The organism is Furfurilactobacillus rossiae DSM 15814, from assembly GCF_000428925.1.
GTDB classification, from domain to species: domain Bacteria; phylum Bacillota; class Bacilli; order Lactobacillales; family Lactobacillaceae; genus Furfurilactobacillus; species Furfurilactobacillus rossiae.
The window spans coordinates 1-57671 of record NZ_AUAW01000014.1 but is presented as its reverse complement, the minus strand read 5'-3'; the positions used below and the strand labels follow the sequence as shown (position 1 = coordinate 57671).

General features: G+C 43.3%; 54 protein-coding genes and 2 pseudogenes (1 of these 56 running past the window's edge). 13 read left to right on the top strand and 43 right to left on the bottom strand.

Annotated elements, in window-relative coordinates; translation table 11 throughout:
* Both radA and G400_RS0109475 read right to left on the bottom strand, forming a co-directional pair.
* On the bottom strand, nucleotides 1-1108 hold the 5' portion of the coding sequence (gene radA, locus G400_RS0109480; protein WP_017260994.1) for a DNA repair protein RadA. The gene continues 260 nt to the left of window position 1, outside the view; the window shows 1108 of its 1368 coding nt (coding positions 1-1108); the start codon lies at nucleotides 1106-1108; its stop codon lies beyond the left edge, outside the window.
* A 165-nt stretch (nucleotides 1109-1273) separates the two neighbouring features.
* A complete protein-coding gene (locus G400_RS0109475; RefSeq protein WP_017260993.1) occupies nucleotides 1274-1816 on the bottom strand; it encodes a dCTP deaminase/dUTPase family protein in 543 nt (180 codons plus the stop codon).
* A 196-nt stretch (nucleotides 1817-2012) separates the two neighbouring features.
* Here G400_RS0109475 and G400_RS0109470 point away from each other — a divergent pair, with 196 nt between their 5' ends.
* On the top strand, nucleotides 2013-2285 hold the full coding sequence (locus G400_RS0109470) for an N-acetyltransferase (protein ID WP_017260992.1): 273 nt from the start codon (nucleotides 2013-2015) through the stop codon (nucleotides 2283-2285).
* Nucleotides 2286-2306: 21 nt separating this feature from the next.
* Nucleotides 2307-2987: a ribose-5-phosphate isomerase RpiA gene (gene rpiA, locus G400_RS0109465; RefSeq protein WP_026017055.1), complete on the top strand. Its 681-nt coding sequence runs from the start codon at nucleotides 2307-2309 to the stop codon at nucleotides 2985-2987.
* A 140-nt stretch (nucleotides 2988-3127) separates the two neighbouring features.
* On the opposite strand, the gene G400_RS0109460 is transcribed toward rpiA, so the two are convergent.
* Nucleotides 3128-3799: a phosphatase PAP2 family protein gene (locus G400_RS0109460; protein ID WP_017260990.1), complete on the bottom strand. Its 672-nt coding sequence runs from the start codon at nucleotides 3797-3799 to the stop codon at nucleotides 3128-3130.
* Between the two features lie 272 nt (nucleotides 3800-4071).
* Between G400_RS0109460 and G400_RS0109455 the strand changes: the two genes are divergently transcribed.
* From G400_RS0109455 to G400_RS14975, 3 genes are read left to right on the top strand one after another with little or no spacing between them, the layout of a single operon-like run.
* On the top strand, nucleotides 4072-4914 hold the full coding sequence (locus G400_RS0109455; RefSeq protein ID WP_017260989.1) for a sulfite exporter TauE/SafE family protein: 843 nt from the start codon (nucleotides 4072-4074) through the stop codon (nucleotides 4912-4914).
* The gene (locus G400_RS0109450) at nucleotides 4914-5303 is read left to right on the top strand and encodes a DUF1634 domain-containing protein (protein WP_017260988.1); all 390 of its coding nucleotides are present in this window, start codon (nucleotides 4914-4916) and stop codon (nucleotides 5301-5303) included. Before G400_RS0109455 ends, G400_RS0109450 begins: the two co-directional genes overlap by 1 nt.
* 13 nt (nucleotides 5304-5316) lie before the next feature.
* Nucleotides 5317-6657, top strand: coding sequence for an LCP family protein (locus G400_RS14975; RefSeq protein WP_017260987.1), 1341 nt, complete (start codon nucleotides 5317-5319; stop codon nucleotides 6655-6657).
* Between the two features lie 69 nt (nucleotides 6658-6726).
* On the opposite strand, the gene G400_RS0109440 is transcribed toward G400_RS14975, so the two are convergent.
* The 3 genes from G400_RS0109440 to G400_RS0109430 form a co-directional block, all read right to left on the bottom strand.
* The gene (locus G400_RS0109440) at nucleotides 6727-7194 is read right to left on the bottom strand and encodes a threonine/serine exporter family protein (RefSeq protein WP_017260986.1); all 468 of its coding nucleotides are present in this window, start codon (nucleotides 7192-7194) and stop codon (nucleotides 6727-6729) included.
* Between the two features lie 44 nt (nucleotides 7195-7238).
* The gene (locus G400_RS0109435; protein ID WP_017260985.1) at nucleotides 7239-7994 is read right to left on the bottom strand and encodes a threonine/serine exporter family protein; all 756 of its coding nucleotides are present in this window, start codon (nucleotides 7992-7994) and stop codon (nucleotides 7239-7241) included.
* 148 nt (nucleotides 7995-8142) lie between these two features.
* The gene (locus G400_RS0109430) at nucleotides 8143-8346 is read right to left on the bottom strand and encodes a cold-shock protein (protein WP_017260984.1); all 204 of its coding nucleotides are present in this window, start codon (nucleotides 8344-8346) and stop codon (nucleotides 8143-8145) included.
* Between the two features lie 305 nt (nucleotides 8347-8651).
* Here G400_RS0109430 and G400_RS15790 point away from each other — a divergent pair, with 305 nt between their 5' ends.
* Nucleotides 8652-8996: a hypothetical protein gene (locus tag G400_RS15790; RefSeq protein WP_017260983.1), complete on the top strand. Its 345-nt coding sequence runs from the start codon at nucleotides 8652-8654 to the stop codon at nucleotides 8994-8996.
* 76 nt (nucleotides 8997-9072) lie between these two features.
* Here G400_RS15790 and G400_RS0109420 read toward each other — a convergent pair whose 3' ends face one another.
* The 4 genes from G400_RS0109420 to G400_RS14965 all read right to left on the bottom strand — a co-directional run bounded on the left by G400_RS0109420 (nucleotide 9073) and on the right by G400_RS14965 (nucleotide 14014).
* Complete coding sequence (locus G400_RS0109420) at nucleotides 9073-9969, bottom strand: cation diffusion facilitator family transporter (protein WP_017260982.1); 897 nt, start codon at nucleotides 9967-9969, stop codon at nucleotides 9073-9075.
* A gap of 139 nt (nucleotides 9970-10108) precedes the next feature.
* Nucleotides 10109-11083, bottom strand: coding sequence for a beta-galactosidase small subunit (locus G400_RS0109415; protein WP_017260981.1), 975 nt, complete (start codon nucleotides 11081-11083; stop codon nucleotides 10109-10111).
* Nucleotides 11064-12956 (bottom strand): glycoside hydrolase family 2, encoded by a 1893-nt coding sequence (locus tag G400_RS0109410; protein ID WP_017260980.1) that lies wholly within the window; start codon nucleotides 12954-12956, stop codon nucleotides 11064-11066. Before G400_RS0109410 ends, G400_RS0109415 begins: the two co-directional genes overlap by 20 nt.
* Before the next feature lie 602 nt (nucleotides 12957-13558).
* Nucleotides 13559-14014, bottom strand: a complete 456-nt coding sequence (locus G400_RS14965; RefSeq protein ID WP_017260979.1) for a MerR family transcriptional regulator — start codon at nucleotides 14012-14014, stop codon at nucleotides 13559-13561.
* Between the two features lie 186 nt (nucleotides 14015-14200).
* On the opposite strand from G400_RS14965, the gene G400_RS0109400 reads away from it, so the two are divergent.
* Together G400_RS0109400 and G400_RS0109395 are read left to right on the top strand one after the other, a co-directional pair.
* A complete protein-coding gene (locus tag G400_RS0109400) occupies nucleotides 14201-15709 on the top strand; it encodes an MDR family MFS transporter (RefSeq protein ID WP_017260978.1) in 1509 nt (502 codons plus the stop codon).
* A complete protein-coding gene (locus G400_RS0109395) occupies nucleotides 15709-16452 on the top strand; it encodes a DUF4811 domain-containing protein (RefSeq protein WP_017260977.1) in 744 nt (247 codons plus the stop codon). Before G400_RS0109400 ends, G400_RS0109395 begins: the two co-directional genes overlap by 1 nt.
* Before the next feature lie 112 nt (nucleotides 16453-16564).
* Here the strand turns inward: G400_RS0109395 and tkt are convergent, their stop codons facing one another.
* The 6 genes from tkt to helD form a co-directional block, all read right to left on the bottom strand.
* Entirely contained in the window at nucleotides 16565-18598 is a 2034-nt protein-coding gene (tkt, locus tag G400_RS14960; protein WP_017260976.1) for a transketolase, read from the bottom strand.
* A gap of 460 nt (nucleotides 18599-19058) precedes the next feature.
* Nucleotides 19059-20369 carry an APC family permease gene (locus G400_RS0109385; protein WP_017260975.1) on the bottom strand — a complete coding sequence of 437 codons (1311 nt, stop codon included), beginning with the start codon at nucleotides 20367-20369 and terminating at the stop codon, nucleotides 19059-19061.
* Between the two features lie 249 nt (nucleotides 20370-20618).
* The gene (gene apf, locus G400_RS0109380; RefSeq protein ID WP_017260974.1) at nucleotides 20619-21251 is read right to left on the bottom strand and encodes an aggregation-promoting factor; all 633 of its coding nucleotides are present in this window, start codon (nucleotides 21249-21251) and stop codon (nucleotides 20619-20621) included.
* 287 nt (nucleotides 21252-21538) lie between these two features.
* On the bottom strand, nucleotides 21539-22747 hold the full coding sequence (locus G400_RS0109375) for an MFS transporter (RefSeq protein ID WP_017260973.1): 1209 nt from the start codon (nucleotides 22745-22747) through the stop codon (nucleotides 21539-21541).
* Between the two features lie 474 nt (nucleotides 22748-23221).
* A complete protein-coding gene (gene coaA / locus G400_RS0109370) occupies nucleotides 23222-24148 on the bottom strand; it encodes a type I pantothenate kinase (RefSeq protein ID WP_017260972.1) in 927 nt (308 codons plus the stop codon).
* A 124-nt stretch (nucleotides 24149-24272) separates the two neighbouring features.
* Nucleotides 24273-26564, bottom strand: a complete 2292-nt coding sequence (gene helD, locus G400_RS0109365) for an RNA polymerase recycling motor HelD (protein ID WP_017260971.1) — start codon at nucleotides 26562-26564, stop codon at nucleotides 24273-24275.
* Nucleotides 26565-27339: 775 nt separating this feature from the next.
* On the opposite strand from helD, the gene G400_RS0109360 reads away from it, so the two are divergent.
* A complete protein-coding gene (locus G400_RS0109360; RefSeq protein WP_017260970.1) occupies nucleotides 27340-27987 on the top strand; it encodes a VTT domain-containing protein in 648 nt (215 codons plus the stop codon).
* Between the two features lie 62 nt (nucleotides 27988-28049).
* Entirely contained in the window at nucleotides 28050-28706 is a 657-nt protein-coding gene (locus G400_RS0109355; RefSeq protein WP_017260969.1) for a histidine phosphatase family protein, read from the top strand.
* A 79-nt stretch (nucleotides 28707-28785) separates the two neighbouring features.
* Here G400_RS0109355 and pepF (G400_RS0109350) read toward each other — a convergent pair whose 3' ends face one another.
* The 3 genes from pepF (G400_RS0109350) to G400_RS16320 all read right to left on the bottom strand — a co-directional run bounded on the left by pepF (G400_RS0109350) (nucleotide 28786) and on the right by G400_RS16320 (nucleotide 32532).
* Nucleotides 28786-30594, bottom strand: coding sequence for an oligoendopeptidase F (gene pepF / locus G400_RS0109350; protein ID WP_017260968.1), 1809 nt, complete (start codon nucleotides 30592-30594; stop codon nucleotides 28786-28788).
* Between the two features lie 130 nt (nucleotides 30595-30724).
* Complete coding sequence (gene pepF / locus G400_RS14955; RefSeq protein WP_225351488.1) at nucleotides 30725-32326, bottom strand: oligoendopeptidase F; 1602 nt, start codon at nucleotides 32324-32326, stop codon at nucleotides 30725-30727.
* A gap of 56 nt (nucleotides 32327-32382) precedes the next feature.
* The gene (locus G400_RS16320; RefSeq protein ID WP_017260966.1) at nucleotides 32383-32532 is read right to left on the bottom strand and encodes a hypothetical protein; all 150 of its coding nucleotides are present in this window, start codon (nucleotides 32530-32532) and stop codon (nucleotides 32383-32385) included.
* A 163-nt stretch (nucleotides 32533-32695) separates the two neighbouring features.
* Here G400_RS16320 and G400_RS0109340 point away from each other — a divergent pair, with 163 nt between their 5' ends.
* Nucleotides 32696-33526 (top strand): alpha/beta fold hydrolase, encoded by an 831-nt coding sequence (locus G400_RS0109340; RefSeq protein WP_017260965.1) that lies wholly within the window; start codon nucleotides 32696-32698, stop codon nucleotides 33524-33526.
* 152 nt (nucleotides 33527-33678) lie between these two features.
* On the opposite strand, the gene G400_RS0109335 is transcribed toward G400_RS0109340, so the two are convergent.
* The 13 genes and pseudogenes from G400_RS0109335 to G400_RS0109275 form a co-directional block, all read right to left on the bottom strand.
* A complete protein-coding gene (locus tag G400_RS0109335; protein ID WP_017260964.1) occupies nucleotides 33679-33990 on the bottom strand; it encodes a DUF2316 family protein in 312 nt (103 codons plus the stop codon).
* A 38-nt stretch (nucleotides 33991-34028) separates the two neighbouring features.
* Nucleotides 34029-34463 (bottom strand): MarR family winged helix-turn-helix transcriptional regulator, encoded by a 435-nt coding sequence (locus G400_RS14950; RefSeq protein ID WP_017260963.1) that lies wholly within the window; start codon nucleotides 34461-34463, stop codon nucleotides 34029-34031.
* A gap of 133 nt (nucleotides 34464-34596) precedes the next feature.
* A complete protein-coding gene (locus G400_RS0109325; protein WP_017260962.1) occupies nucleotides 34597-34911 on the bottom strand; it encodes a hypothetical protein in 315 nt (104 codons plus the stop codon).
* Nucleotides 34912-35586: 675 nt separating this feature from the next.
* A complete protein-coding gene (locus G400_RS14945) occupies nucleotides 35587-36582 on the bottom strand; it encodes an alpha/beta fold hydrolase (protein ID WP_017260961.1) in 996 nt (331 codons plus the stop codon).
* Nucleotides 36583-37429: 847 nt separating this feature from the next.
* Complete coding sequence (locus G400_RS0109310) at nucleotides 37430-38389, bottom strand: ABC transporter ATP-binding protein (protein ID WP_017260959.1); 960 nt, start codon at nucleotides 38387-38389, stop codon at nucleotides 37430-37432.
* 15 nt (nucleotides 38390-38404) lie between these two features.
* Entirely contained in the window at nucleotides 38405-39526 is a 1122-nt protein-coding gene (locus G400_RS0109305) for an ABC transporter ATP-binding protein (RefSeq protein ID WP_042655269.1), read from the bottom strand.
* Nucleotides 39527-39538: 12 nt separating this feature from the next.
* Nucleotides 39539-40561, bottom strand: coding sequence for an ABC transporter permease (locus G400_RS0109300; protein WP_017260957.1), 1023 nt, complete (start codon nucleotides 40559-40561; stop codon nucleotides 39539-39541).
* Nucleotides 40561-41490: an oligopeptide ABC transporter permease gene (opp3b, locus tag G400_RS0109295; RefSeq protein ID WP_017260956.1), complete on the bottom strand. Its 930-nt coding sequence runs from the start codon at nucleotides 41488-41490 to the stop codon at nucleotides 40561-40563. The genes G400_RS0109300 and opp3b overlap by 1 nt, the downstream gene beginning before the upstream one ends.
* Before the next feature lie 177 nt (nucleotides 41491-41667).
* Nucleotides 41668-43308 (bottom strand): peptide ABC transporter substrate-binding protein, encoded by a 1641-nt coding sequence (locus G400_RS0109290; RefSeq protein ID WP_017260955.1) that lies wholly within the window; start codon nucleotides 43306-43308, stop codon nucleotides 41668-41670.
* A 330-nt stretch (nucleotides 43309-43638) separates the two neighbouring features.
* Nucleotides 43639-43977 (bottom strand): type II toxin-antitoxin system PemK/MazF family toxin, encoded by a 339-nt coding sequence (locus G400_RS0109285; protein WP_017260954.1) that lies wholly within the window; start codon nucleotides 43975-43977, stop codon nucleotides 43639-43641.
* 42 nt (nucleotides 43978-44019) lie between these two features.
* On the bottom strand, nucleotides 44020-44280 hold the full coding sequence (locus G400_RS0109280; protein WP_017260953.1) for an AbrB/MazE/SpoVT family DNA-binding domain-containing protein: 261 nt from the start codon (nucleotides 44278-44280) through the stop codon (nucleotides 44020-44022).
* A 285-nt stretch (nucleotides 44281-44565) separates the two neighbouring features.
* Nucleotides 44566-44969: pseudogene (gene tnpA / locus G400_RS16465) on the bottom strand (IS200/IS605 family transposase); the annotation flags it as partial.
* A 784-nt stretch (nucleotides 44970-45753) separates the two neighbouring features.
* Nucleotides 45754-47388 carry a peptide ABC transporter substrate-binding protein gene (locus tag G400_RS0109275; RefSeq protein ID WP_017260951.1) on the bottom strand — a complete coding sequence of 545 codons (1635 nt, stop codon included), beginning with the start codon at nucleotides 47386-47388 and terminating at the stop codon, nucleotides 45754-45756.
* Between the two features lie 482 nt (nucleotides 47389-47870).
* Between G400_RS0109275 and hflX the strand changes: the two genes are divergently transcribed.
* Entirely contained in the window at nucleotides 47871-49151 is a 1281-nt protein-coding gene (hflX, locus tag G400_RS0109270; RefSeq protein WP_017260950.1) for a GTPase HflX, read from the top strand.
* On the opposite strand, the pseudogene G400_RS16665 reads toward hflX, so the two are convergent.
* The 11 genes and pseudogenes from G400_RS16665 to G400_RS15785 all read right to left on the bottom strand — a co-directional run bounded on the left by G400_RS16665 (nucleotide 49148) and on the right by G400_RS15785 (nucleotide 57319).
* Nucleotides 49148-50089: pseudogene (locus G400_RS16665) on the bottom strand (Rgg family transcriptional regulator). The gene hflX and the pseudogene G400_RS16665 overlap by 4 nt on opposite strands.
* 42 nt (nucleotides 50090-50131) lie before the next feature.
* Nucleotides 50132-51115, bottom strand: coding sequence for a helix-turn-helix domain-containing protein (locus G400_RS0109255; protein ID WP_017260947.1), 984 nt, complete (start codon nucleotides 51113-51115; stop codon nucleotides 50132-50134).
* Between the two features lie 11 nt (nucleotides 51116-51126).
* Nucleotides 51127-52080 carry an Rgg/GadR/MutR family transcriptional regulator gene (locus G400_RS0109250; RefSeq protein WP_017260946.1) on the bottom strand — a complete coding sequence of 318 codons (954 nt, stop codon included), beginning with the start codon at nucleotides 52078-52080 and terminating at the stop codon, nucleotides 51127-51129.
* Between the two features lie 11 nt (nucleotides 52081-52091).
* A complete protein-coding gene (locus G400_RS0109245; RefSeq protein ID WP_017260945.1) occupies nucleotides 52092-53048 on the bottom strand; it encodes a helix-turn-helix domain-containing protein in 957 nt (318 codons plus the stop codon).
* 13 nt (nucleotides 53049-53061) lie between these two features.
* On the bottom strand, nucleotides 53062-54018 hold the full coding sequence (locus tag G400_RS0109240) for a helix-turn-helix domain-containing protein (RefSeq protein WP_017260944.1): 957 nt from the start codon (nucleotides 54016-54018) through the stop codon (nucleotides 53062-53064).
* 251 nt (nucleotides 54019-54269) lie between these two features.
* Nucleotides 54270-54578 carry a hypothetical protein gene (locus G400_RS14940; protein WP_017260943.1) on the bottom strand — a complete coding sequence of 103 codons (309 nt, stop codon included), beginning with the start codon at nucleotides 54576-54578 and terminating at the stop codon, nucleotides 54270-54272.
* Nucleotides 54579-54669: 91 nt separating this feature from the next.
* Entirely contained in the window at nucleotides 54670-55014 is a 345-nt protein-coding gene (locus G400_RS0109230; RefSeq protein WP_162141865.1) for a type II toxin-antitoxin system RelE/ParE family toxin, read from the bottom strand.
* An 8-nt stretch (nucleotides 55015-55022) separates the two neighbouring features.
* Complete coding sequence (locus G400_RS0109225) at nucleotides 55023-55286, bottom strand: type II toxin-antitoxin system prevent-host-death family antitoxin (protein ID WP_017260941.1); 264 nt, start codon at nucleotides 55284-55286, stop codon at nucleotides 55023-55025.
* A 78-nt stretch (nucleotides 55287-55364) separates the two neighbouring features.
* Nucleotides 55365-55964 carry a DJ-1/PfpI family protein gene (locus G400_RS14935; RefSeq protein WP_017260940.1) on the bottom strand — a complete coding sequence of 200 codons (600 nt, stop codon included), beginning with the start codon at nucleotides 55962-55964 and terminating at the stop codon, nucleotides 55365-55367.
* A 23-nt stretch (nucleotides 55965-55987) separates the two neighbouring features.
* A complete protein-coding gene (locus G400_RS0109215) occupies nucleotides 55988-56470 on the bottom strand; it encodes a GNAT family N-acetyltransferase (protein WP_017260939.1) in 483 nt (160 codons plus the stop codon).
* An 18-nt stretch (nucleotides 56471-56488) separates the two neighbouring features.
* A complete protein-coding gene (locus tag G400_RS15785; protein ID WP_017260938.1) occupies nucleotides 56489-57319 on the bottom strand; it encodes a DUF2785 domain-containing protein in 831 nt (276 codons plus the stop codon).
* A 166-nt stretch (nucleotides 57320-57485) separates the two neighbouring features.
* On the opposite strand from G400_RS15785, the gene G400_RS0109205 reads away from it, so the two are divergent.
* A partial coding sequence (locus tag G400_RS0109205; protein WP_155827228.1) for a helix-turn-helix domain-containing protein occupies nucleotides 57486-57671 on the top strand: 186 nt, incomplete at its 3' end.

Here is a 57671-nt window from a genome sequence, read left to right as displayed (position 1 = left end):
GGTCAATGGCTGGCTCATCGAGCTTCACACCACCAGCCGCTTTTAAATAAGCGTCTTGATTTTGCAACATCAAGTTAGCCCGTTTTTCCAAAACAGCCATAATTAGCGATACCCGATTACGATCCAATCCCTGAGCAGTCCGTTGTGCATTCCCAAAAACTGAAGGTGTAACCAATGCCTGAACTTCCACCAAGATTGGCCTGGTTCCTTCCATCGATACCACGATAGATGAACCAGTAGCACCTGTAAGTCGTTCTTCTAAGAAGATTTCAGACGGGTTAGCCACCTCTCGCAAGCCGTCTTCTCGCATCTCAAAAATTCCCAGTTCATTAGTTGAGCCAAACCGATTTTTAACGGCTCTTAGAATCCGGTACGTGTGATGCAAATCGCCTTCAAAGTACAGAACGGTATCCACCATATGTTCCAAAATCTTTGGTCCCGCGATAGCGCCACCCTTAGTGACATGGCCCACGATAAAAATCGTAATCCGATTTGTTTTCGCAATTTGCATTAACTCGGCCGTCACTTCACGAATCTGAGAAACTGATCCGACTGCTGAGGTAATATCTGGTTCCTGCATGGTTTGGACCGAATCAATGATGACAAATTCTGGATTTAATGTTGTGATTTGTTCACGAATATTACTCATGTCTGTCTCTGGATAGAGATAAAAATTGTCGCCGCCAACACCGAGTCGATCAGCACGCATCTTAATCTGGGTGGCACTTTCTTCACCAGACACGTAAAGGACACGTCCCTTACTGCCCAGCTGACCAGAAACCTGCGTCAATAACGTTGATTTACCAATGCCAGGATCACCACCAATCAAAACTAGTGAGCCAGGCACCACACCACCGCCAAGAACACGGTTAAATTCCTTTAAACTGGTTTTGACACGAGGAACCTCCTCAAGGCTAACATCCTTGATTAATTCGGCCTTAGCTGTTTCGCCGCCAAGACTTACCCGCGACTTACGATTGGGAACTTCATCAGCGATTGTCTCTTCAACCAATGTATTCCATTCACCACAGTTTGGGCAGCGACCCAAATATCGTGGTGAATTATATCCACAGTTTTGACAAACAAATTGTGTTTTAGTTTTTGCCACCTTATGCTCCTTTTACTCTTCGCCGTTGGTCAATCACAGTGATGTTTGACCAATATTAACCAAACGATGTTCACAGTCTAACATACGTTTTTTCAGCTGTCATTGTTTGCCCAGCACTTGATAATTTCTTAATTTATTCGCCTGGCCACGTTAACGATTATTAGCTTACTGGCCAGATGAACCAAATCCACCGTCGCGTTCTGTATCTGGTGTTGTTTCATTGTCAACGGTCAGATAATTCACAAAGATGCCTTGAGCGATGCGATCACCTTTTTTAATTTGAACATCACGTAGACCGTAATTAACCAACTGAACAAAGATCTCGCCATCATTGCTATCGTTTGAATAGTAATCCGCATCAATGACACCAACCCCGTTTGGTAAAATAAGACGGCGTTTTAGCGGTCCAGATGAGCGATTGACCAACATCAACACTTCGTTATAGCGCATATAAGCCTTCACGCCAGTGGGCACTAAATAGGGCTTCAATTCTTTATCAGCGGCTTGCATTAATGGGTCACTTACCGTTTCCTTATGCCGCAAGTGCCACAGTACTTTCAAAAAGTTACGCCGCCAAATGGATGGTAACGTAAAGTCCTCTGACGCTGCTAGGTCGTAACCAGCCGCATATTTTGTTTGTCGTTCCGGCAACGTTACTTTCGTGCCGACCAACCGTTTAACTACTTCAAAGCCACGGTCTCTTGCCATTATTCATCACTCGCTTTCTTCGACTTGACCAAGCTTCCGAACACAAATGTTCAAAACTTGGCACCATGTTACCTATTATAATGGAAGCGTGTGCACATTAATAGCATTCGAAACTGACAGTTAGTTTGGACCCACCCTCACTTGAATTATGATAGGATATTAAGGGAACACAGCAACCGTAATGAAAGGAACGCTAATGGATTTTCAACGCGAAGGACAACGCCTTTTTTTAACCGACCAAGACCAGCTCCAGGCCGAAATCACATTTCCAGTCGTGAATGATCAAACTTGGTTAATGGAACATATTTGGGTCAGTGACCGTCCCAATAAGCGGTTAGTGGCACGGTCACTATTCGATGCTGTCATTGAATTAGCGGACGCCGCCCACGTCGACCTTCTCCCGTTAGATCCATTTGCCCGCCACATTTTTGCTACGGATCCAGCTGTTAAAAAATACCAACATCATTGAGGAGTAAATTACATCATGGCAATGACACAAGACGAATTGAAGCAACAAGTTGGTCAACGTGCTGTCGACTTTATCGAAGACGGCATGGTTGTCGGTTTAGGAACTGGTTCAACCGTAAAATACATGGTTGATGCACTTGGCAAACGTGTGAAAGAAGAAGGTCTAAACGTTGTTGGCGTGCCAACATCTGACCGCACTCGGGAACAAGCCCGTTCCCTTGGTATCCCCGTTAAGGGCATTGATGACGTTGACCACATTGACCTAACCATCGACGGTGCCGACGAAATCAGTGATGACTTTCAGGGAATCAAGGGTGGTGGCGCTGCGCACCTTTGGGAAAAGATCGTGGCCACTAACTCCACAAAAAATATGTGGATTGTTGACGAAAGTAAACTTTCGCATCAGCTTGGTAGCTTCCCCTTACCGCTTGAAGTCATTCCTTATGGTTCTTCACAAGTTGTTAAAAAATTGGCGGCCAAGGGTTACAAACCAGAAGTCCGGATGCGCGATGGTCAGCACGTTTTAACCGATTCCAAGAACTATGTTGTTGACCTTCACCTTGGTGAAATCGATCATCCTCACGAACTAGCTAACGAGCTAATTCAAATGGTTGGTGTGGTTGAGCAAGGATTGTTTTTGGATACGGTTAACACCGTTATTGTTGGTCGCCCGGACGGTCCTGAAGTGCTTCAAGCTCGCTAGTTTACTAACAAGCGGTCAAACAGCATTCTAATCACACAAAAGCGAAAAAACGACGTTCATGGATTTTTCCATGAACGTCGTTTTTGTTTTGCCTAAGAAAGCTGGGCCTTGTTATGCCCGCTTCACCTTATATCAATTGGTTAATCCTCAACGCCTCGAGAATTACTGAGAAATTTAACTTGTTTTAACTTCGGTGCTAACCAAACATACAAGTATTCAGCACCCTGCAACCAGGCATACGCTAACAGAACAGCACCAATCGTATCGGTTGCATAATGTGCCTGCAAGTAAACTCGACTAAACATAACTAGCAATACCCAAAGGCACAAGATCGTTTGAATCAATAATCTTTGCAAGTTGTTTTGCATCAGTGGCAAAACAACTAAAAATAAAATTGCGGCAACCATGAACGTGCCCAAAACGTGCCCTGACGGAAAACTGTAGCCATCGTCGCTAGCCATGTGACCTACCGGACGTTGACGCGCAACAATTTTCTTGATGATGGTACCAAGAACATTGCCACCAAAGCCGTACCCTATTGCCCACAACGCAGGAATTTTGTATTTAAATCCCCAAAGTATCCCGGCAATAATTATCATATATAGTAAATCCAACGTTGGACTTGCTAGCGTAGTAATGAGTTTAAAAACGCCAGTTAGCGCTGTACTATCATGATGAACGTGCGAAATGAGTTCAGAATCAATCAGTGATAAAATTTGGGACTGACGCATTGCGGCAATCGCCAGGAATAAAAATAAGACGGTCGTGACAGCTAAAATTGCACCGCGACCACGTTCCTTTTCAATAAGCATGTGTACCTCCACCCGTCACTCAGGGTATGTATTCGGTCATTAATAACCATCGACAAAGTATAGCACATAAAAATTGCTCTTTTATAAGTTGCTTAATGGTTTTAATCACCCTTAAGCACTTAACCTTTTCTTAATACTTTTAGTCAAAATTAAACAATTTTAAATGGCATCGCTTACAGAACATGATAACAAGGCGTTTGTTATCCTTTCGTGCTAAAGTAATAGCACAGAGGGGTGCTCAAAAGGTAGCACCTAATCAAAGGAGAGCCTTCATGACACAAGTAATTATTATGTTGGCCGTGGGTTTAATTGCCGGTATTGCCGGTGCAATCCTTGGCCTCGGTGGTGGTATTATCATCACCCCTGTACTTACATTGGCAATGGGGATTAACATCAAGTATGCGATTGGTGCCAGTATCATTGCCGTTATCGCGACCAGTTCTGGCGCCACCATTGCCTATTTACGTGATAACGTATTGAACTTACGAGTGGCAATGTTTTTGGAAATTTTTACAACTATTGGTGCCATCCTCGGGGCCATCTTGAATGGTATTTTGAGCCCTGTTGTCTTGTACTTAATTTTTGGATTGTTATTAATTTACTCCGGCTACAACATGATTCGCAAACTGCGGGCTGGCAGTGAGATTCTTCGGCGTGTGCACCCGGATCCAATTGCCGAAAAACTCGAATTAAACAGTAGTTATTATGATAAAGCGGCTGACAAAACTGTAGATTACCAAGTTGAACATGTGCCTGCTGGGGCCACTGTGATGTTTGGCGCCGGGATTGCCAGCGGTTTGCTGGGTATTGGATCAGGTGCCTTTAAGGTGATGGCCTTGGACACCTTCATGAAGATGCCGCTCAAGCCGTCTACTTCTACGAGTAACCTTATGATGGGTGTTACCGCGGCAGCTTCAGCCACCGTATATTTCTTCAACGGTTCGATTCAACCCCTAATCGCCGTTCCACTGGCGCTAGGTATCTTGGTTGGCGCAACAATGGGATCACGAATCATGCAGATTTTGCCATCACGATGGATTCGCATCATTTTCGTTCCGATTATCTTCTACATTGGTCTCCAAATGTTTCTTAAAGGATTCGGGGTGAACATTTAATGGACAATAAAGACGCAAAAAACGCAGAAGAGGAAAAGATTTCTAAAGAAATGGCCCAAGTTGAGATTATGATTGGTCAAATCCTTAGAATAGGAGTTATTATTTCTGCAGTTATCATGCTAATTGGTTTTATTGCTTATGGAATTCAGGGCTCGACTGGTTTACCCAGTCACGGTGCCGTGACGATCACTGCAATTGCCACCGGATTATTGTCATTTAAATCTGGTTCTGTCATGATGCTCGGATTATTCTGTCTGATACTGACCCCTGTATTACGTGTTGTTGTTTCAATTTACGCGTTTTACGTGGAAAAAGATTCCCTGTACGTTTGGATTACCTCTGCCGTGCTCGTGATTCTGTTATTCGCTTTATTTATCGGACACAGCTAACTCGGAGGCTTACATGGATAACAATAATAACGATTCGCGAATGAGTCGAGCGGATCGCCGCACTCAGGGCAATCACTTTACTAATGACGCACCTGCTGGTGATGGCGCAATAAGCAGTGGTCCCAAACGTCCACAGCGACCGCACAAACACCCGATCCGAAACACTTTTTTTGCCATTATTGGTATTATCTTAATTATCGGCGGTGGTTTCGGTTACAAGATGTACAGTAATATCAAACATACCAGTAATGAAATGTTTGATTCTGTCAGTGGCGCAAAAGCGCGAAACGTTAGTAAGTTAATCAAGCAAGGTAAGCCAATTTCCATTCTGTTGATGGGTACTGACGTTGGTGCCCTCGGCCGTGACTCAAAGACTTGGGCTGGCGGACGGACGGACTCGATGATGCTGGTTACAGTCAACCCTAAGACGAAGACAACAACCATGGTCAGCATCCCTCGTGACTCACTGGTTTCCATCACCGGACACGAAGAGGAATTTCCAACAAAGATAAACGCTGCCTACTACTTTGGTCAAACAAAGGCGGCTATCTCAACGACTTCCCGTATGTTTAATGTGCCAATTGACTACTACGCCCTGTTAAACATGGGTGGCCTGGAAAAAGTTATCAATAAAGTCGGCGGTATCGACATTGTGCCACCTTTGACCTTCACGTATGAGAATCAACACTTTACAAAGGGTAAAAAGATGCATGTTAACGGTGCACAAGCGTTGAAATTCACGCGGATGCGTTATCAAGACCCTGAGAGTGACTATGGTCGTACCCTTCGTCAACGAATCGTCATCACTGCCCTCTTAAAAAAGAGTAGTAACTTGACCAACCTGTTAAATCAAGATTTTCTGGATTCCATTGCCAGCCAGTCACGCACTGATTTCACATTCGGTGACATGTTAACTCTAGCTAACACTTACCGGGCCGCAACCAAGCACATTGTTTCTGACCACGTTCAAGGTGCCAGTGACGAGATTGCTGGTCAAAGCTTCGAAGTTTTGCCAACGACTGAAAAACAGCGTGTTACCAACAAGTTGCGCAAACAACTTGGTCTGTCCAAAGCAACCACCGGTAAACGTTTTGCCAACACGGTACCAGAAGCGCTCAGTGTCTACGAACCACCAATTGGCTATGGCGAAACAGCCGATACGAAGTCAACTTGGGGCGCCGATACCAATACCGCTTCCGAATACAGTAAGGCATACAGTAGTGACTCCAGTGCTGCTGATCTCGATCCTAACTATGGTGCTGATAATACGGACTCCACTAGTCAAACAACGGGTGCCAATGCGACAGGCTCTGATGCCGATCAAACTGGCGGTTACACCGGTTATGGCTACTAGAATTTAATGCAACTAAAAAGGAGTTAATCAGGCTCGGCACTTTAAGTGCATTAGCCTGATTAACTTCTTTTATTTTGTTTTTAAAGTGTGCCGTAATCGATACGTTATTCGAACAAGTAATTCAGACAGTAAGAACCCCAGCGCTATCATCCCTGCGATCGCAATAACCTGACCTAAGTAATCTAACGCAATGGTGCCATGACCGGTAACAAGGTTACGAATAACTTGATAGGCCTGCCCACCAGGCACCAATGGCACCAAACTAGGAATATTAAATAAAATTACTGGCATGTGTTTGACGCGAGCCGCCCAGTTACTTAAAACGCCGATTAGTAAACCAGCCGTCAGCATGCCAATTGCCATTTGTGCTAACGGAATCTGCGCGCCAGATCTTAAAACAATTAGTTCATACACTGCCCATCCCGCCGCACCAATCCAGCCGGCAACATTTAGAGCATGACGAGGAATATTCAGAATAATGCCAAAACCGACTGTCGCGGCATAGGCGAGAATCCCTTCAATTATGATATGTATCATTAACAGAATCTCCTAATTGGAAAGTGTTACGTTGCTTGCATTTTTCACCACAGACTTACCATAATCGCGATACCTAGACCAATCGCACATACTGATAAGACGGCCTCAACTGCCCGGGCTGGACCACTTAAATAATTACCCGACATCGTGTCACTAAACGCGTTCATAATAGGCACACCAGGGACTAACGGCATCAATGCACCGATAATGACCGCATCGCCAGCAGCATGCGTAAAGCCAAGCCAACGAATGCCCACATAGGCCACGAAGCCAATTACCAGTGAAGCCAGAAATTCGCTCAAGAAGCGGACACGCAATTCATGATTCACATAGTAGAAAACAGCATACCCGCCCCCACCAGCCAACATTGCAAACAGTAATTTAACAGGCGCATCAATACCAGTGAAGGCCACCATGAGTGTCATACTGACAACGATTGCGGCCAATTCCTGTAACCAAAACGGAAATGTGGGCACGGCGACTTCAATTTGGCGTAATTGTTGATAAAATGTGGGTAAATCAATTTCGTCGCTGGCAAACTGACGTGACAACGTGTTAACCTGGGCCACTTTTTCAAGGTCGATCGTTCGGCTGTGAATCGGTCGCACCTGTGTTGACTCACCGTCTGGTAAGGACATGGTTATGCCGGTCAGCAACACAAAGATGTTTGCATACCGATAACCAGCGTTGTCCGCAATTCGCTGCATTGTATCTTCAACACGCGCAATTTCAGACCCGTTTGCTAGCAATATTTGCCCAGCCAACAACGCTGTATCCATGACTAATTGTGCTTCATCCACCCATGATCACTTCCTTAACAAATTTTAGAACCTTAAAACATATCATACAAAAAAACGACAGCCGCATCTCGTAAGAGATACAGATGTCGTTTTTCATTCACATCAAAGTGTTAACCCTAGGAGTTAACACCATTATTTGAATTATTAATTAGTTTTTAACAACGTTAGCAGCTTGTGGGCCACGGTCGCTTTCTTCAACGTCGAAGCTAACAGATTGGCCTTCTTCAAGCGTCTTGAAGCCGTCACCTTGGATAGCTGAGAAGTGAACGAATACATCGTCACCACTTTCGCGAGTAATGAAACCAAAGCCTTTGTCGGCGTTAAACCATTTAACAGTACCTTGTTCTGACATGTTAATGAGTCCTCCTGTTGCGTTTGCACGCAGTCTAAGTGTTTTATGTAAATTGGAACTGGTGCAAATGGGGACTGGTAACACCAAAACATGAACCGACCTGACCATCATTCCCTTACCAAAGTACAGTAGTCATTGTATCATATAGACTGCTTTCTTTACCATATTTTATAAACAGAAACACAAAATAACAGACAACTTTTTTGCAAAAAGTCACGCTATCCCCTGTCCCCAACCCTCTCGGCATCGGCTTTTCACCAAAAGTGCTAGAATAGTTAGTGAACAAACATATGGAGGCTCTCAACATGGCAGAAAACTTAGTCCCTGTTGACGAACTCGATGAATCCGCACAAACAACGGCCCTAACCGATTTCGCCAACTTTTACATCACGCTTTGGCGGCGGAACAACTTGGAATTGATTACACAGTACGACCAACAACACGGGTATATTCAAGACATCAACCGTGAATTAGCAACAAATCGTTCTTTTACACCGGAACGTGAACGCGATACCAGTATTCAATTCAGTAAGAACGATTATATTCGTCTACTTGATGAAATCGGTGTCAAGTTCCATTCCACCGGTAATCCGGAAACTGACTGGTCAACATGGTATGATCAACACTTTGCAGCATTATCTAAATCATAACCCGCATACTTAACAGACAATGGCCCATTTCACTACAAGACATAGTGAAATGAGCCATTGTTGTATCTAAATTTATTTACACTTTATCCTTGTTAACAAACAGCGCGTCAGTCTCACCGTGGTGGACTTCAGGCTGAATGGTTACGTGACAAATGTGATACCGTTCCGTCAACATACTGGAAATCTGGGCAACGGTCTTTTCCACCTCACTCAGTTTGACATCCTTCATATTGACATGTGCTGAAAAGACGATCTTATTTTCATCAATGAGCCACGCGTGAATATGGTGAACCCGTAGCACTCCTGGAATTTCAACAATATCTGCAGCGATTTGATCATAATCTAATTTTGGTGCAGTCTGCATCAAAATTTGAACTGTTTCGTGAATCACCGGCCAGGTTTCATAAATAATGTAAAACGACACCAATAACGTTAATAGCGGGTCAACCCACGTAATATCAAAGAGCACAATTAAGATTCCACCGATGATAACGGCAACAGACGACAATGCATCTGCAAGAACATGCAAATATGTCGCCTTAATATTCAAACTATCCTTTGAACCATGGTGCATCAGCACCGCTGACAATAAATTAGCGGCTAACCCGATAACAGCGACGATCAACATAATATCGCCATTAATTGGTTCTGGCTTGGCAAAACGCCGTGCGGCTTCAACCATTAAAACAATTGAAACACCAATCAAAAAAAGTCCGTTAACGAACGCCGCCAAAATTTCCGCACGTCTGTACCCAAAAGTCCGCTGCCGGTTTTGTGGTTTGCCGCTAATTCGTTGAGCAACGTACCCCAATACGATTGATAGTGAATCCCCGAGGTTATGAAACGCGTCTGACAATAAGGCCAGTGAACCTGATAACAGTCCCCCAACAATTTCTGCCGCGGTAATGAGTAAATTTAGCACTGTCACAAATAAAAATCGCATGCCGGTCATTTGTTCTTCTTGATGATCCATTTACTCATCCCCGTTTCTTTCGCATTCTAGCGGTCGCTGTTTGCTCATTTAAACCGTCTTGTTAACTGAAAAACATTTAGTCATATTATCGCACATCAAGAATAGAAGGGCTACCTGCCCTTAACCCAGACGCCAGTCGCTAATCTGTCACGTGATTTCCAGGGTGAATTTGTATCGTAAACGTCCGATCCACGTCAGCAAACAAACGATATGGTGGCTGAACATCCGCTCCCCAACTATCAATACCGCCAACGCCACGAACCGCTCCATAAACCGACAAAACGGTTCGTCTTGCTAATGGCAGCTCTTCGATGTGCGTTGCGGCCTCAAGCTCCATTGCAGTGTATGGTAAACAACTGAACGCAAACGGCTGATCATTCATCTCCACGCTGAGTGAAAATGGCTGTGCATCAACATCGGCATTGTTCAATGTTCGTTGACGGGTCACAGTTAACCATCGTGTTTGCATATGCATGCCCATTTCCTGAGGCACTAAGTACGGTGTCACTGGTAAACCGGCCACATAATACTGTCCCCGACTGCCACCAGCCATGCGGTCCGGGTAAGTTTCGCCGGACAAACCGTCATATTCAAATCCAGTAGCGACAGTCGGCATGATCAATTGAACGCCGAACGCGGGCAGCTCAGGAAGCGCCTCGTTCCCCTGCAGATGGCTCGTGAGTGTCACCTTACCATTGGCAACGATTTGATAATGCATTGTCACCTTTGTTGCTGGCGTTGTGGCTGTTTGAAAATCAAACGTAATGTCAACCCGGTCGGCCATTTCATCGTTTGAAAATTGATTGTTTTGCGGTGCAATTGGTAGCCCCAAGTCCTCACCATCGACTTGCACATCAATGGCCTGACATCGTGTGAAGCAATCCGCACCTAACCACATTGCGGATTCTTCTGAGAAATGATTGCCCCGGTCATTATCAGTTGTTGCCCGCCAAAAAATGGGCCGAATTGGCCGATATAACCACTCCTTGCCGTGACTGAGGATTGATTCCAAGCCACCCTTTTCATAACTAAACAAATAATGGACATCCTCCGTTGCCACGCCTAGCGTGCCGTCTCCAAAAATCACGTGAAGCTTAGTTGTCGTATTGGCCATAGTAATAACGTACCTCCTGCATTGCTGGCTTTGCCTGTCTATTTGCGAACATTAATCCGTCCCCAGAAAATTCACCATCCGTATGACGATCATCAAAATCGCCACCATAGCGCAATACCTGTCGGCCAGTAACTTCATCCGTGACCCACAGTGCCTGGTCAATGAAGTCCCAAATAAAACCACCTTGATAGGACGGAAAGTCATCTAGTAATGCCATGTATTCGCCCAAACCACCCAGTGAATTGCCCATGTCATGCATATACTCACAATCTAAAAATGGCTTCATTGGCTGATTACTTAAATACGTGCGAATCTCAGCTGGCGAAGCGTACATTCGGCTCTCCACATCAGAAATACTAGTTTCATATTTACGATTGCGGACAACCCCTTCATAATGCGTCAACCGCGACGAATCCATCGTCTTGTAATAAGTGTTCATCGCTTCAATATCGTCGCCGGCGTACGATTCATTACCAAGCGACCAGAATAAGATAGCAGGATGATTTTTAAACGTTTCATAATTGCTACGTGCCCGATCTAAAACGGCTTCGCGCCATTGCGGCAACGAGCCGGGCACATTGTCGGAAGGTTCGACAGCCCCCATCTTTTGCCATGTTCCGTGAGTTTCCAAATTATTTTCGGCCATCATGTACACGCCGGCCTGATCACACATGTAGTACCAGGGAATTTGATCCGGATAATGACAAGTACGGACAGCGTTGATATGGTTTTCAGCAAATGTTTGTAAATCTGCCTTCATGTCAGCCATTGAAACGGTTCGGCCAGTAGCGGCATCCCATTCATGGCGGTTGACACCATTAATAATCAGTCGTTTGCCATTCAGATAGATAACTTGGTTGCGCAACTCCAACCTTCGAAAACCGATATCATAAGGAACCACTTCAATTGGGTCGGCATCCGCATCTGTAATTGTCACGGTTAAATGATACAAATCTGGATTATGATGCGTCCACAACATGACGTTCTCAAACGGCAGGTGACCAAAACTAATTTGTTTAGCTACAGGCCGTTTTTCATCCACGATGAGTTTGTCGGCTTTATCGAACACCGTTAAATGAACTCGCGCTTTGCTTTCCAGGTCCCCAGTCAGTTTCAAGGTCACATTAAGTTCGCCACTGTCTAAGTCCTCATTAACCACTGGTCGAATGTGCATATCGGCAACGTGAACAGTCGGCAATCCGACTAGCCTAACACTGCGAAAAATACCAGAAAAGCGGAACATATCCTGGTCTTCTAAAAACGATGCCGTACTCCGTTTGAACACTTCTACCGCAAGCACATTTTCACCGTCAACCAAGGCGTCAGTTAAATCAAACTCTGAACGCGAGAAGCTATCTTCAGCATAACCAAGAAAATGACCGTTCAGCCAAACATACATGGCTTCTTCGACGCCATCAAACTGAACGATCACTCGTTGATTTCTTAGGCCGGGAGCCAAACGAAAATGCCTAATGTATGCGCCGACAGAGTTGTCTGGTGCCTCGCTAAACATACCTTCGCCTGTCTGATCAGATCCCATTGTGTAAGCTGGTCGACGATAAATTTTACCTTCCCATGGATACAAGGTATTGATGTACTGAATCTGCGCATAATTGCTCAATTCAATATGCCCCGGCACATGAATCGTCCCAAAATCACTGGTATCGTAGTTGGGTTCATAAAAGCCAATCGGTCGATGTTGCGGACGGTCTGCGAACTTAAACTGCCACTGACCATCCAAGCTTTGTGCAAAACTACTGCTCTTTGAACGCGCCTCATCGGCATCACGATACCAATAGTGATCACTGTGGGCGGGTAATTGTCCGACACGAAAAACTTGTGGATCATCCAACCATTTAATGTCTGCCTGCATGTTCATCCTCCTGTGATAGCGTTTTCATAATAATGTTTATTTTACCGCATTTATTGAAACGGGGGAAATCCGTGCTGTTTTATTCACCCATACCACCTTGTCACAAACGCGTTCTCAGTCCACGAACTTTTTTAGGCTATGTAGTCAAAACGTGCCACTGACGCCTAGAAGTCTGTGCATAAACCTTAAACGACGAGTGCAAAGGAAAATTCACCTTCACACTCGTCGTTTATGTTATAGCTCGACTTGTCGCGGGCTTCGTAATCACTCCAAAAAAAAAAGCACTCCAGATCCCCTAAACTGGAGTGCCCATGATGAGCAGTTGATTACACCATGAAAAACTTGGGTTGATTTTCATGAAACACATTGTTTTAAATACGATCACTAACCATCCCGAAAGGATGATTCTCGAGCGCATAATGCGCAGTTTAGCGAACCTTTTTAATCAAAAAAGTTTTCCAAAAAACACTCACAACATGAAGCAGTGGCCCAGCCGTAAAGATCGGTCACTTCTTAGGGATTTTTGGGTAATCAACCATTCACCTCACCACAAACCCAGCTTAGCATGACTAGGAGCCTGCAACAAGCAAAGTCCCCTAGATTCAAGCTTTTTTCTGGAGTTCGAACCGGGTCTTGCCATCTCGCAAACGGGCCACAAGTTCATATTGTGGGTCTGGATCAAACAAACCTAAGCTGACGATTTGGCTGCCGTCTTCATCCGTACCGACGCCTTCCAGCCGATTCATCATGACATCTTTTAACAAATGAATAACTTCCCGGTGCTTTTGCATCCGTTTGGTGGCGGCGACCAACGTAAAGCCCTCATCCATATACGCCTTGATTGCACGAACCTTAAACGCAGTATCGTACGTATATTTACGATTTCCTTCATCCTGATTAACAACGTGAATATAGCCCTTATCCGTCCAGTAACGTAGCTGAGCGGTTGAAACATCTGTCGCGCGCGAGAGGTCACCGATACCAATCAATATATCATCACTATTAATAATGCTTCTCAGCCATTCAGGTGAACCCTCAGTTTGGGGTGTTCTTTCCATATAATTAAACCTCTTATTTCTTGAAACCGTTATCACAAAATCTAACGTTGATGTTATGTTTACTGGAACAATTATATATTTTAAAATAACTTTGTCAACTTACTTGACATGATTATCTTAAAGCATTATATTAACTCTCGTACTTTTTTAAGCAAACTAATTAATCAAACGAAAGAAGGACTCCTTATGTCAGAAGCTGTCGACACAAATGGCAAACCTTATAACCGTGGACTGATGGTTATGGTTTTGCTGATTGGTACGTTCTGTACCGTTTTGAACCAGACGATTTTGACGACCGCTTTCCCTACATTAATGAAAGCCTTCGATATTTCGACCTCTACGGTTCAATGGTTAACCACTGGATTTTTAATGGTTAACGGGATCATGATTCCCATTTCTGCTTACTTATCCAACCGATTCAATTCAAAATGGCTCTATATTGGTGCCATGATGATTTTTGAAATCGGCACGATTATGGCCTACATCGCACCTAATTACGGCACCTTACTTGCCGGACGTTTAGTTCAGGCGATTGGTGTTGGGGTTACCATGCCATTATTGCAAACATTAATGTTGACGATTTTCCCAGCCAGTTCTCGTGGCGCTGCCATGGGACTAGCCGGTATCGTTATCGGTGTTGCACCTGCTATTGGACCAACACTTTCTGGGTGGGTCATTGATAAGTTCCAGTGGCGCGACTTGTTTGGCATGATTATTCCAATCGTTGCTCTGGTTATCATCTTAGCGTTCTTCTTTATGAAGTCCGTTATTGAAACCTCTAAACCGAAACTTGATTGGCTATCAGCTAGTTTATCTACCATTGGTTTTGGTTCCTTGCTTTACGGATTCTCCTCCGTCGGTGACGATGGCTGGACATCCACTAAGGTGCTGTCATTCCTCGCAGTCGGTGTTGTTGTCATTGCACTATTCATTTGGCGTCAACTCACTATGAAGAACCCATTCTTACAATTGCGTGTTTTCAAGTCCTTTGAATTCACCATTGCCGCAATTTTGAGTTCTGTTGTTACAATTGCGATGACTGGTGTTGAACTGGTTCTGCCACTTTACCTGCAAATTGTTCATGGTATGAGTGCTTTCCATTCTGGATTAACCCTACTGCCTGGGGCCTTAATGATGGCTGTTATGAGTCCGATTACTGGTCAAACATTTGACCGGATTGGTGCTCGGCGGATGGCTGTTGCTGGGATGTTCCTTTTAACAGCTGGTACTTTACCATTTGTTATGATTACCAAGAGCACGCCTGTCATTTATGTTACCTTCTTATATGCCGTGCGGATGTTTGGGATTTCAATGGTTATGATGCCTGTAACAACTGCCGGCATGAATGCCCTGTCCTTTGACATGATCTCCCACGGGACTGCCGTTAACAACACAACACGTCAGGTTGCCACTTCAATTGGTTCAGCAATCTTAGTTTCCGTTTTGTCAAACGTTACGAAGAACGCTATGCCAGCACATCACGTGTTGACACAAACACCATTAGCATATAAGGTTCGGGCCATCAACGCCACAATGAGTGGTTATCATGCAACATTCTGGGTTGCTGTCGGCTTCTGTATCGTTGGTTTCCTGTTAGCCTTCTTCTTAAAGGGTGCTAATCACTCTAATGCTACCGTTACCAGCGATGATCTAAAAGCCACTTCAGAACCCGCTAACAATGGAGGTGAAGCCTAATGATTCTAGCTACACTTGTCATTGGTGCCATTGCCCTGTTCATTTGCTTCGTCTACATTAATAACCGGACTTGGCAAATCATCGGTACCTTACTATCAATCATCGTGCTATGTGGCTCACTCTTTATGATCACAGCCAACGACCACAGTCACTTTGGGATGCATAAAGTCACCACAACGACGACTAAACAGATTTATTCTGCTAGTGGCAGTAACGCTAACGGTGTCAATATGGTCCTCTACCAAAACGTTGGGACTAAAGGCACTGAAAACGTTCAAATTTACGCGACCAAGGCTAACCAAAAGAAGCCCGGTCACACACAGGCCGATGAATTTACTACTAACACAATTAAAAAAGCTAGCGGTAACACGGCAACGTTAAAAACATCAGAAACACGCTGGGAATATAAGAGCCACACCGCTAAAGTTTGGTTCGGTATTGCCAAAGAAAACCATAAACTGACAAAACGGACAAATACGTTCTATCTGCCAAGTTCATGGTTGCATCTCTCAACTAGCCAAGCAAAGAAGTTGCAAGGCCAGATGGCAAAGATGCAAACACCTCAGGCCAAGGCTCAAATGAAACAACAAGCTGAAGCCTACGTCAAAGCAAAGATGCAAGCAGACATAGCTAAGGATCCCAAGCTTGCAACGGATCAAGCGACTCAAGCAAAACTGACTAAACAATACACGGCTGAATTTCAATCTCAGTTGATTAAAAAAGCAGTAGCATCAGTTAAGTGATTTTTTGAGGGTAAGTAACTAATATGTATCTAAAACGACTCACGTCCAAACGGGCGTGAGTCGTTTTAGTCGTTATTCATAAAGCAGGATGAGCTTTGAACAACCAACTATATTATCGTGCGGAAACATTCTCGTTAAGTGTATGCAGCCGTGTATTAATTAAGCTGGCATACGTATCAACGACCGTTTCAGGTGTGAAACCAAAGTGCTTGATAACTTCACTCCCCTTGCCGCTTAGACCAAAGGTATCGATACCAATCACCTTGCCATCTAACCCGACATATTTACCCCAATCACTCGTGCTCCCCATCTCGATAGACACGCGATTGCGAACGTCACGCGGCAAAACTTCATCCTTATAGTCTTGCGGTTGAGCATCGAACAAATCCATACTTGGCATCGATACCACGGAAACATCCTCACCACGTTCCCACAGTTTCTGCTGTGCAGTTAAGGCTAGTTGAACTTCTGAACCACTGGCAATTAAAATACCATCTGGTTTGAGGCCTTTTTGTGCGGAAATAACGTAAGCCCCCCGACTTACACCTTCCGGATGTGCTTTGGCGCCTGTCAAAACTGGTAAAGTTTGCCGTGTCATGATCAACACGGTTGGATGATCATGTGCTCCCATCGCTTGTTGCCAAGCAGCAATCGTTTCGTTTGCATCAGCTGGACGAATAACAGATAGCCCTGGCATGGCCCTCATGCTGGCCAGTTGTTCAATCGGTTCATGAGTTGGGCCGTCCTCGCCAACTGCTACAGAATCATGGGTGAACACATACGTAACGGGTAGCTTCTGTAAGGCAGCCAACCGCATGGCACCACGCATATAATCTGAAAAGACCATGAACGTGCTGCCGTATACACGTGAACCACCATGCAAGGCAATGCCGTTCATCGCACAGCCTTCAGCGAACTCACGGACACCAAACCACAAATTCCGGTTAACCGCGCTGTCCACGTCAAAACGCCCATTATCCTTAATGTTCGTTTTGTTTGAAGAGAAGAGGTCGGCTGAACCGCCCCATAGTGAGTGTTCCCGTTTACTCAATGTTTGCAAAACCTTAGCGCTAGTCAAACGGGTTGCTTCGGCATCACCAAGCTCATACTGGTCAGTTAAGTCACTTAAGTCCACACTCTTCATTTGACGAACATCATCTGCAAAGTAAGCTGCAAGCTCAGGATACTGAGTCGCATAACTTTCCATCATGTGATTCCAGTCTTCTTCTGCTTTATGGCCACGGCGTTGAATTGTCCGGTAAAAACGATCATACACTTCGCCAGGAACGTAAAACGGTGCATAAGGCCATTGATAATTTTCCTTGGCAACACGCAAATCTGCCGCACTTAATGGCGCGCCGTGAACTGCATGGGTGCCTTGCTTTGGCGCACCATAGCCAATCGTCGTTTTGACCTCAATAATTGTTGGCTTAGTTTGATCCATCTGCGCGGTTTTAATTGCTTTGTCGATGCTGTTCAAATCATTACCGTCGTCAACCCGCCGATAGGACCAACCATAGCTTTCAAACCGTTCCTGAATGTTCTCAGCAAACGCATTGCTCAGTGGACCATCCAAAGACACGTCATTAGAATCATAGAGTACAATCAGTTTACCTAATCTTAAACGACCAGCTAAACTAGCAGCTTCATGGGAAATACCTTCCATGAGATCCCCGTCGCCAACGAGCGTGTATGTATAATGATCAACCACTTTAAATCCGGGGCGGTTATACATTGCGCCTAAATGTCGCTCTGCCATCGCCATCCCAACAGACATTCCTAAGCCTTGGCCTAGTGGGCCAGTTGTGGCTTCAACGCCATCGGTCCAGCCATATTCTGGATGTCCAGGTGTCTTGCTGCCCATTTGACGAAAATGCTTAAGGTCTGTGATAGAAACTTGGTAACCGCCCAAATGCAGCAGACTGTATAGCATCGCCGATCCATGACCAGCTGATAGCACAAAGCGATCACGGTTAAACCAATGTGAATCTTTAGGGTTAACCGTCATATTTCGAGTCCACAGTGCATATGCCATCGGAGCTGCGCCCATTGGCAAACCAGGATGGCCAGATTGTGCCTTATCGATTGCATCTAAGCTTAATGTCCGCACACTATTTACTGCTAATTGGTCGATTGAATCAAACATATTTATCATCCTTTTTCATAACTGTTTAATAGACACGTCTGTTTTTCTCTCTTTGGTCTATGTTTGTCACAATACCGATTTCAATTTTAAACGGCAAGAATAAAATGATGATAAAGATGGCATTTTGATTAAAATATGGTTAATTAGTTCCTTGAAAATAATTGATTATTCCAGAAATAATAAGAGTTTAAACGATTGGTCTAGATTTTGACATTCGTTTGCATTTTTTAATTATTTTATTGCTTTTCAGGCTCATAAAGTTGCTTAAATTAGTCCTTTTATATAAATTGGTATAGCTGATATGGTCGAAAGCTTTCAGCTTCAATACCTTTGTTTTCATTTTTGGACCTATTTTTGAACAATTCCTTTCATACAAAATAAAAAGCATCCCCCAATTTGAAGGATGCTTTTAGTGCCTAAAGTAAATGCATACAAGTGTATCTCTGTAACCTGATAATCGCTATAGCTTCTGATTTTCATTTTTTTGCTGCGCTTCGATTTCTTGACGATTCTTCTTCGTCAAGAAATAAAACGGAACAGCGACTAATAACGCACCAAGACCCCAAAATAGGTTAATTGGTTTGGCCTGTGCCAGTAACCAGCACGACACTAAAATTGCAATCACCGGAATCACTGGACCAAACGGTACTTTAAAGGAACGCGGTTGATCTGGTCGAGTCCTCCTGAACACTAGGACAGCAATGATTGTTGGCACATACTGAGCAAACCGTGACACAACAGAAATAGCAGCTAATGTGCTGAATGTTCCTGTCAATGCAAGCGGCAACGCTAAAGCAACTGAAATAATCACGGCTACATAGGGCACACCGCGATGATTAACGCGGCCGACAATCTTTGGCATGACCCCATTATCAGCCATTGCTTGCCCACTACGAGGAACGGTAAAGGACTGGGCAACGGAAATTCCTGTGATAGAAATAATCGTACCCGCACCGATAATGTACTTCCCGACTGGCCCAATAATCTGAGTTAACGCCTCCTGCATCGGCGCCGTCGTTGTTGCTAACTTAGTCCCTAAGACTCCGATTGACACCGTTTGAATGAGAAAGTACAACAGAGCCACTATCCCCATTACCGTGATAATTGCACGCGGGACATCGTGTTGGGGATTTTTCATATCCTCAGCGGCAATCACAATGGCCTCAAAACCTGTAAAGGCGTAAAACATGACGATTGCTGCCTGACCGAATGAGCCTGCTACATAATGGCCGTGTGGGAAAAACGGTGTGAAATTGCCAGCATGAAGGAAGAATAACCCAATGGCAACAAACAATACCAGCGGAATAATTTTTGCGACAGTGACCACATTATTTAGCCATTTCGTCACACTAACACCAAGAATGTTAATCACACCTAACCCGACCAGCAACACCGTAATAATCGTGGCATGCCAAACGGGCTTAGCCAATACAGGCCAAAACGCGCCCAGAGCAGTCGCCAGCCCAGCAGCCATCGTAGCCCACGCAATAATACTAATGACCCAAATAATGAAGCCAACTTCATAGCCAACAAAATCACCAAACGCTGCCTTGGCATAGACGTAGGGTCCACCATTCTGTTTGAATAAACTGGCATCCTCGGCAAAACACAATGCAATACTAACAACCAAAAACATGTCGAAGACAAACACTAGCAGACTAGCCGGCCCAATTAGTTTCATCGCCGTATTAGGCAACAAAAAAATGCCTGATCCGACAATGGCGTTGATCCCGAATAAAACAATACTTAAAAAGCCAAAACGACCTTTCATTAACCACTACCTCCTTACGTCAATCAAATAAATATGTAAAAAAGATTAATGCTTATTATAGTACATTCAATACGTACCGTATTGTCCACTTTAATAAACACCACTTTTTTTATCGACAACACTAATTAATGTACGCCCTTCGAGCTACTGTAAAGCAACGATGAATTTAGGATTTTTAGGCAAAAAAAAACCCACAATGAAGTGGGTGTTTGATTATCAAAAAGAATTTTCGGCGTCAGCCGGGGTTGTCTACCACCAACCCTGTGACTGCCAAGCGGCTTGGGCGCCAGCCCATGAACCGTAACGTGAAACTGCGTATTGTGTTGCAACAGCTTCCTGGTGTTGTGGTGATAAGTCGCCACCTAATTTGTCCATACTCAATTGGTATTTACCGTAGTATTGACCGTTTTGAGCAGTATATGAACCACCTGATTCACGGGCAGCAATCCACGCTTGAGCTGATGAGTCACCAGTAGAAGCGGCAGGTGCAGCTGCTTGTTGTTGAACAGGAGCAGCTTGTTGCGCAGGCTGAGCCTGAACAGTTTGCTGTTGTGCAGGTTGGGCTGCTTGTTGTACTGGAGCAGCTTGTTGTGTCTGCTGTGCAGGAGCGGCCTGTTGTGCAGGTTGTGCTGCTTGAGTACTTTGTGTACCGTTAGCACCAGGAATATCTAATGATTGGTCAACAAAGATTAAGTTACCACCGTTTTGTAAGTGGTTAGCGTTAACAATTGCATCAACAGTAGTGTTGTTAGCAGTAGCTAATTTTGAAACAGTGTCACCGCTCTTAACAGTAACAGTGGTGTCGGCATTTGCAACAACAGTACCAATTGAAAGTAACGCACCGGCACTAACAGTAGAAAGCATTAATTGTTTGATCTTCATATAGTAAGTTTCACTCCTAATTTTGTATGGTGAGCTCTTTTTCACTCACGCTGGCTAATAGATAAATCTTACGCGATGATTCGCTTGTGTTGTTTATTAACAACTCAACGATGACTACTATACAGCGTGTAAATAACAGAGAAATACCGTCAGCATTACAAATTTAGGCGTTTTTGTCATAAAACTCGAAATCTGAAATATATTGTAATATTTAAGAATGTTTCTTATTGAGCTATAAAACCGTTTATTTGCAATCCAGCCGTCTCAATCAAACGGACAGTTTGCGCCTAAACAGCCGTGTGTTTGCGAAAAACGAGGTCGGTAAGTCCTAGACAGAGAGCAAGCAAAATCCCCATCAAAACGAAGGTTCCATCTCCCAGCCAGTCAATAACGAATCCAAAAATAAAGTTTCCTAGTGGATGCATGAAGTCTACAGAGATAAACCAAATACCAAACACACGGCCCAAATAAGCCACATCAGTTACATTTTGCACTAGCGTAAACAAACCTACCCCAATTCTTGAGATCAAAAATCCATACAATGCCGTCATCGCCAGCAACACCGGATATGGTCGCCAAAAACCAGCAATCAGCATCACGATGGCCAGTAGATAAATGTCGCGCTCAATCTGAGGTAATGCGCGGGCGCTGCGAGCTCGTACCAAGCTCAGGCCGCCTAGCATCCCTCCAATGGCCATTACAGCCATCAAATAACTATAAAGATACTCATTGCCACCAAAGTAATGTTTCACATCATATGGAAGCAACAAATTGAAGGCTGCGTAAAAAATGTTCACGACACTGTCGATGACAACCATTTTAACAAGCACAGGCTTACCCATAACATACTTAAAACCATCTTTTAAGCTGGTCCAAATCGAAAGCCGACCACTCTTACTGGGCTGATACCGGTACCGAATCCCCAACAACAACGCAATCGACAATAGGAATGAAAAAGCATTAATTATTAGAAATTCTCGAAAGTTAATCCATGAAACAGCGAGTAGCGCGCCGCCAAGCAGTGGTGCAAAAATGTCTGCCAAACTAAGTGACGTATTTGAAATGGCATTAAATCGTTGTAACGCCGAATCCTGAATAAGTTCCGGCACCATTGCCTTCGCGGCAGGAAAGTTGAACCCTAATCCGATATCTAAAATGGCCGTCAATAACACGAGCTGATAGAAGATTGGATGATTGACATCTACAATCAGAGCCATTAACAAACAAGCGACAAAACTAATAATATCTGACCATAACATGACTCGTTTACGATTCACGCTATCGACAAGTGGTCCTGCCAGCACATCGGCAGCAACCAATACGAGGCCACCGATTCCCTGAACGACCCCTAAGATAGACGCCGTTCCAGTTGCTTTCACAATAAACCAGTTCAAGCCAAAAATATAAAGCGCGTCGCCCAGCCGTGAAATAAACGGGCTTAAGAAAAGTGGCCAACTAAATTTATGTTTTTGATTAAGTGGTGCGTTTTGTGCCATCGATTCTCTCCCCCGTTTCACAGAATGTCAATCCATCATAACAGATTGCTTCTATAAATAGATAATTATTTCAATAACTATGCTAAATTTTGTTTTTGCCAATCTTTTTGTAAAGAAAAACATCCCAGTCCTTATCGACTAGGATGTTAACCGTATTTTGATTAAAGATGTAATGAGATAGAATATACCGTTACGCTGACCAAAAACGCCGATCCGTGAGGACCAGTCTCAGCCTCTCATGTCATCGAAAGTTTGTCCACTATATCAGCTGGAGGGCGGCAACAGTGATACCGAGTCGTGAAGGTGCTGTTAATTCGAGTGGTCCTATCGAATTTACAGCACGGACGGTCGCAGAGACTCAGCTTTTACGAGGCTCTGCGGCGAGGTGAAAGACCGTGAACTTCGGGCTTGAACCGGTCCCACGACGAGCGTGTCACTGTTGACAACCGTAAGCGCAACGTTAGATTCAGATGCTTAGTACTGACGCAAATAAACGGCATCGATAGCGTGATGCTGACGCTTGTGCAGGATAACATTGGCGCGATTACGAGTAGGTAAGATATATTCGTTTAAATTACGCAAGTCCACAGCATCCCACACCTGACGCGCATACAAAAACGCATCTTCACGGGACCCCGTGGCCAGTTCATGATAATAATTCGTCTTATCGTTGAACGCTGAATCCAGCAAGATGCTGAACCGTTCCAAGAACCAGTGTTCAATTAACTTGGGCTCAGCATCGACGTAAATCGAGAAGTCAAAGAAATCACTAACGAAAATTTCTGCCTGTGAGGGTAACTGCAGAACATTGATTCCTTCAACAATTAAGATATCTGGTTGATCAATCTCATCGTATTCATCAGGAATCACATCATACACTTGATGTGAATACCGTGGTGCTTTGACGTTTGGTCGTGATTGTTTCACGTCGTTTAAAAATTGAATTAATCGCGGCATATCATAGCTGTCTGGAAAGCCCTTATCGTCAATAATGCCCTTTTCTTCCAGCACATTATTGGGATATAAAAAACCATCCGTGGTGATTTGCTGAACCTTCAATTGTGCATACAAATGTTTCAACATCAACGCTAACAAACGTGCTGTGGTTGACTTCCCCACTGCCACAGATCCTGCAATACCAATCAAAAATGGCACATGTCGACGTGGCACTTTCAAAAAGTCACTGCGCGCATTATTGGCCAACTGAAATTCATGGTATTTAAGGAGAATATAGTGCACCAACGGCATGTAAATTTCCTTTACATCCGCTAATGAAATTCGGTCATTAAGAGACCGAATCTGATCTAAATCTGCTTCTGTTAATGGAACTGCCTCTGCATCAAATAAATCCCGCCACCGGTCACGCTCAAAACGATCATAGTTGCCTAATTTGTCTGCCATAACTCATCCACCGTGTTTTCTTGAAAAATCCCTTAAAGTATAGCATAGCTCAATCTTTGATACCGGAATTGAACACAAATACTCCGAGATTTCAGCGAAAACGTTACTATTGCACTTTCATTAACTATTCCCGCACATATAAATTCGAATCCACGTGATCCATCAATGGTGTCAATTCACCGTTTGCCAAAATTGTAAGCTGGTGCATCGCACGTGAACAAATCGTGTACAACAACTGCCGTTCACTTTCATCGTGATAAACTGCTTTCGAAGCATCCCAAACGATGATGGCATCGAATTCAAGTCCCTTAGCCAAGTACGCCGGAATAATCAATGTACCTGGCACTAATCGCTGATTTTCAGTCCGAATTAATGTGGCATGGACACCATCAGCTTTGAGGCGATCAGCCACAGCCTCACACTCAGCCAGTGTTTTGCCGATGATAGCAGTCGTTTCATCTGCCTTATCATTGACCGCTAGTTGTTGTTCCAAACGTTGATACAAGGCTTCTCTGTCACTGGCGACTAATACGGCTGGCTTGTCGCCATTACGATCAAAGGCCGTAATTTGTTCACCATCAACCAAAAGGTCCTTCGTAAAGTCAGTGATTTGTTGTGTGGATCGATACGATTTTGTTAGTTGAACTACCCGCGTTTTTTCCGGATCAAACATCGTGGACAGTTCGCCCAGAAGCGTCCGACTATTTTCTTGCGTAAAGATTGCCTGATTTAAGTCACCAAGCAAAGTGAACCGTGCACGAGGAAAACTAAACTTTAAAAAGGCCAATTGAAAGGCAGAATAATCTTGAACTTCATCGATAAAGACGAAACGGATTTCCTTTTCACCTTTTTTACCCGTCATTAAATCATACAAGTAAAGGTACGCTGACGTATCCGCCAATGACAAGCGGTGGTCACGATAACCATTCAATGTTGCGTCAACACCGGCCTGCCACTGCTCCGTAGTCACATCGTGTTTGCTAAGCTCAATCAGATTAGGCACATGCCGTAAGAAATGAGCATACTGAGCATTAATGTTTAAGTAACGGCTACGGACGATGGCAAGCTGAACTGGCTTGTAGGCTTGCATCACGATCTGACGAGCCAGGAAACGATACTCCTTATCTTGACTGTCAAACTCACGCGGCTGATCGCCAAACATCGTGTCAACCTGCTCTTTAGTTAAGTTTTGAACGGTTTCTTCAACCCACTTATCGTGCAAAGAAGAACTGATGCGCCGGTTCAACATCTTAATCAACTCTTCCCGCGTTGCAGATAAGCGATTACCTAAATGATAGTTTTCATTAAATGAATAGTAAATTTCGGCAATCTTTTCCTTACTAATAAATACTTGATCCTGAAACTTAATGTCCCGGAACCGCATGTCAGCCTGCTCAAGGTGGTTGGCATAGCGCGTAATCACGTCAAAGTATGCCAAACTGCCTTTCAACGCATTGACCGTCTTAAATTTAGTATCAGTGGTTGCGTCAAAACGTTGTTGCAATGTTTCAACCTGAATCTTTGGCAAACGCCGGTTAGTGTATTGCAGATAAGTCATCTGCACCATGTTTTGTTCGCCCAATTCAGGCAACACCTGATTAATATAGTCGTTAAAAAGTTGGTTTGGTGAGAACAAGACCACTTGTCCAGACGTTAAATTACCGCGGTATCGATACAATAGCCATGCCACTCGTTGTAAGACAGCAGCCGTTTTACCGGACCCAGCGGCGCCCTGAACAAATAACAAGTCAGATTGAGTATCCCGAATAATTTGGTTTTGTTCCTTCTGAATGGTGGTGACAATGCTCTTCATTTTAGTGTTGGATGAATTGCCCAACGCTTCCATAAGCATTTGATCGCCGACTACTTCATCTGTATCAAAGACAGTGAGGATAACACCATCTTTGATTTGGAATTGACGTTTTAACTTAACATCAACGGTTTGCGGCCCATCCGGCGTTTGATACGTAATGTCGCCAAGTCCACCGTCATAATAGATAGAAGAAATTGGTGCCCGCCAGTCATAAACCAAGAAATGATCTGGCGAGTCGGCAAACGAACCCAACCCGATATAAATTGTCTCAGGACCGCGGGTTCCATCTTCCTGAAAATCAATACGGGCAAAATATGGGGTGCGTTCCAATTTTTGTAACACATCAAGTCGTTGAGTAGCGTGTTGCCAGCTGTTTTGCCGTTCATCAAGCATTTGTTGCTGTGCACGCAACGACATGGCAGTGTCGGTCATCCCCTCGTAACTACCAGTATTGAGGTGAACTTCACCAAACGCCCGCTCAATTTCCTTTGTATCACGCGAGGCAGTTTGAATATCCTGTTTGGCCACAACTTCAGCCTGTTTGACTTTTTTAACGACAGCATCTAAATGTTTTTGCTCTTGCTGCTTTACTGTTTCCGTCAACTGGTTTGCCCCCGTTTTTTGGCCGTTATTATGCGACCATTCTCATCAATAAACTCAAAAATTGTACTAAATATTATAGCGCATTTTCACAGTTGGTGACAAATTCTACTCACCATTCGAGTCATAAAACGTCTAATTTCTAGCAAACCTGTATTACATCTGAGTACAAATTCGCTTACTGCCGTTACGCTGATTTGAAACGCCGTTCCCTGGGACCAGGTTCAAACTCGCACAAACCGCGATTTTCACCTTTGATTATGAGCCGAAAAACGCGTCTCATAAGTCATCCTGTAACACTAAACGGCCCACCCCGCCGCTAAGTGTTACCGACACGGAACTCTGTTTCCAATCAGCTCCACTCCTGCAGTAACTAAAGTAGCCATTAAAACTTTGTGTAAACTGACATGCACTCAGTCAGATGTATGAAACTTTGGGTGAACTGCTGTGTATTCAGTTAGACGTTTGAAACTTGCCACTCTGTCAGCTGAAGGGCGTCAACAGTGATACCGAGCCGTGAAAGTGGTGTAAATTCGGGATGGTTTAACCGAATTTACACCACGGACGGGCGCAAAGACTCCGATTTTCAGGAGGCTTGGCGGCGAGGTGAAAGACCGTGAACTGCGGGCTTGAACCGGTCCCACGGCGAGCGTGTCAATGTTGACAACCGTAAGTGAAGTAAACAGACCTAACTCATAAGTTTTCTCAAAGCTGAGTGATTAGTTTCGCTATTCATCGTTCAGTTGCTTACACTGTAGGTAAAAATGGGAGGTCGCCTATGGATCAGTTGATTCACATCTTGAGCCATTTACAGGATTATATTCTGCCCTTGTTCTCGTGGATGGGCAACTGGAGCTACGTGACCTTGTTTCTGTTGATTTTTGCTGAAACTGGCTTGGTCGTTTTTCCGTGGTTGCCGGGTGAATCATTGATTTTTGTGACGAGTGCTATTGCGGCGGCCACCCAATCCAGTTTGGACATCAAAGTTCTGGTTCCCATCTTCTTCTTTGCCGCCGTTCTCGGTGACACTCTGAACTTTCGAATCGGCATGTGGTTAATGCACTTTAAGTTTATTAATCGACGTCTTCATGGTGGTCTAAAACGTGGCGAGGCATTTTTCAAACGTTATGGTGGCCGAGCTGTGATCTTTGGTCGGTTTGTGCCACTGATTCGGACTTTTGTCCCCCTCTTGGCGGGCACGACAAAAATGAGTGAACGTCGTTTTGCCGTCCTCAATGTGATTGGTGTCGCACTGTGGGTCACGGTCGGTAGCGTTTTAGGTTATTACTTTGGCCGTTTGCCATTCGTAAAGTCACACTTTGCCCTCATTTTCCTCGGTGTGGCAGTGATTGGTATCTTGCCAGGATTCATCGTTGGTGCGACGCGCTACCTCCGCCGTCACAGTAATCATTTTTATGAGCCATAACGTGGTCTCATCTCAAACGTTGATATGCTATGATAGAACCATCATAAATTGTGGAGGTTCTCATGTCATTTAACGTTTACATGGTTCGTCATGGTCAAACTTATTTAAACTTGTATCACCGGATGCAAGGCTGGTCAGACGCACCGCTTACTGAAAAAGGCCAGACTGACGGCAAACATGCCGGTCAGTTACTGCGCCATGTTAAGTTTGACGCTGCATACTCTAGTGATCTTGCTCGGGCGCAAACTACAGGCCGGTTGATTCTTGCCGAAAACCCTAGTACCCTCACCGAACCAGTCGCCCGCAAAGAATTCCGCGAAGAATTCTTCGGCTATTGGGAAGGTTATGACGACATGTTAATGTGGCATCAGATTGGCTCTCCTAAAGGTGGTAACACCTATAATGAGTTGGTCGAAAAGTTTGGCCTGCAAGAAACAACAGACTTAGTTGCCAATGCGGATCAGTATCACGACGCCGAAACGTATGCGCAATTGTGGGAACGAATCCAAGCCGGAATGCAGTTGTTACGGGATAACGCCAAGGACGGCGATAACATTTTGCTAGTCACCCATGGCACATATCTGCGCCACATCATGGATCATTACTCTGACACAATTGGTGCCTTCCCTGGCCCACGAAATGGCAGTGTTACCAAACTGGTTGTAGACGATAATAGTGTGAAAGTACTGTATACCGACCGATTAGATAATATTGAATAACTTTAATGTTAAAAAGCACGATCAACGAAATTCCCAAAAATTTCGTTGATCGTGCTTTTTCGATACGGCTAATATACAATCATTTGCCTAATAATTCCTTTAATTCCGCAATCCGTTTGTCCAACACGGCAAACGCATCGTCCAGGTACTGACCTGATGTTACATCCACGCCCACCTGTTTAATCAAATCAATTGGTGCTTGCGAACTGCCGGCCTTAAGAAAAGCCTTATATTGTTCTAATGCACCGGGAACTTTGCGATAGATGCGATCGGCGAGTATTGTCGAAATCGCCATTGAAGTCGCGTACTGGTAAACATAGTAGTTGTAATAGAAATGAGGCACCCATGCCCAATGAATATCTTCACTACTTGTTGCAGATTCTGCCGGTCCAGAATACTGTGCACGCAAGCTGGCATAATCTTTGCTCAGCTCTTCAGCAATAAGCGGGTGACCTGACTCAATCGTTTGATAACAATCATGTTCAAACTCAGCATATAAAGTCTGCTTATTAACAGAATCAATAAAATTATGAATGGATTTCTGCAATAAATAAATTTTCATGTCCTTATTGTCAGCGTATTTATCTAACATAAAGGAGAGCAATAAGTTTTCATTCGTTGTAGAAGCGATTTCAGCTGTAAAAATCAGATAATGGGTATATTGCGATGGTTGATTCTTGTCAGAGAAATAAGATTGCATCGCATGACCTGATTCATGTGCAAGCGTCGTTAATCCTTCATAATTATCTGACCAGTTTAATAAGATATACGGATGCACACCATAAACGTCTACTTGATACCCACCTGCTCGTTTTCCGACGTTCTCTGCTGCATCGATCCATCCTTCATTAAATTCTTTTTTTAGTCCATCGAGATAATCATCGCCTAAAACTGCTAAGGCTTCCAAAACAATCTTCTTGGAATCACTGTAAGTAAATTTTATTTTAGGATTACCTGCCAAAGGTACTTGATTATCGTATTCGTACATTGGCTTCAATCCCAAACAATCCTTCCGCAATCGCAGATATTGATGTTCACCCTCTAAATGATCATGAACAGCAGATACCAGCGTCTCGTAGACGCTTTCTGGAATTTCATTTCTAAATAGCTCCCCTTCTCGAGCGGTCTCAAAATGATGAAGACGATTGTTAATGACGGTTCCTTTCATATGCGCGGTTAACGTAGCGGCAAGTGTGTGTTGCAACTTTTTATATGCCTGCCTAATATTCTCGTCTGCCTGTTTCCTCAAATACCTGTCTGAGGATTCGCTATAAATTGATTTAGTGGCCCAACTTAATTCGACTTTTTTACCAGTATTAGTTTTAATTTCGCCAAGTGTCATATCTGCATCAGTCAAAACTGAAAAAACATTCTCACCATTAGCAAACATATCACCAGTTTGAGCCAGTATTTTTTCTTGTTCAGCTGGTAATATGTGACCTCGACTTCTTAAATAATTGACCTCTATGTCTCGTTGGAAGTTCTTAAGCCCCGGCTCTTCACACATAAATGCCGCAAATCTTGAATCAGATAATTGAGAAACTTCGCTATCCATAAAACTTACACTAGATTCTAGTGTAATCAAAGTCGATTGTGCCTCGGCAAACAACCTGGTTCCATCAGGGTTTGTTGTGTCACTGTCATTTCGAGACTGACCATAGACTTCCAGACGCAGTGCATCGTTAATTAATAATGTGAGTTCTTTAAATGTCTCATATAAATTAGAAGCCGAATCCGTCACATGCCCTTCATGTTTCCCAAAACTCTTTAACTTTTCCTTGAAGGCGGCTGCAGCCTGTTCAAACGCCTCGTCACTCGGATATAAATCTTTCAAATTCCATTTCAGTTCATCAGGCACTTCAGCCCGTGTTGCTAATTTTTCTGTCATCTTTATGTATCCCCTTTGCCTTGTATGTTTGTATCCTATCAGCTAGGCAAAAGGTGTTGGTGATTTTTTTCATAAGTGAAAAAAATACCAGTTCAAAATTACTGAACAGGCATTTCGATTAACAATAAGGTTACTTACCAAGCACTTCTTTTAATTCCGCAATCCGTTTGTCCAACACGGCAAACGCATCGTCCAGGTACTGTCGAGAGGTGACGTCCACCCCCGCTTGCTTGATCAGCTCAATTGGTGCTTGTGAGCCACCAGCTTTGAGGAATGTCTTGTATTGGTCCAACGCACCAGGCATCTTGCGGTAAATTCGGTCCGCAATGGTCGTGGAGATGGCCATCGATGTCGCATATTGGTAAACGTAGTAGTTGTAATAGAAATGTGGCACGCCGGCCCAGCCTGTATTCTTCTCATCTTCAAAGGTAACAGCCGGACCGTTGTATTGTTCGCCTAATTTAGCATACATCGTACTCAAATAATCGGAGGTTAACGCTTCGTCACTTTCAACTTTTTCATAGGCTTGATGCTCAAATTCTGCAAATAAAGTTTGCAAATTAACCGTACCGATAAATGTTTGGATGGATTGTTGTAATAAGTACGCCTTAACTTCCTTGTTATCTGCATACTTATCTAACATGTAGTCCATCAGCAAGTTTTCGTTGGTTGTCGAAGCAATTTCCGCCGTGAAGATTGGATAGTCTGCATCCTGAAGGGACTGTGTTGCATCAGTAAAGTAAGATTGCATCGCATGTCCAGACTCATGAGCCAACGTGGTTAGGCCATAATAATTGTCCGACCAGTTCAGCAAGATATACGGGTGAACATCGTAAACTTCGCTCTCATAACCGCCGGAACGTTTGCCAACATTTTCGGCTGCATCGATCCAGCTACCGGAAAATTCAGCCCTCAAACCATCCAAATAATCATCACCAAGCACCTTCAATGCATCCAGTACGATGGCCTTAGACTCGTCAAACGTAAATTTCAATTTGGGGTCGCCCAGTAAAGGCGCAGAACGATCGTAATTGTACATTGGCTTTAAGCCCAGCACATCTTGACGTAACTGCATGTAATCATGTTCGCCCTGCAAATGATCATACACGGTCGCTACCAACGTGTCATAGACGCTTTCTGGGATTTCATTATCGAACAATTCCCCTTCTCGCGCTGTCGCAAAATGATGGGCACGGTTCTTAAGGACCGTCCCTTCCATATGAGTCGACAGGGTTGTGGCAAACGTATGTTGAAGCCCATCGTAGGCCTTTTTAATCAAGTGACTTGTCCGTTTGCGTAAATCGCGGTTGGTTGACTGCATAAATTCACTGATTTTAGCATCTGTTAATTCAACCGTTTCGCCGTTTTCATCCTCAATGTCGCCATACTTCATATCGCCATCATTTAACATGGAGAAGATGTTTTCAGCACCCTCAAACACCTTGCTACTTTGCGCTAACAATTTTTCTTCAGCTAATGGCAGCACATATCCCTGATTGCGTAAAAAGTTCAACTCCAGATAACGCCGATAGTCCTTTAAACGAGGTTCATCTTTTAGATACTGGTCAAACTTTTCTTTGGACAGCGCCGTGATTTCAGTCGTTAAAAAGCTGCGGGCCGTTTGCGTTTGCGCGTAAAGCGACTGCGCCTGACCAGCTAGTTTGGTACCAACCGGATCCGTCGTGTCACTATCATTACGGGCGTTAGCATAAAAGTAAATTCGCATTAGCACACCAGATAAGCTTACCGCTTCACTGGCTGTTTCATAAAGCGTTTGTGCACTCTCCGTTACTGCCCTTCATGTTTGCTAAACTCGGCTAATTGCTGCTTATACGCTGTAACAGCTTTTTCAAATGCGTCATCACTTGGATATAAATCCTTCAAATTCCATTTCAATTCATCCGGGACTTCCGCTCGGGTTGCTAACTTCTTTGCCATATATAGATCCTCCTAATATGGTTATTAGTATAACAGCTTTTCACATTTTTCTTTAACCGTTTTATTATTTGTTTTGTGATTTAACGATTGTTATCAAATGGTAATCGTTTGATTCAAATGATTGTGTTATTAATGAAATAAGTCAATAAATTAGGAGTTCTCCATGAAAACGGTCATTAATGACACCACGATTCATTATGAAGTGAATGGTTCCGGCACACCGATGCTGATTATTCACGGATTGGCGCAAAATATTGATAGTATGCAAATTCCGCTCATGCCTGTGCTGGCGGCGGCTAATATTCAACAAATCTACGTCGAATTACCTGGCATGGGCGAATCCTCGGCCAACATTGGTGTCGCCAGCAGTGATGCCATATTGGCATTATTAGAAACTTTCGTTAATCAAATCATCGGTGATCAACCGTTTTATGTTGTTGGTCACTCTTACGGCGGATATCTCGCCTTGGGGTTGATCCATGATTGGCCCACCCACATCCTCGGCGCTTTTCTCACCTGTCCTGTAACCATTGCAGATGCACCAGATCGCCACGTGGCCCATCATTACGTTGCCGTCCAAACGGATTTCCCGGTGAAATATAATCAAGATGCATTTGCTGCATTTAAGGATATGAACGTTAACCTAAACGCGGACGCTTGGAGTGCCTATCAATTGCAAATTTTACCTGGATTACAGCAAGCCAACCGCGACTTCATTCATTTATTACGCAAGCACTACCAATTTTCGTTTGAATCCAGCCTAATGCAAACACCGTTCAAGCAACCCGTCACCCTTTTACTGGGTCGTCAGGACAACATTGTCGGCTTTCAGGATCAATTGCCACTGCTTAACAACTTTAGCCGACTGACCTTGGGTATTGTGGACCGTGCCGGCCACAACCTGTCACAAGACCAGCCAAAACTTTTTAAGGACTACTGGCGACACTTTTTGACCTCAATTAACAACGACGCCTTCACGCCTCATGCTGAATAATCTGACTATGTAACAAAATGGGCTTCTAACAGTTAGTAAATCTACTGTTAGGAGCCCATTTTATTCTAAATCATCATCAATATTTCCGTTTAACTTGCAGATTCAATAGAGATCTGCATAAGCGCCACGAATTGCGGCATTAATGTGCTAACCTACTTGTTACCCGCCGACATGACGCCTGAGTCAATAATCTGCGCATTCAAAAACCAATAGTCATGCCAGTCGCCTCGCAATGAAGTAAATGCCACTGGTTGCTTGCCCGCGGCTTTTACCTTAACAATCAGATAATTACGCATAATCCAAGCATCTTCGAAAGACCGCTGCGTCAAATGCATAATATGACTCAACTTTGTCGTGCTGATGTTCAGTTCCTCTGTCGCCTGTGCAACAGTGAGCCCTGCCAACTGAAAGTTCTTTTGTAATTCTTGCTCTGTATTAATTTTTTCTTGTGGATTTAATGTCATTTTCAAAGTCTCCTAAAACAACGCTGTTTGCAAACCGCTCATGCATGATCAACCAATTGTTTAACCAGTGTCTCGATCGCCTCACTGGTTGCCGCTTGTACCTCTGCAGGCAACACTTGGTTCACCTGCTCATCCAACTTATCAAAGCACTGTTGAACACGCTCGTTAATTTGCTGCCCGTTAGCGGTTAATAACAAATGTTTTGTTCTCACGTCTCCATCTTCATAGCGACGCTCAATTAATTTCTTCGTTTCCAAGCTTTTCAACAGGTTAGTCAAACTCGCTACATTGCGGCTTAATAATCTAGCAACCGTTTGCTGATTAACGCCTGGGTGAGCACCAATATATCGAATCACGTTGGCCTGATCGGTATTGAGTCCCAGCGAACGTAACTGGCGATTCATCGTTGCCGTTTGCCATGCGGCCAATCTGTGTATCATGCCTGCCAATGTTTCGTGTTCGTCTAGCTTCATATTCTCACCCCTTGTCGAACAAGAATATCTTATCACGTTAAGTTGTAATTGCAACTGTTTTATTCAAAATAATTAGAATAAAAAAACCGAAAGCACTGATGGCTTTCGGTTCTCAATAAATTAACATTTTCGATTAACTCTGGTCAGTTGTATAGCGTGGTGCACTGAGCAACGGCTGCCCACCAACGGATTTACGTTGACCTGCTTGTGACAAAGCGGATTCTAACGCTGCCAGCTTAGGATCGCGGTGGACATGCGTTAAGTCTTCTGTGGGAGCTTCTTCGCTCCCTTGCACAAAGCGACGTGCAACATTATTAATGCTCGATGTTAATTGCTTAACATCACCATCGCGACGAGATGGTTCAAACGTCACAAGGTCACGTACCATTTTGCCCAGCAACTCATCATTATCAATGTGTTGCGCCAAGTAAGAAATTACATCATTCATCTGTTTGCACCTCACTTATCAACTAGAATGTGACAAACATCATAAAGCTAACTTGCGCTGATGTCAACGGGTTAACTTATTAAAAATAAGTTATGAATTCAAGCTCAATTGTCCACCAACTATCATGAAAGTCGAATGCCAGCTTTTCAGAGCCTCACTACCGTTACGCGTAATTGAAACGCCGTTCTATGGGACCGGGTTCAACCCGCACGAACCACGGTTTTCACCCTCGATTATGAGCTGAAAACCACATCTCATAAATCGTCTTGCAACACTAAGCGGCAAAGTTCCCGCCGCCAAGTGTTGCCGACACGGAACTCTGTTTCAATTCCACTCCACTCCACTCTCTAATGTAAAATTCTCCGGTAGCGACGGCAATCAGGTCTCTTCGAAATTCACCAAATTAAATGCAATGTCGCCAACCACTCCTAATATTCGCTGGAGGGCGACAACAGTGATACCGAGTCGTGAAAGTAACGTTAATTCGGTGGTTTATCCGAATTTAGGTTACGGACGATCGCAAAGACTCGGATTTCCACGAGGCTTTGCGGCGAGGTGAAAGACTCTGGTCTTAAGAGGCTTGAACCGGTCCCACGGCGAGCGTGTCACTGTTGACAACCGTATGCGGAAACTACCCATTTACTCGAGAAAAAATCTAAGCGAACTCAAACCAGTTTATCCAACTTCAACAGGCTTTTCGATTATGCGAATAATCTGGTCAAAGGCCTGCTCAGTTTCAGGAATTGGGAGCCCGAAGAAATCGTGAACCATATAAGGATACTCAAAGAAATTCAAGTGAATGCCGGCTGCCTTCGCCTTATCACGGAACTTAACAGCATCTGGATACAGAATTTCTCGGGTCCCAACGAATAATGCGATGTGACCAAGATTACTGATGTCGCCATACAAAGGACTGACACGCCAATCTGTGGTATCCGTATTTCTGGCGTAATAGTGCCCCATCATCACTTGCAGTGAATAGCGATCCAAGATTGGATCCGCTGCCTCATAGTGACCGATTTCTTCGTTTGTTAACCCGACATCTAGCACCGGCGATAAGGCGATGATATCCTTCGGCTGTGGCAAATCAACCGTCTTTAAATATTCGGCCAATGTTAGCGCGAGACCACCGCCAGCAGAATTCCCAAGTAAAATGATTTTATCGGGCGCCGTCGTCTCAAGCACTTGACGGTAAACCTTTTCCAACATGTTCAACACGTCTTTAAAATCATGCGCCGGTGCTAGCGGATAAATCGGCATTAACACCGTTGCAGAAATCGTGTCCGCCAGTTTGCGTGCCAAACGGACCTGCATCCCCAGCGGCTGATTCCAGAAACAACCACCATGCAGGTAAATTACCGTGTACCGTTGATCGCCGTATTTGCCGTGTAACTCATAGGTATTATCGTAACTGGTTGGAACCTGAACGTCATATTGACGTGACAATCGCGCGTCCATCGACCATGGCTGTTCATTTTTATGCAAATAATAGTCATAGGTTACAAGGTTTTCCATATGTTTGTATGGACTGAACATTCGTTTAGGCTGTAATCGCAAGATGTTTTCCAACACCTTGCTACTAACGCTCCGTTTTTCAACATACTTAGCCTGCACAGTTACAGCTGCAGCACCCACTAAGCCTGCCGTTGCTAGAATATGTTTCATTTTCATCACGTGTAACCTCCATCGTGTCATTACCAAACTGCGGCATCACTCTTTTACAATCTTACAACGAAAATGCAGATTTTGCCCCCAAAACGTCATATCGGCTTTAATTTAGTCATTAATAAATTTGTTACTAAATTTTGAGGTAGCGTTAAGGTCCTGCCGTTATTCTATTAAACATAGACAACAACAAGTTGCCTATCACCCCTAATAGTACTCAAACAGTACAACTCCTGAATCAAATACCCCGTTGAAGCGTCCACCTGTTATGGCTAGCAGAGTGGACGTTTCTTTATTTTCACAAGCTCTATCACACAAAAAAACGCATCATTTTCGTAACATAACACCAAGCATTGACGCGTTTGGCTTAACTTATTTAAGATTGAAGGTGCTCATTTACTTTCAATAACAATGATTCATTAGTCTAGTTGTGTGTCTCCGTTACGCCGAACGGCAACGTCGCTCCCTGAGGAACGTTTCAGCCTGCTGAAAAACGCAGTCTTCAACTCGACTTTGAACCCAAAGTACAGGTTTCAAAGCTCGTCCCACACACCTATATGGCTAAGTGTTTGAACTGTATAAGCCGGAGGTCGTCAAAATTGAATGTAAGCCGTGAAGGTGTCGTTGATCTGGCGGTTTGTGCCGGATTTACGACACAGGACGGGCGTAAAGACTCGGATTTTCACGAGACTTGACGGCGAGGTGAAAGACTTCGGGTTTCAGAAGGCTCGAACCGGTCCCGCGGCGGTATTCAATTTTGACAACCGCAGGCGACAGACCATGTTTGCTAAACAAAAAAGTGTCATTACCTAGGCTGTGAAACCAAGGTAATGACACTTTTTAGATTGACGCCTTAGAGCACATCAAGACCAGCCTTTTCGGCCCGTTCTTGATACATCGCAACTTCATCTTCAGCTGCACGAACAAAGTGGTGTGGTGCGATTTCAACCATTGTCCGTGGTTTATCGTCGCCTTCCATCGTTGGCTCGTACGGAATCTGCTTCCGTGCTCGCTCAACTTCTGGATCAGGAACTGGCACAGCTGATAACAAACTCGTTGTATAGTCATGCAACGGTTTTGTATAAACTTCGTCAGCAGGTCCAATTTCCAACATCCGACCATAGTGCATAACACCAATCCGGTCAGAAATATACTTCACCATCGATAAATCGTGGGCAATGAACAAGTACGTTAAATTGTTCTTGATTTGCAATTCCTTCATCAAGTTAACAACTTGCGCCTGAATTGACACGTCCAATGCTGAGATGGGTTCATCGGCAATGATGAACTTCGGATCAACAGCTAACGCACGGGCAATCCCGATTCGTTGACGCTGACCACCTGAAAATTCATGCGGATACCGACTCGAATGGTCTTTGTTCAAACCAACTGTTTCCAGTAAGTTTTCAACCATATCTGTTCGTTCTTGATCATTCTTCGCTAGGTGATGAATGTCGATGCCTTCAGCAACAATATCCTTAACCTTCATCCGAGGATTCAGGGAAGCATAAGGATCCTGGAAGATCATCTGCATTTCTTTACGGAATTCCAACTGATCTTTACGACCCTTGATTTTCGCAACATCCTTACCGTTGAATAAGACTTCACCGACAGTTGGTTCGTATAAATGAATGATAGCGCGCCCTGTTGTCGTTTTACCAGAACCAGACTCACCAACTAAGCCAAACGTCTCACCTTCGTAAATGTCGAAGGAGACGTTGTCGACAGCGCGAACTTCGTCGTTTTTGCCAACATTGAAATACTGTTTCAAGTTTTTAACTTCCAGAATCTTTTTACGATCTGTGTAATCCATGTGCGTCTCCTTTCTCTATTCGCGATCTGAGTCGTCTAAGTTATCAGCCGTGTTCAATGGTGTCGCTGGACGAACCAGTTCGCCATCATCCGTGTGCATCTTAGCCCATTGCGCCTGCCGTTTGGCAATTGCCTCAGGTGGTGTCACTTTTTCAGCACGGGGATCTAATAACCACGTCGCTGCATAGTGAGTGTCTGAAACCTTAAAGAACGGTGGTTCCTGCTCAGCATCGATCTTCAATGCATAAGGGTTACGGGCCGCAAACGCGTCACCCTTTGGTGGATCCAACAAGTCTGGCGGTGTCCCTGGAATAGCAGACAATTCACCGCTTTGAGTATCCAAGGTTGGCATGGAGTTCAGTAACCCCCATGTATATGGATGTTGTGGATTGTAGAAGATTTCATCCACAGTTCCGTATTCAACAATCTTACCAGCATACATAACCGCAATTCGGTCAGCCATACCGGCAACCACACCAAGGTCATGCGTGATAAAGATAATTGAAGTTTCGATCTTTTCTTGTAATTCTTTCATTAACTTCAGAATTTGAGCTTGAATGGTCACATCCAACGCGGTGGTTGGTTCATCGGCAATCAACACCTCTGGGTAACAAATCAACGCAATCGCAATCACGATCCGTTGACGCATCCCACCTGAAAATTGGTGCGGATAGTCATTGATACGGTGTTCAGCATCCGTAATGCCGACCAACTTTAACATTTCCAAAGCTTGCGCCATGGCCTGCTTTTTTGAAACATGGTTATGAATAATCAGCGGTTCAGCAATCTGACGGCCAATCTTCATCGTTGGGTCCAACGAAGTCATTGGGTCCTGGAAGATCATCGCGATATCTTTACCACGAATCTGTTGCATTTCTTTTTCGGACTTTTTCAACACGTCCTCGCCGTGAAACATAATCTGACCGCCAGCAATTTCGGCGTTGTCAGCATTAAGTCCCATTAACGAACGCGTTGTAACAGACTTACCAGAACCTGATTCACCAACGATGGCCAACGTTTCACCCTTTTTTAAATGGAATGAAACATCGCGAATCGCCTTAACCTTGCCCGCATAGGTATCAAAGTTAATCTTCAGGTTTTTGACTTCAATTAAGTTTTCTGTGTCATTATTTTCCACGATTAACGTCACCTACTCTCTTGAACGTGGGTCAAAGGCATCCCGCAAGCCATCGGCAAACAGGTTGAAACAAATCATAATAACCATCAGGACAACGGCTGGGTACCACATCTGGAATGGCAAGAACTGGAAGTTCTTTTGTCCATCTGAGATCAAGGTCCCCAGTGAAGCAGTTGGTGGCTGAATCCCAATCCCGATATATGATAGGAAGGCTTCGAAGAAGATGGCACTTGGAATCGTAAACATCGTTTGAATGATGATCACTGAGCTCATGTTTGGAATCAAGTGTTTCCAAGCGATCTTCCATGAGCTTTCACCCAACGTCCGTGCGGCCAAGATATATTCTTGGCTCTTCAACGTCAGCGCCTCGGCACGAATTAAACGGGCCATCGTCGTCCAACTGGAGATGGCAATCGCTAATGAAATAGACAGAAGCGAACCACGCATCACAACTAACAGTAAAATCATGTAAACCAGGTTAGGAACGGAGGACAAAATTTCAATGATCCGTTGCATGATCATATCCGTTCTGCCTCCACGCCATCCCGAGATCAGGCCATACCCGACCCCGACGGTCAAATCTAGCAGCGTCGCAATCAAGGCAACGGCTAGTGACACCCGGGTACCTGCAATAATCCGTGATAAGAGGTCACGGCCTAAGTAATCAGTCCCTAAAATCCAGTACTTACCTGACGGAACGTGTTGCTGTTGATAAGCATCAACACGGCCACCGTCCACAGCCTTCGTTCCATCCAGTCCAGGAATGTGAACACCCGGAATTTTTGGTGGCAAGTTCGTGTAGGCGGGTTGTGCGTTGTTTGGTTGGTGTGGTGAAATCAGTGGACCGGCCAGTGAAAGCACCAGAATGGCCAATAAAATCCACATCGAAATGAACGCAATTTTGTTTTTCTTTAATCGACGCCATGCATCCTGTGTGAAGGTCAGCGAAGGCGCAGCAATTTTTTCATTATCAAGATGTTCTTCTTTGCCAAGTGGTTCGAAGGCATCGTTTGAAACATTCGCGTTTTCAGCCATTAGCTTTGACCTCCTTGCAGACGGATCCGTGGGTCAACAATTCCGTAAACGATATCGGTAATCAATAAGACAACCACGAGCAGTACTGAGTACATCATCGTAATCCCCATGATCGTTGGGTAGTCGTTAGTCGTAATTGACTTAACGAATTGTTCCCCAATCCCAGGAACGGCGAAGATATTTTCAACAACCAGTGAACCGGTCATCAAGTTAACCGTCAGTGGTCCGATCAATGTAATCAGTGGAATCAAGGAGTTCCGCAAAGCATGGTGATAAACCACGCCAGTACTAGTCAGCCCCTTGGCCTTCGCTAATTCAATGTAATCAGAACTCATGACGTCAACCATTTCGGTTCGAATAAACCGCGCTGTCGTTGCAAACGGAGAACCCGCCAGCGCGATGGTCGGGAGAATGGTATACGAGAAGTTCCCCCAGCCGGCAACCGGAAAGGCACCAGCTTTCAAACCAATGTAGTACTGTAACAAGATGGCAAGCACGAAACTTGGAATCGAGATCATTAAGATAGAAATAATCGTCATCGTGCCGTCGACCCAAGTGTTCCGTCGAATTGCCGCAATCCCACCAACGATGATACCTAAAAGCACCCCAACGATCATCGCTTGAATCCCAAGCTGGAATGATGCAGGCATCCGGGTTGCCAAAAGGTATGATACCGGTTGGTTATCAAACTGGAATGACAAACCGAAGTTACCACGGACCATGCCGGCCAGGTAAATTAGGTATTGCTGCCACACAGGCTTATCCAACCCATACGTGTGGTAAATCATTTGAATCTGTGAATGCGAGAGTTTTGACTCGTTGCTTAACGGTGTCCCTGGTAACAGCTTCATCATAAAGAACGTGATGGTCGCAATCAGGAACAACGTTAGAATGAGGTAAAACAGTCGTTTGAGCAGGTATTTTGCCATAAACTTACTTCCTCACAATCTAAACCAGACAAGTAATAAGTGCGAGATTTTCGTTGAATAATGAGAATTCACTGAAAATCATTAATGTTCATCTTAAAGCAAAACGTGGGGATAAACCAGAATGAAATGGTTTTTCCTCACGTTTCCCTCTAAATTTAATCCGTTACATTAACGTGACTACTTAACTTCAACGTTCTTGTAGTTGAAGTTAACACCAGCTGAGTTGTAAATTACACCCTTAACGTAACTCTTTTGAAGCATAGGACCGGAACCAGAAGCAGTGCCCCAGTACAATGGCACAATCCCAACATCCTTCGTCAGGATCTTTTCAGCGTTAACTAAGTCGTCATAACGTTTTTGCTTGTCATTGGCGTCTTTATTAGCTGAATTCTTGATCAGAGTGTCGTATTCGGAATTCTTCCATTTACCATTATTTTGTGAGTTATCTGACGTGAACAATGATGAGTACGTGTACGGATCGTTGTAATCAGCACCCCAAAGTGTGATAACGGCATCAAAGTCCCCGTTAGAAGACTTGGTTAGACGGTTCTTGAATGGTACGTTTTGAAGAGAAACCTTAACCCCAGGCAACTTTTCAAATTGTGATTGTAAGAATTCTGAGTTTTGCTTAGTACCTGACGTATCGTCAGCAAGCAAGGTGAAGTTCAAGCTAGAAATACCAGCTTCCTTCTCCCCTTCCTTCAACAACTGCTTAGCCTTAGCTAAGTTGTGATCAGTTGTGTCAGCAACCTTAGAATCATTAGCAAAGTCAGCACCTGTCTTAGGGTTCTTTGTTAACTTCGTTGGAATTAAACCAGTTGCGGCTTTTGAACCATCTTCCAGAACATTGTTAACCAATTGCGTGCGATCAAGTGCTAAGGATAATGCTTGACGAATCTTTTGGTTCTTGAATGCAGGTACCTTTTCTTCGTTCAATTCCAAATATGCAGAAGTTGAACCTTGGAAGTACGTATAGTCTTTATTGTTCTTGTAGTTGGCCACTTGTGAACCCTGTAACTGAGTTCGGTCAATCTTACCGGAGTTATATAAGTTAAGCGCGGTATTGTTTTCCTTAACCACTTGGAAGTTGATGGTGTTCGTCTTAACAGCACTCTTATCCCAGTAACTGTTGTTCTTAACCCACTTCCACTTGGTGTTAGTGCCAGTCCAGCCTTCGACCTTGAAAGGTCCGTTGTAAACTTGCTTGTTGGCCGACATCCCGTACTTAGAACCGTACTTGTCAACAACCTTCTGATCTTGTGGGAAGAAGATTGGGAAACCAAGCAATAACTTGAAGTAAGGAATTGGCTTTTCAAGTGTAACTTCCAACTTGTAGTCGCCGACTGCCTTAACACCAAGTGACTTCACATCAGCCTTCTTGTTTTGAATAGCGTCCGCGTTCTTCACACCATCAAATAAGTATGCGTATTGTGATGCTGTCTTTGGATCGTTTGTGCGCCGCCATGAATAAACGAAATCTTTGGCAGTGACCTTGTCACCATTTGACCATTTTGTGTTCTTACGCAAGTTAAAGGTCCAGTGTAAACCATCTTTTGATTCAGTCGTCTTTGTTGCCAACGCATTTTCAGGCTTAGAGTCTTTACCAATTCGGTAAATCCCTTCCTGTGTGTTTGACAAGGCTGTCAAAGATGAGTTATCCGTAACCTTTGATGTATCCAAACCTGGCATTTCAGCAGTAGTAGACAGGTTCAATACACCCTTGTGTGAAGAAGCACCACTTTTGTTGCCACACGCTGCCAATGTTAAGGCAGAAATGGCTGCGACAGCACCAAGTGCTAATACTCTTCGCAACTTCATATCGCCAACTCCTTTGTTTTTTGTTACCCCGGTAACAATTTGTGACCTTCCGCAATAAAATATCTATTCGAAAAGTATGTGTCAAATGATAAATGAGAATTCGATGAATGTCAACGCAGCTTTTCCCATTTATTGCTTAGAATTTTTGGGCAAACAAAAAAGGTCGGCTTAAAGCCTACCTTGTTAGTATTTGTTAACCATTATTACAATTATGTGTCGAATCATTTTATTTATCTAGACCGTTTAGTGGCTAATACGAATTATACATTTATACAGCATATCCTCATTTTTCTCACGATTATTTCAATTGCCAATACTGACAGTTTTAGCCTATTCAGTCATGTCTGCAAATATTTCTGCTACCTCATAGAGAATGTCATTTCCAACATGAGCTATTTTGCGCACCGAACGAATTTCTAAATCAATCGTCGTAATTCGATCCGTCATAATGACTCCCGTTACTTTAGAGACCCGCTTTTCCAACCGAACATGCAGCGGATAGCCTTTATCATGAGATGTTATTGGAAAAATACTCGCAAATCCAGTGACCTGCTGACTGGCTCTATTAGTCCAAACGAGTGCAGGGCGATAACCTTTTTGTTCGTGCCCAAACGAAGGACTGAAATCAACTAAAATAATGTCTCCTCGATCAAATGTCTTAAAAGGCATTTCTCTTTTCCCCCGAAAAAATAATAATTCATTAGTAGCTATCTACCAGAGTTCACGCCCCTTCGGCTCTCCCAAGTCAGCCACGCGATTTTCATCTTGCAAATACTTTTCGTAATCAAAATTGGCAAATCGACTCATTATTTTTGATTCGCTCTTAGTTTTCATGATTACCAGTTTTCCCTGTTCAACATCCATTGATACTTCAGCATCATCAAGATTAGTAATGCCAATTTCTGACAAAATAGCCTTTGGAATTCGAATGCCTTGAGAATTACCCCACTTTGATATCTTTGCGTTTTGCATGTCAACACCTCGGTTTTAACTTGCTTAAACGCTAATTCGTTTTTCTGTAGTATATACATATGTATATACTACCGTCAAAAAAACAAGCTCGATATTTTTAAATGTCGAGCTTGTTTAGAAATACGTTACCTTACATAAGCATACTTATAGTTTCAGTTGATACCAGCTGAGTTGTAGATAATCCTCTTGACGTATGGATGTTGCAAAATGGACCTGAGCCAGAGAATGAACTAGTGTACAATGGCAAGACACCATAATCCTTAACCAGCGTTTGATCAGTGGTAACTATGTTCTTGAACCATGCTTCCTTGTTAACCCGTCGATGGTACAATCATGTTTTCTTGGTCTCTGACATGTCATTTGATCGTGGTTTCGTTTAAACCCACCATACTAACGTAATAAACTTCTGACTAAAAATGTTGATTGCACATTTTTACTATGTTGATCGAACCTCATTAAGGCACTCTTCCCCTTTAAGTCCCCCAATAAAACTGGAGACGCTTAACTTAAGCGGAATGCTCGCTAACAGATGAACGTTGCCTGTCATCATAGCCCCTCAATAAAGCTGACGCCCTTGTACTGATACAACAATCGAATATCTTGTTGAAGTTCCTTTTGATATTCATTGTCAATCAATCTTTCTCCTATACTCAGGTGTGATATTTGCATAACCACTTAGTTTGAGCAAGTCAATTTAGCTTATTCGCCAGATTGATAATCCCCTTTCGATTTATAATGATTGGCTTCGACACCTACATTCTAAATCTGGTGGGAGATTTTTTTGTAAAACGAATGAACGCCCACCCGCATAGCAGGTAATATTATGTTCCGCGCGTTTTCGCGCTCAACTTGGTCTAAGGATATTAATTAAAAAAGATGACCGAAAATTGGTCATCTTTTAATGACGAAATTTGTCTTTCACAAATGACTAACTTCAATCGTTTCAAATTTATTATTTAATAGTTCAGAAAAATGTCCTGAAACATTAAATCTTCAAAATCAGGTACTAAAAACTGACTACAACATAAATTAACGATATCCTCTAAGCCTTATCAAAATTCTGTTTGCATCAGTAATAGTGCACAAAATCTTCTCCGCTATCTTGATAATAGCCTAACTGTAAAAACCTCGCTTCCTCACGTGGCCTACTAGAAGCAAATAAGTTTGTTGTAACTGAAACAGCACTTGACAAAAAGGTCAAAGATAATCCTAAAGCAATGATCGTCGTATATACAGTCTTATCGATTTTTTCATAATTCGTCTCCTTATAAATTATGCTTAATTAAGTTATCGCTAATTTATGTATGAATAATACACCTCGCTTTCTACGGGAGTCCAAAAATAATACTTTTTTGCCTGAATTTCTTTTACACATCGTAATCACTAATTAAAAAGTCTGTTCACAGACTATAAAACGAGCAAAAAAAGCAACCCTCGATGTTTGTCGAGAATCACTTTCAATTTAGAAATAAATTACTTTACATAAGCGTACTTGTAGTTCCAGTTGATACCAGCTGAATTGTAGATGATCCCCTTGACGTAAGGACGTTGCAAGAATGGACCAGAACCAGCGAATGAACCAGTGTACAGTGGCAATACGCCGTAGTCCTTAACCAATGTTTGATCAGCGGTAACCAAGTTCTTAAACCGCGCTTCCTTGTTCAAAGCATTCTTACCAGCTGAGTCTTTAACATTCTGATCATAAGTGGCGTTCTTCCATTGACCATCGTTGTAAGTCCCATCTGATGTGAACAATGCAAACGTGTAAGGGTCATTGTAATCAGCTCCCCAAAGAGTGATTACAGATTGGAAGTTATGAGACGCTGACCGGGTCAGACGTGTCTTATAAGGAACGTTGTCTACAGTAACTTTAACACCTGGCAACTTCTGGAATTCGGACTGCAAGAATTCAGCGTTCTTCTTACCCGTGTCAGTGTCGTCAGCCATTAAGGTAAACTTCAAGTCAGAAATACCGGCCTCTTGTTCCCCTTCTTTAAGCAATTGCTTAGCTTTAGTCAAATTTTGCGTTAGTGCACCTTTAACCTCAGCTTCCTTGGCAAAGTCTTCGCCAGTCTTTGGATCCTTGGCTAACTTAGCTGGTGTGAACGTCTTGGCAGGCTTGGAGCCATCTTGCAAGATGTTATTCGTCAACTGTGAACGACTAACTGCATAAGATAGAGCGGCACGAATCTTTTGGTTCTTAAATGCCGGAACCTTGTTACCATTCAATTCAAGGTAAGCAGCAGATGAACCAGGACGATAGATGTAGTTCTTGTTGTTCTTATATTGTGCAACTTGGTCACCAGTTAACTGTGTCATGTCAGCTTTCTTTGAGTTGTACATGTTAAGTTGTGTACTATTCTCCTTAACAACCTGGAAATTGATCTTGTTCAACTTAACGTTCTTCTTATCCCAGTACGTATTGTTTTTAGTCCAATTCCATTTGGAGTTAGTCCCTTTGTAGCCTTCAACCTTGAAAGGCCCATTGTAAACCTGAGTCGCAGAGGTTTGACCGTACTTCTTACCGTATTTATCAACGGCCTTTTTGTCTTGTGGGAAGAAACTTGGGAAACCAAGTAACAACTTAAAGTAAGGAATTGGCTTGGACAAAGTTACAGATAACTTGTACTTGCCAACTGCTTTAACACCGAGTGCACTCGGCTTCATCTTACCATTTTGAACGGCATCGGCATTCTTCACACCTTCAAACAGATACGCATATTGTGAACCTGTCTTAGGATTGTTCGTACGTTGCCAGGAATAAACAAAGTCTTGAGCCGTAACAGTATCCCCGTTTGACCATTTCGTTCCATGACGTAAATCAAACGTCCAGTGGAGACCGTCTTTAGATTCAGTCGTCTTCGTAGCTAATTCATTTTTTGGCTTGGCATCCTTACCAATTCGATAAATCCCAGAATATGTGTTGGATAACGCAGTCATTGACACATTATCTGTTGCAATCGACGGATCTAGCGTCGGCATTTCTGCGCTTTCCATTAAGTTTAATTCGCCTTTATGCCCCGACGCACCTTTGTTACCACACGCTGCCAGGGTTAAAACAGATAACGTTGCTGTTGCACCCATTGCTAAAATTTTACGAACCTTCATTCAACCACACTCCTTGTGGAATTCACCCCGTTGGATGATGCATTCCAAGCTATGTACTTTTCGCTGCAACTTATGTTTTGAAAAGTTGAGATGATAATAGATTAAAATAAGATTAAAGTCAATGTGGTTTGCACATTTATTTTTAATTTTATTTTCGACCGTATGTCTAACTTATGACCATAATTAGATTCGACGCGGCTACGTTTTAGTACTCGAACTGTTCGACTATGAAAACTGATGAGTGACTATTCCTACAATGACAGAAACTTAGGTCATCACAATCCACATCCAGTTTAATATTCCTATTATCTTTGTCTGGGACTCAAGCCTGCTCACTGCGCTCAAACTCAAAGGAAAATAATTTGCTCATTTTTGAGGGACAATCACCTCATTTTCGGTAGTGCCATATGAACGGCGTTCGTTGTCTTTCATGTTATACTTACTCTATTAATAAGTTTCGGCTTAGAAAAGAGGACACACATTTGGACGAAACTGCAATTGCACCAAAAGAAGTTATTATTGCCGGTCTCAACACCGGTGCTGGCAACTTTGAATATTCCATGGAAGAACTTGCCAACCTAGTTGCCGCCAATAATATGATCGTTAAGGAAGAAGTTCGTCAAAAACTTGAACGGCCGCATCCAGGCACTTACTTTGGTAAGGGAAAAATTACCGAACTAGCTGAAATTGTGGCCAGTGAAAACGTGGATACCATCGTGACAAACGATGAACTTACTGCTTCACAGATTCGTAACATCGAATCGGCTACTAAAGCGAGTGTACTGGACAGAACTGCTTTGATCCTGGATATCTTTGCCAACCGTGCTCAGACACGGGAAGCTAAGCTACAGGTTCAAATTGCACAACTCCAGTATCAACTGCCACGGTTGCATACTAGTGTTAACCAACGTTTGGACCAACAAACCGGTGCCGGCGGTGGTGGCGGATTCACTAACCGTGGTGCTGGTGAAACACAACAAGAAATGGATCGCCGAACCATCAACAATCAGATCAAACATCTGAAGGGCGAGCTAACAGACATCACCAAAGCTGCCGACACCCAACGTACGCAACGGGAAAAGAATGGACTCCCAACTGTAGCATTAGTCGGTTATACCAACGCTGGTAAATCAACCACCATGAACGGTCTTGTCCGCAAATATGGTTTAAACGAAGACAAACAAGTATTTGAAAAGAACATGTTGTTTGCAACGCTTGATACCAGTGTTCGACAGATCAACCTGCCGGATCAAAAGCAGTTCCTACTTTCAGACACTGTTGGTTTTGTCAGCAAACTGCCTCATGGATTAGTCGAAGCATTCCGGTCCACGTTGGCTGAGGCTGCTAACGCCGATTTGCTCATTCAGGTCGTGGATTATAGTGACCCGAACAGTGAAAAAATGATGAAAACCACTAATGAAGCGCTTAAGGCAATTGGCGTCACTGATATTCCAATGATTGTTGCGTTCAACAAGGCCGACAAGACGGAAGCTAAGTACCCGTCACGCGAGGGCATGCAACTCGTTTACTCGGCACGAGACGACGCTTCATTGGATGAATTAATCACGATGATTCGGGAACAAGTCTTTAAGAACTACCAGACAGTTACCCTGTTGATTCCGTTTGATCAAGGCAACATTTTGAACTTCTTGAATGAAAAGGCACATATTTTGGAAACCGAATATGTTGCCGAAGGTACTAAAATAACCGTCGAGCTGACGGATGAATCAGCGCAACGGTTTGAAAAGTATCGGGTAAACTAACCCAGTGTCATCATAATCATCATGTGTTTCAAATCGCTCGGATCGTATTTCAAAATGTGCTCATAAATCGGGCGCAATAGATCGTCATCCCCGCTAACATTCAAAATTCGGTAAACAGACAGTGCATTCTCACACTGCTGTTTGCCTTTTTCTTTTGCACCAGTGACGATGTCTAGCCACCCGTGCATAAAGAGGTTTTGAACCGCATACCGCACATCTGAGCTGTCTTTGTCGTGAACCAGCTGATCCATTATCTTCAGCACTTCGCTTGCTTCGGCGTAATGTTGTTTTCCTGTCAACACAGAAAAAGCATCAAAACACAAATTAAATCGCATATGGCGATCATCAGACAGCTATTAATACCAATCTGCACGTCTCATTGCCCGTTTAAACAACCGCAACACGTCCTCAGCTTCAAGAAAGGATAATGAAAAAATGAGCAAATAAACTTCAAATTCGCCCCATTGATCAACTGCGCTTAAATAGTTAACCACTGGTAAAATATCTTGAGCTGCCTTATCCAAATTAAAATGTACTAAGTCGGCACTGCTGTTAACGTACGCCATTAGCAATAAATTCATCGGTGTTGGCTGGTCTCTGACCGCCTTTGCTAATCTCTGTTGATACTGATCCACAGGCGTAACATTTTTTGGTGGATCAGCGTGATTAACTAAAGCGATGATTTCCTGAAACGGCTCTATTAGCTTCCAGCTAGGTGCAGAATGACCGTCTTCATTAAAGGGTGAACTTGCGTCAACAGCATACCGATCCGTTTGCCAATAGAAAAACTCACTTGTTGTCACGTGAATCTGATTCAGCAGATGTAAGAAACGGTCGACACCAAGCATACTAGTACCATTTTCAAACTTCGAAATCACGGCCACACTAACCTGTTCGTCGGCAACTTCTTTAAGGGTTAATCCCTTGCTTTTGCGCAATTCATGAAATGTTTATCCCAGTGATGTCACTGTGCACACCTCCTAGTAAAAAATTTCTGAATACATTATTGCTGACTTTTTGTCTTGCATTCCTTTATAAATTTCCTGATAGGATCGTGAGTCATCAGTTAAATGCAAGGTTTTGCAAAGCTGCAACACAGTATTGCATTTATCTTTGCCAACATCTTCTTGTCCAGTCGCATACAGGTACCATCCATGTAAAAATAAGCTCTTGATTGCAAACTCTGCTTTCACATCAGTGTCCTTGCTCAGTAAATCATCAAATTTTTCCAATACAAATTTTGCGTTGGAGAACGTTCTATGGGCAATCATAATCGAAAAAAGCGTAAAGCAGACGGAATAGCCCAAGCTCCTCAAATCAGTCAAACGAACATAAGCATCAGCCTGCTTCATAAATCGAGAGAACAACATCATAGAATCTTCGATATCCATATAAATTGAGGTTGAAATGAAAAATAATAGTTCAAAGGCCGTCCATGATGAGACATTACTCAGATAATCAATAATTGGGATCATTTCTTGATGTGTCGAAATGTGATCTCTCATCCTAGACTGGTGCATCTTCAACGACGCCTTTGCTAAGGACAATTTCAAACGATTAGTCAAACTAGGATCTTTTTTTAACTCCTGTTCCATCAATTTGATGTACGTTTGGAGCCTTAAAATCTTTTGTGCCTTACTCTGACTATTATCGCTGGAAATTTGAAATATGTCGTTGAACGGATTCAAAACGTCAAAAATTTCAGGCAGTGGTGTGCCGTCGTCTGAAATCTCAATACCTGCCTTCTTAGATCTTTCATCCGACTGTCGATAACGATAGAAAAAGTCTGTCGTGGTCACGTTGATTTGTTGCAACAAATGTAAAAAACGGTCCACGCCCAACATCGTTTGATCATTCTCAAACTTCGAAATCACCGCCATACTGATTTCGTCATCCGCAACTTCCTTAAGTGTTAAATTTTTGCTTTTGCGTAGTTCATGAAACGTTTGTCCTAACGATTGCATAAAAATCCTCCTTAAAAAAACCGCACGAAGATTAACAAGGTCGGCGTGGAAGCAGAAAGATGCCCATATAACTCATGATAATAGGCATGTGTCTTTGCTAATCCCAGCGTTTGTGTCAGGTCCAAAACGGTCTGACATTGTTCCAACTCAGCTTGACGATTGCCCTGAAACACTTTCAACCAGCCATGCAGAAATTCTCTAAGAATGGCAAACCGCGCACTTTCAAATTTAGTAACTAATTTATCGAACTTCTTCAATACCTGTACTGCATATTTCCCTTTTTGTTTGGCAATCATGCATGTAAACAACGAGAAACAAGCAGAAAAACCCAGATTATTTGCCTCTGGTAATCCTTGATACAATTCCGCTTGATTCAAATAACGACGGAAAAATTGCATCAAAACGTCGGGATCTGCCGTCGGAATAATGAAAACAAAAATAATAAGCTCAAGTTCGTTCCACTCACCAACACTGGTTAAGTAGTCCACCACTGGTTGTATGGTCTTGGCGCTATCGTCAAAATGCAACTGTTGAGCATCTAAAATACTGGCCATCCACGCAGCGATTACTCGATTGATCAGCGTAGGATCTTGACGTGCCTTTAATTGCATAGCCTTCGTATATGTTTTCAGTGCGTCCATTTCATCAATATCTGTTGTATTCGTCATACTAGCAATATGATTGCCTTCATAAAAATTGGCTAATATACCCTCAAAAGAAGCCTGAACGCCCCAAATATCCAGAACCTTTTCATTTTCAAAACGATCAAAATAGTGATAAAAGAAATCTGTCGTCGTGACATTTATCTGCCCTAAAAGATGAAGAAACCGATTAATGCTCAATGTCGTTTGATCATGTTCAAATTTGGAAATCACGGCCACACTAACCTGTTCATCAGCAATTTCTTTAAGCGTTAAGTTTTTATTTTGCCGAAATGCATGAAACGTTTGTCCTAACGATTGCATATTGACCTCTCCTAAGAAATAACGGTCCCGTAATGAAAATCGTGATCATTTGGTGCACTCACAATTTCTGCCGTAAAATCGTCATAAATCCTAAACATACGATCTTCTTTACATAACCTCATCATGGTGGTGGCATCGTTCATCTTGGACCTGCCCAGTGCCTTGTCGTCAACACGATATTTGAGCCAACCCTCGCACCACAATATCGTCATTGCAAAATTAGCAGTAAGATCACGACCATCACGTTTTTTATGTAATGCTTCCATCTTCGACAGAGTTTCATTGGCTAACACAAACTGATCTAACGACATAAAATATGCAAAACTACTGACTAAAAATCCGCGATGCATGCCCGCGACATACATAATCGACTCATTCGCCGTCAGTTTACGTTCAGCAATATTAGTAAATAATTCAACATCAGCCAATGGCATGGCAGTCAAAAAGGATTCGAGGACTAAAATTTCATAAATGCCCCAGTCGTCAATCTGTTTTAAATATTTCACGGCATGATCCGAAGCGTGTTCGATGCTTTTCCCTGTATGGTTAGCCAGCATCATTCGACCATAGTCGTATCCCAACACATTATTAACCGTTGGGAATTTTTTAGCGTTTTCTTTCAATACATCGAGCCGCGCGTAAAGTTTTTTCCACTGATGTCGCATCGCCAAACCCGAACTAATCAGGAAAATGTTCGTTAAATCTGTTAGTGCGTTTGCAGCACCCATTTCACGCCATTCCACCGGCATCGGAGAGTTCAGATAACGGTCATGCTGTAGGAAGAAATACTCATCAGCAGTCACGTTCATTTTCTTAAGCAAATGCATCAGTCGATCAACACTGATTTTCGATTGGCCTTGTTCAAACTTTGAGAGAAAACTGACACTCGCCTGTTCATCTGCAAGTTCTTTTAACGTTAATCCTTTACCCACGCGCAACTGATGAAACGTTTCGCCATACGATGCCATGTCATTCCCCTTTCTAGGCCATTAATCGTGAATGATAAAGTAAATGATCATCCTTCGTTTGCCAAATTCGTTCACTAAAAGCAGCGTACAAACGCCACAGGCTTTCCTCTTCACACAATCGCATAATTGTCAGTGCATCCTTCATCTGTGACTGACCCCGTTCCTCACTGTCGCGGCGATAGGTCAGCCATCCCTGACACCACAGAATTAACATTCCGAAATCGCCAGTACTTTGTTGTGGTGATTGTTCTTTGTGCAGACTGTGCATCTGACCAAGCAATTCTTCCGCTATATCGAAACGAGTGCGGTTCATAAAAAAGCAAAAACTAGTGACCAAAAAGCCACGGTGCATCCCTGCAATCTCGCTAAGTGGAGCCTGTGAAACCAACTTATGCTTGGCGGACAGAGCTAGTTGTTGTGCGTCAGGTACACTCATCCCCTGCAGAAAAACGTTAAACACGATCAACTCGTAAATACTCCACTCATCAATTTGTTGTAAGTACGTGATCGCCCGTTGAACAAACGGATAAGGTTCGGCCTGCTGGTGTTGTGCTAGAAGCAGTTGTGCAAAATCAAAGTTTAACCAATGACCCATTGTCGGTGCCGAGGAGGCCTGTTCGGCCAGGTGCCGTTGCCACCGTGCTAATTTTTCCCATTGCCCGCGATTTGATAATCCGGCGGTGTAATAAAAACTGCTACCTAATACTGCCACAACGTTTGGCACACTCATTTCAGACCATACTTTAGGTACTTCGGGCATGGCATAACCATCGTGCTGGGCAAAGAAATATTCATCAGCAGTCACATTCATCTTATCCAGTAGATGCATCAATCGGTCGACGCTAATTTTCGATTGATCCGTTTCAAACTTAGACAAGAAACCAACACTCACCTGTTCGTCGGCCAGTTCCTTTAAGGTCATATTCTTACCGATTCGTAGCTGCCGAAACGTTGCGCCATATGTGGCCATGCAAACTTATCCCCCGTTCTGAAAATCACTCGTTGATTAAGTATAGCGCAGAATGTCGTCGATTGTTAGAAAATGGTGAGAATACACTAAGCAATCTCATAAAAAATAAGTCAAAAGCACTGTATCAGTGGTTTTGACTTATCGGCATATTTTATATTTAAACTGAAACAACTATCTAGTGTCTGAAAACTTCAAAAAATCATAGTGAACGCCAAACAATTCAATGGCAATTTCTAAAGAACTCTTTTTACTTAATGCTTTTTATCACTATCAAGTGATTCTGTCTCATTAATACCTTCATCTTCTAAAAGTTCTTTTCGAACTTCTTTAAAGCTGTACCTTTTTTCTTTTTTAGATTCTGTAATTGCCGCCGTTAACTCCATTGAAATTAGCGAAAGCATTTGTTCTTTATACTCATGAAAATCCAACAATACGTAAGTATCTTCTTCATTGCGTGTTAAGAATACCGGCTTTCCTGGAAAAACTTGTGATAAAACTTTTTCATATGTTTGTAATTCTGATACAGGTTCCCGATTTGACGAGGTCTGATTATCTTTCATATTTCATCCTCCAAAGAAGCCTAACTTAAACCAACCAAGATGCAAATGGTTCCACACCAATAAAAAATAGTCACAAATTTATCTACTATACCTATAACTCAGGTTTTTGCTGTATTCTCTGAATTCCAATTTTGTTCTGTATAGCTGTAGCGATTTCTTGATGAGCATCGTAAATTTCTTCGATTAGAATAATCTTCTCGTCATCAATAATCTGGTATACAAGTGTATTCCTTTTTAGAAATAACAAGTAATAGTTCGAGGGTATATTTAGCCCTGCTTTTCTTCCGTTGTGTCCCATTCTAGGAAAGTCACTAAGATTCATAATCTGTTCAATGATCTTATCAATACTTTTCTTGGCAATTACCTTCCCAAAGTTAGATGAAACTTGTACATAAATTTCATCCAGCTGAGCATGAACTACGTCTGTTATTTCCACGGAAAAGGTCATTTATCTAAGAATTCCTTTCGAACGTCCTCAATCTTGTGTCTTCTTCCCTGTTCAGATTTTTCAATATCAGCTAACAATTGTTCACTAATTCGCCGCGTCTCATACTTTTCATAATCTTCTAAATCAAGCAGAACATATTTACCATAGCCATTTTTTGTCAAAATAACGGGGCTGTCTGGTCCCACCTGATTCAACACTTTGTTGTAGGTACGCAATTCTGAAACAGGTCGAATATTTAGATTTTTTTGCGGATTAACCATCACCATCACCTCTCAGCATTAGTATACATATTTTCGTACAAATTTGCAGCAAATCGAACTCACAATAAAATTGCAGAACTAGCCATTATCTCGAAAAGTTAAATCTTCGGCACTTGCATCTGTCCCAAACTGTTCAAAAATGTTTTTCGGAACATTGACGCCAATTGCATGTGCCGCAGTGATGCCAAATTCACGAGGGAAGAACGCAGTAGAAGTCACAATACCATTATCTGATACAACTGGTTTACGCACCAAGTTACGTTTGGGAATGAAACGCTCCTCTTCGTATGCACTTTCGAATAGTCCCGCCACAAACTTGGTGTCGTCCAATAACCCAGCTTTTGCCAGTAGAATGGGGGAAGCCGAAATTGCCGCGATAACTGGTCGTGGCTGCGTTTTAAAACGACTGAGAAAGGCAATGTTCCTTTGATCAGGTAAAACGGTATGATAATTCGCAATTCCTGGCATAACGAGCATCTGGTAAGCTTGAATATTCTGAACATCTTCAAATGTCATTTGTGGTATTACCTCAAACCCATCTTCAGTTTGATATGGCTTGTGCTCAACGGCTACAACATCAATTTGCCAATCCGTTTGACTCCATGCAAGAATCGAAGTTAACGGACTAATTTCATACATCGAAAAGCCATCATAAATCATCACTAGAATTTTATTCATCGTTATCCCTCTCGGGCAGTAACTCACGCATTTATCATTTTAAACAGCACGTACTGCGGGCCAATCTTGCCAACACGCTGAATGCCCGTATCGTGAAAACCTGACTTCTGATAAAGGTGTTGTGCGGGTATATTGCGGTAGTTCACGGCCAAAATAATACGAGTCACATACGGAAAATGAGCTTTAACAAAAGTTGGCACTAACTTCATCGCCGCCAGCGAAATACCTTGTCCCCTAAAGCGTTCGTCAATCGACAAAGCACGCAATAACACATCCGAGTCAGCACAGCCACCAATTTCCAATGGACCTTGGTGCAAGTGAAGGCAAAAGAAGCCTGCTAACTGGTCATCATTCATAATCATCACTGGCACCCGATCATGATCACGCTTTGCTTTTTCAATCACCGACTGCGGCGAACCTGTGAAGGTTAAATCACTCAATTGATAGTTCTCCACCAACTGTTGACACTGGATCGTATCAAAGTATTGTTTTAATTCAATACTCATATAGAAACCATCTCCAGATCAGGCCACTGTCCCATTGGCCTCATAAAAGTCACGAATCTGCTCATCTAACCATGCCGATAGTCCTGGCGTAGACAAACTTTCAAAGCGCAATTTATAGGCCAATGAAACACACAGGTTAATTAATTTGTTGTTTTGATCGAACTGTAGCGACTGGTCAGCAGTTAAGGCAATAACGCCCCTGACGCCTCGCAACCAGTTGAGTAGCTGACTTTCCGTTATGCGCTCCTGCGCCAGTAACGCAACAAGACAGTTGTCCAAGCGACTGCCTTCACCTGCCGTAAAACCGCTAGGTAGCATAATGCCATGATAAATACCCGCCAGCACTTGTGGAATAAGCCAGGTTGGAAACTTCGGATGATAACAAACGTAATACAGCAGGTCACCGCCATGGCCAAATGCATGCGCCCAGCCATGATCGGTCAACCCGCGTAAATCTTTTTCTAATTGCAAATACTTAGTAGCATCTTCAAAAAGATGGGTTCGCATATTTGCTGTCAAGAAGGGTGACCGTGCATCTCTGGCGACCAAAGACGTCAACAACAGCGTCGTAAACGTTCTGGCATAAATTGCATCGTTTTGACGTTCATGAATCCCACTGAATAATAAATTCCGTTGCTGCGTCTGTCTTAATAACCAGACCGCCTGTTCATTTGAAATCGTGCCGTCGTCAATCCATTGTGCAAACAAACTGTAAATCAGTTGGTCGCGCAACACTGAATTAAGATTGCCGATGTTATCCAGCATCGCTGCTAACAAAGAATCATTAACTGTATGCGGATTCTCTTTTCGTAACCGCGTTAGCTCTCGTTCTAGTTTCTCATCAGTCAATGTGAGCACTCTCCTTCTTCCCTTAATTTTCTTAATCTTACTCGTTGTCCTAAAAGCTTTGATAAGGCAAATTCTATAATTAATCCGAACAAAAATAAAAAAAGGCCCAAAGCAATCTCTTACAATGGTAGTAGTTAATTCCAACCAGCTATAAGGAGTGATTACTTTGGGTACTGCTACTTTATCACGTTTTCAACGTGGTGCGCTAGCTCAACTGGTCAGTGAAGGCCATCATACTTACCAAGATATGGCTGACGCCTTAGGCGTTGCCAAATCAACTATTAGCTATGAATTAGATCGGGTCAATCCCTATGATCCCGAATTAGCGCAACAAGACGCAGATCATAAAAGG

What these genes read in the sequence shown, in the direction of transcription:
- G400_RS0109310 (WP_017260959.1), bottom strand. Translation starts at nt 38,389, where the DNA reads ATGGATTACACAGATCGTAAAAAGATTCTGGAAGTTAAAAACTTGAAA.
- G400_RS0109215 (WP_017260939.1), bottom strand. Translation starts at nt 56,470, where the DNA reads ATGAGTATTGAATTAAAACAATACTTTGATACGATCCAGTGTCAACAG.
- G400_RS0109275 (WP_017260951.1), bottom strand. Translation starts at nt 47,388, where the DNA reads ATGAAGGTTCGTAAAATTTTAGCAATGGGTGCAACAGCAACGTTATCT.
- G400_RS0109420 (WP_017260982.1), bottom strand. Translation starts at nt 9,969, where the DNA reads ATGGATCATCAAGAAGAACAAATGACCGGCATGCGATTTTTATTTGTG.
- G400_RS0109325 (WP_017260962.1), bottom strand. Translation starts at nt 34,911, where the DNA reads ATGAATGATGTAATTTCTTACTTGGCGCAACACATTGATAATGATGAG.
- G400_RS0109415 (WP_017260981.1), bottom strand. Translation starts at nt 11,083, where the DNA reads ATGGCCAATACGACAACTAAGCTTCACGTGATTTTTGGAGACGGCACG.
- G400_RS0109455 (WP_017260989.1), top strand. Translation starts at nt 4,072, where the DNA reads ATGACACAAGTAATTATTATGTTGGCCGTGGGTTTAATTGCCGGTATT.
- G400_RS0109300 (WP_017260957.1), bottom strand. Translation starts at nt 40,561, where the DNA reads ATGGCTGAAAACGCGAATGTTTCAAACGATGCCTTCGAACCACTTGGC.
- G400_RS0109410 (WP_017260980.1), bottom strand. Translation starts at nt 12,956, where the DNA reads ATGCAGGCAGACATTAAATGGTTGGATGATCCACAAGTTTTTCGTGTC.
- G400_RS14950 (WP_017260963.1), bottom strand. Translation starts at nt 34,463, where the DNA reads ATGAAGCTAGACGAACACGAAACATTGGCAGGCATGATACACAGATTG.
- G400_RS0109240 (WP_017260944.1), bottom strand. Translation starts at nt 54,018, where the DNA reads ATGGCCACATATGGCGCAACGTTTCGGCAGCTACGAATCGGTAAGAAT.
- G400_RS0109355 (WP_017260969.1), top strand. Translation starts at nt 28,050, where the DNA reads ATGTCATTTAACGTTTACATGGTTCGTCATGGTCAAACTTATTTAAAC.
- tkt (WP_017260976.1), bottom strand. Translation starts at nt 18,598, where the DNA reads ATGTTTGATTCAATCGACCAATTAGCAGTAAATAGTGTGCGGACATTA.
- G400_RS0109385 (WP_017260975.1), bottom strand. Translation starts at nt 20,369, where the DNA reads ATGAAAGGTCGTTTTGGCTTTTTAAGTATTGTTTTATTCGGGATCAAC.
- G400_RS0109255 (WP_017260947.1), bottom strand. Translation starts at nt 51,115, where the DNA reads ATGCAATCGTTAGGACAAACGTTTCATGAACTACGCAAAAGCAAAAAT.
- G400_RS0109450 (WP_017260988.1), top strand. Translation starts at nt 4,914, where the DNA reads ATGGACAATAAAGACGCAAAAAACGCAGAAGAGGAAAAGATTTCTAAA.
- G400_RS0109250 (WP_017260946.1), bottom strand. Translation starts at nt 52,080, where the DNA reads ATGCAATCGTTAGGACAAACGTTTCATGCATTTCGGCAAAATAAAAAC.
- pepF (WP_017260968.1), bottom strand. Translation starts at nt 30,594, where the DNA reads ATGACAGAAAAATTAGCAACACGGGCTGAAGTGCCTGATGAACTGAAA.
- G400_RS0109335 (WP_017260964.1), bottom strand. Translation starts at nt 33,990, where the DNA reads ATGACATTAAATCCACAAGAAAAAATTAATACAGAGCAAGAATTACAA.
- G400_RS0109360 (WP_017260970.1), top strand. Translation starts at nt 27,340, where the DNA reads ATGGATCAGTTGATTCACATCTTGAGCCATTTACAGGATTATATTCTG.
- apf (WP_017260974.1), bottom strand. Translation starts at nt 21,251, where the DNA reads ATGAAGATCAAACAATTAATGCTTTCTACTGTTAGTGCCGGTGCGTTA.
- G400_RS0109400 (WP_017260978.1), top strand. Translation starts at nt 14,201, where the DNA reads ATGTCAGAAGCTGTCGACACAAATGGCAAACCTTATAACCGTGGACTG.
- G400_RS14935 (WP_017260940.1), bottom strand. Translation starts at nt 55,964, where the DNA reads ATGAATAAAATTCTAGTGATGATTTATGATGGCTTTTCGATGTATGAA.
- G400_RS0109375 (WP_017260973.1), bottom strand. Translation starts at nt 22,747, where the DNA reads ATGGCACAAAACGCACCACTTAATCAAAAACATAAATTTAGTTGGCCA.
- G400_RS14965 (WP_017260979.1), bottom strand. Translation starts at nt 14,014, where the DNA reads ATGGAAAGAACACCCCAAACTGAGGGTTCACCTGAATGGCTGAGAAGC.
- G400_RS14975 (WP_017260987.1), top strand. Translation starts at nt 5,317, where the DNA reads ATGGATAACAATAATAACGATTCGCGAATGAGTCGAGCGGATCGCCGC.
- G400_RS0109225 (WP_017260941.1), bottom strand. Translation starts at nt 55,286, where the DNA reads ATGGTTAATCCGCAAAAAAATCTAAATATTCGACCTGTTTCAGAATTG.
- G400_RS0109340 (WP_017260965.1), top strand. Translation starts at nt 32,696, where the DNA reads ATGAAAACGGTCATTAATGACACCACGATTCATTATGAAGTGAATGGT.
- coaA (WP_017260972.1), bottom strand. Translation starts at nt 24,148, where the DNA reads ATGGCAGACAAATTAGGCAACTATGATCGTTTTGAGCGTGACCGGTGG.
- G400_RS0109290 (WP_017260955.1), bottom strand. Translation starts at nt 43,308, where the DNA reads ATGAAGTTGCGAAGAGTATTAGCACTTGGTGCTGTCGCAGCCATTTCT.
- G400_RS15790 (WP_017260983.1), top strand. Translation starts at nt 8,652, where the DNA reads ATGGCAGAAAACTTAGTCCCTGTTGACGAACTCGATGAATCCGCACAA.
- G400_RS0109470 (WP_017260992.1), top strand. Translation starts at nt 2,013, where the DNA reads ATGGATTTTCAACGCGAAGGACAACGCCTTTTTTTAACCGACCAAGAC.
- G400_RS16320 (WP_017260966.1), bottom strand. Translation starts at nt 32,532, where the DNA reads ATGGCAAAGAAGTTAGCAACCCGAGCGGAAGTCCCGGATGAATTGAAA.
- opp3b (WP_017260956.1), bottom strand. Translation starts at nt 41,490, where the DNA reads ATGGCAAAATACCTGCTCAAACGACTGTTTTACCTCATTCTAACGTTG.
- G400_RS0109280 (WP_017260953.1), bottom strand. Translation starts at nt 44,280, where the DNA reads ATGCAAAACGCAAAGATATCAAAGTGGGGTAATTCTCAAGGCATTCGA.
- G400_RS14945 (WP_017260961.1), bottom strand. Translation starts at nt 36,582, where the DNA reads ATGAAAATGAAACATATTCTAGCAACGGCAGGCTTAGTGGGTGCTGCA.
- G400_RS14940 (WP_017260943.1), bottom strand. Translation starts at nt 54,578, where the DNA reads ATGAAAGATAATCAGACCTCGTCAAATCGGGAACCTGTATCAGAATTA.
- G400_RS0109440 (WP_017260986.1), bottom strand. Translation starts at nt 7,194, where the DNA reads ATGATACATATCATAATTGAAGGGATTCTCGCCTATGCCGCGACAGTC.
- rpiA (WP_026017055.1), top strand. Translation starts at nt 2,307, where the DNA reads ATGACACAAGACGAATTGAAGCAACAAGTTGGTCAACGTGCTGTCGAC.
- G400_RS0109475 (WP_017260993.1), bottom strand. Translation starts at nt 1,816, where the DNA reads ATGGCAAGAGACCGTGGCTTTGAAGTAGTTAAACGGTTGGTCGGCACG.
- G400_RS0109285 (WP_017260954.1), bottom strand. Translation starts at nt 43,977, where the DNA reads ATGCCTTTTAAGACATTTGATCGAGGAGACATTATTTTAGTTGATTTC.
- G400_RS0109430 (WP_017260984.1), bottom strand. Translation starts at nt 8,346, where the DNA reads ATGTCAGAACAAGGTACTGTTAAATGGTTTAACGCCGACAAAGGCTTT.
- G400_RS0109460 (WP_017260990.1), bottom strand. Translation starts at nt 3,799, where the DNA reads ATGCTTATTGAAAAGGAACGTGGTCGCGGTGCAATTTTAGCTGTCACG.
- G400_RS0109245 (WP_017260945.1), bottom strand. Translation starts at nt 53,048, where the DNA reads ATGGCATCGTATGGCGAAACGTTTCATCAGTTGCGCGTGGGTAAAGGA.
- G400_RS0109395 (WP_017260977.1), top strand. Translation starts at nt 15,709, where the DNA reads ATGATTCTAGCTACACTTGTCATTGGTGCCATTGCCCTGTTCATTTGC.